Origin of the sequence: Cupriavidus sp. SK-4, from assembly GCF_000611125.1 — a bacterium.
Taxonomy (GTDB): Bacteria; Pseudomonadota; Gammaproteobacteria; order Burkholderiales; family Burkholderiaceae; genus Cupriavidus; species Cupriavidus necator.
The window spans coordinates 1-57,168 of sequence record NZ_JFJW01000089.1 but is presented as its reverse complement, the minus strand read 5'-3'; the positions used below and the strand labels follow the sequence as shown (position 1 = coordinate 57,168).

The 57,168-nt window shown below is 66.7% G+C and carries 51 protein-coding genes and 2 pseudogenes (1 of these 53 only partly in view); 43 read left to right on the top strand and 10 right to left on the bottom strand.

What is annotated here, in order from left to right; translation table 11 throughout:
* From CF68_RS18900 to CF68_RS18880, 5 genes are all read right to left on the bottom strand, one after another.
* Window positions 1-621, bottom strand: partial view of a C40 family peptidase gene (locus tag CF68_RS18900; RefSeq protein WP_035821625.1) — the 5' portion only. It extends 57 nt beyond the left edge of the window; the window shows 621 of its 678 coding nt (coding positions 1-621); the start codon lies at window positions 619-621; the stop codon falls past the left edge of the window.
* Window positions 622-668: 47 nt separating this feature from the next.
* A complete protein-coding gene (locus tag CF68_RS18895) occupies window positions 669-1,130 on the bottom strand; it encodes a hypothetical protein (RefSeq protein ID WP_035821623.1) in 462 nt (153 codons plus the stop codon).
* A gap of 135 nt (window positions 1,131-1,265) precedes the next feature.
* Window positions 1,266-2,969: a PhoH family protein gene (locus CF68_RS18890; protein WP_035821621.1), complete on the bottom strand. Its 1,704-nt coding sequence runs from the start codon at window positions 2,967-2,969 to the stop codon at window positions 1,266-1,268.
* Window positions 2,970-3,396: 427 nt separating this feature from the next.
* Window positions 3,397-3,861, bottom strand: a complete 465-nt coding sequence (locus tag CF68_RS18885; RefSeq protein ID WP_018309169.1) for a peroxiredoxin — start codon at window positions 3,859-3,861, stop codon at window positions 3,397-3,399.
* Between the two features lie 126 nt (window positions 3,862-3,987).
* Window positions 3,988-4,371 carry an Mth938-like domain-containing protein gene (locus CF68_RS18880; protein ID WP_035821618.1) on the bottom strand — a complete coding sequence of 128 codons (384 nt, stop codon included), beginning with the start codon at window positions 4,369-4,371 and terminating at the stop codon, window positions 3,988-3,990.
* A gap of 343 nt (window positions 4,372-4,714) precedes the next feature.
* Here CF68_RS18880 and CF68_RS18875 point away from each other — a divergent pair, with 343 nt between their 5' ends.
* The 7 genes from CF68_RS18875 (at window position 4,715) to crcB (ending at window position 11,377) form a co-directional block, all read left to right on the top strand.
* Window positions 4,715-5,950, top strand: coding sequence for a pyridoxal phosphate-dependent aminotransferase (locus CF68_RS18875; RefSeq protein WP_035821822.1), 1,236 nt, complete (start codon window positions 4,715-4,717; stop codon window positions 5,948-5,950).
* 49 nt (window positions 5,951-5,999) lie between these two features.
* A complete protein-coding gene (locus CF68_RS18870) occupies window positions 6,000-7,310 on the top strand; it encodes a homoserine dehydrogenase (protein ID WP_035821616.1) in 1,311 nt (436 codons plus the stop codon).
* Between the two features lie 21 nt (window positions 7,311-7,331).
* Window positions 7,332-8,777: a threonine synthase gene (gene thrC, locus CF68_RS18865; protein WP_035821614.1), complete on the top strand. Its 1,446-nt coding sequence runs from the start codon at window positions 7,332-7,334 to the stop codon at window positions 8,775-8,777.
* Between the two features lie 171 nt (window positions 8,778-8,948).
* Window positions 8,949-10,187, top strand: coding sequence for a gephyrin-like molybdotransferase Glp (gene glp, locus CF68_RS18860; protein ID WP_035821612.1), 1,239 nt, complete (start codon window positions 8,949-8,951; stop codon window positions 10,185-10,187).
* Window positions 10,188-10,219: 32 nt separating this feature from the next.
* Window positions 10,220-10,477, top strand: a complete 258-nt coding sequence (gene moaD, locus CF68_RS18855; RefSeq protein ID WP_035821610.1) for a molybdopterin converting factor subunit 1 — start codon at window positions 10,220-10,222, stop codon at window positions 10,475-10,477.
* A 1-nt stretch (window position 10,478) separates the two neighbouring features.
* Complete coding sequence (locus CF68_RS18850) at window positions 10,479-10,997, top strand: molybdenum cofactor biosynthesis protein MoaE (protein WP_011615581.1); 519 nt, start codon at window positions 10,479-10,481, stop codon at window positions 10,995-10,997.
* Window positions 10,997-11,377, top strand: a complete 381-nt coding sequence (crcB, locus tag CF68_RS18845) for a fluoride efflux transporter CrcB (protein WP_035821608.1) — start codon at window positions 10,997-10,999, stop codon at window positions 11,375-11,377. The genes CF68_RS18850 and crcB overlap by 1 nt, the downstream gene beginning before the upstream one ends.
* Here the strand turns inward: crcB and CF68_RS18840 are convergent.
* The gene (locus CF68_RS18840) at window positions 11,327-12,235 is read right to left on the bottom strand and encodes an alpha/beta fold hydrolase (protein ID WP_035821606.1); all 909 of its coding nucleotides are present in this window, start codon (window positions 12,233-12,235) and stop codon (window positions 11,327-11,329) included. The genes crcB and CF68_RS18840 overlap by 51 nt on opposite strands.
* A 241-nt stretch (window positions 12,236-12,476) precedes the next feature.
* Between CF68_RS18840 and CF68_RS18835 the strand changes: the two genes are divergently transcribed.
* The 33 genes and pseudogenes from CF68_RS18835 (at window position 12,477) to aceA (ending at window position 48,947) form a co-directional block, all read left to right on the top strand.
* Window positions 12,477-13,130, top strand: a complete 654-nt coding sequence (locus CF68_RS18835; protein WP_035821600.1) for a TetR/AcrR family transcriptional regulator — start codon at window positions 12,477-12,479, stop codon at window positions 13,128-13,130.
* Window positions 13,127-13,909, top strand: coding sequence for an enoyl-CoA hydratase/isomerase family protein (locus CF68_RS18830; protein ID WP_035821598.1), 783 nt, complete (start codon window positions 13,127-13,129; stop codon window positions 13,907-13,909). The genes CF68_RS18835 and CF68_RS18830 overlap by 4 nt, the downstream gene beginning before the upstream one ends.
* Before the next feature lie 77 nt (window positions 13,910-13,986).
* Entirely contained in the window at window positions 13,987-15,174 is a 1,188-nt protein-coding gene (locus tag CF68_RS18825) for a substrate-binding domain-containing protein (RefSeq protein ID WP_035821596.1), read from the top strand.
* A gap of 92 nt (window positions 15,175-15,266) precedes the next feature.
* The gene (locus CF68_RS18820) at window positions 15,267-16,028 is read left to right on the top strand and encodes an ABC transporter ATP-binding protein (protein ID WP_035821820.1); all 762 of its coding nucleotides are present in this window, start codon (window positions 15,267-15,269) and stop codon (window positions 16,026-16,028) included.
* Window positions 16,021-16,761 (top strand): ABC transporter ATP-binding protein, encoded by a 741-nt coding sequence (locus CF68_RS18815; RefSeq protein WP_035821593.1) that lies wholly within the window; start codon window positions 16,021-16,023, stop codon window positions 16,759-16,761. Before CF68_RS18820 ends, CF68_RS18815 begins: the two co-directional genes overlap by 8 nt.
* A gap of 15 nt (window positions 16,762-16,776) precedes the next feature.
* On the top strand, window positions 16,777-17,802 hold the full coding sequence (locus CF68_RS18810) for a branched-chain amino acid ABC transporter permease (RefSeq protein ID WP_035821590.1): 1,026 nt from the start codon (window positions 16,777-16,779) through the stop codon (window positions 17,800-17,802).
* A gap of 11 nt (window positions 17,803-17,813) precedes the next feature.
* Complete coding sequence (locus CF68_RS18805) at window positions 17,814-18,890, top strand: branched-chain amino acid ABC transporter permease (protein ID WP_035821588.1); 1,077 nt, start codon at window positions 17,814-17,816, stop codon at window positions 18,888-18,890.
* Window positions 18,891-18,904: 14 nt separating this feature from the next.
* Entirely contained in the window at window positions 18,905-20,449 is a 1,545-nt protein-coding gene (locus tag CF68_RS18800) for a long-chain fatty acid--CoA ligase (RefSeq protein WP_035821586.1), read from the top strand.
* Window positions 20,450-20,569: 120 nt separating this feature from the next.
* Window positions 20,570-22,737: pseudogene (gene phaZ2, locus CF68_RS18795) on the top strand (D-(-)-3-hydroxybutyrate oligomer hydrolase).
* Complete coding sequence (locus CF68_RS18790) at window positions 22,737-23,618, top strand: MaoC/PaaZ C-terminal domain-containing protein (RefSeq protein WP_035821583.1); 882 nt, start codon at window positions 22,737-22,739, stop codon at window positions 23,616-23,618. The pseudogene phaZ2 and the gene CF68_RS18790 overlap by 1 nt, the downstream one beginning before the upstream one ends.
* Window positions 23,619-23,841: 223 nt before the next feature.
* Window positions 23,842-26,430, top strand: coding sequence for an ATP-dependent chaperone ClpB (clpB, locus tag CF68_RS18785; RefSeq protein ID WP_035821581.1), 2,589 nt, complete (start codon window positions 23,842-23,844; stop codon window positions 26,428-26,430).
* 281 nt (window positions 26,431-26,711) lie between these two features.
* A complete protein-coding gene (locus CF68_RS18780) occupies window positions 26,712-27,251 on the top strand; it encodes a bacterioferritin (protein WP_035821579.1) in 540 nt (179 codons plus the stop codon).
* Between the two features lie 408 nt (window positions 27,252-27,659).
* A pseudogene (locus CF68_RS18775) lies at window positions 27,660-28,672 on the top strand (sulfate ABC transporter substrate-binding protein).
* Window positions 28,673-28,745: 73 nt separating this feature from the next.
* Entirely contained in the window at window positions 28,746-29,369 is a 624-nt protein-coding gene (ssuE, locus tag CF68_RS18770; RefSeq protein WP_035821578.1) for an NADPH-dependent FMN reductase, read from the top strand.
* 158 nt (window positions 29,370-29,527) lie between these two features.
* A complete protein-coding gene (locus tag CF68_RS18765) occupies window positions 29,528-30,556 on the top strand; it encodes a sulfonate ABC transporter substrate-binding protein (RefSeq protein ID WP_035821576.1) in 1,029 nt (342 codons plus the stop codon).
* 34 nt (window positions 30,557-30,590) lie between these two features.
* The gene (ssuD, locus tag CF68_RS18760; RefSeq protein ID WP_035821573.1) at window positions 30,591-31,754 is read left to right on the top strand and encodes an FMNH2-dependent alkanesulfonate monooxygenase; all 1,164 of its coding nucleotides are present in this window, start codon (window positions 30,591-30,593) and stop codon (window positions 31,752-31,754) included.
* 13 nt (window positions 31,755-31,767) lie between these two features.
* Window positions 31,768-32,571 carry an aliphatic sulfonate ABC transporter permease SsuC gene (gene ssuC, locus CF68_RS18755; RefSeq protein ID WP_035821569.1) on the top strand — a complete coding sequence of 268 codons (804 nt, stop codon included), beginning with the start codon at window positions 31,768-31,770 and terminating at the stop codon, window positions 32,569-32,571.
* Window positions 32,572-32,606: 35 nt separating this feature from the next.
* Window positions 32,607-33,518 (top strand): ATP-binding cassette domain-containing protein, encoded by a 912-nt coding sequence (locus tag CF68_RS18750; protein ID WP_035821565.1) that lies wholly within the window; start codon window positions 32,607-32,609, stop codon window positions 33,516-33,518.
* Between the two features lie 187 nt (window positions 33,519-33,705).
* On the top strand, window positions 33,706-34,557 hold the full coding sequence (locus CF68_RS18745) for an EAL domain-containing protein (protein ID WP_035821562.1): 852 nt from the start codon (window positions 33,706-33,708) through the stop codon (window positions 34,555-34,557).
* Entirely contained in the window at window positions 34,554-35,225 is a 672-nt protein-coding gene (locus CF68_RS18740; RefSeq protein ID WP_035821559.1) for an alpha/beta hydrolase, read from the top strand. Before CF68_RS18745 ends, CF68_RS18740 begins: the two co-directional genes overlap by 4 nt.
* A gap of 158 nt (window positions 35,226-35,383) precedes the next feature.
* A complete protein-coding gene (gene cysT, locus CF68_RS18735; protein ID WP_035821556.1) occupies window positions 35,384-36,346 on the top strand; it encodes a sulfate ABC transporter permease subunit CysT in 963 nt (320 codons plus the stop codon).
* A 1-nt stretch (window position 36,347) separates the two neighbouring features.
* Window positions 36,348-37,277 carry a sulfate ABC transporter permease subunit CysW gene (gene cysW, locus CF68_RS18730; protein WP_035821550.1) on the top strand — a complete coding sequence of 310 codons (930 nt, stop codon included), beginning with the start codon at window positions 36,348-36,350 and terminating at the stop codon, window positions 37,275-37,277.
* Entirely contained in the window at window positions 37,274-38,383 is a 1,110-nt protein-coding gene (locus CF68_RS18725) for a sulfate/molybdate ABC transporter ATP-binding protein (RefSeq protein WP_035821548.1), read from the top strand. The genes cysW and CF68_RS18725 overlap by 4 nt, the downstream gene beginning before the upstream one ends.
* Window positions 38,380-39,324 (top strand): CysB family HTH-type transcriptional regulator, encoded by a 945-nt coding sequence (locus CF68_RS18720; protein WP_010810505.1) that lies wholly within the window; start codon window positions 38,380-38,382, stop codon window positions 39,322-39,324. Before CF68_RS18725 ends, CF68_RS18720 begins: the two co-directional genes overlap by 4 nt.
* A gap of 267 nt (window positions 39,325-39,591) precedes the next feature.
* Window positions 39,592-39,960, top strand: a complete 369-nt coding sequence (locus tag CF68_RS18715) for a terminase (RefSeq protein ID WP_010810506.1) — start codon at window positions 39,592-39,594, stop codon at window positions 39,958-39,960.
* A 62-nt stretch (window positions 39,961-40,022) separates the two neighbouring features.
* Window positions 40,023-41,198 (top strand): sensor histidine kinase, encoded by a 1,176-nt coding sequence (locus CF68_RS18710; protein WP_035821546.1) that lies wholly within the window; start codon window positions 40,023-40,025, stop codon window positions 41,196-41,198.
* A gap of 89 nt (window positions 41,199-41,287) precedes the next feature.
* Complete coding sequence (locus CF68_RS18705) at window positions 41,288-42,112, top strand: LytTR family DNA-binding domain-containing protein (RefSeq protein WP_035821544.1); 825 nt, start codon at window positions 41,288-41,290, stop codon at window positions 42,110-42,112.
* A 134-nt stretch (window positions 42,113-42,246) separates the two neighbouring features.
* Complete coding sequence (locus CF68_RS18700; RefSeq protein WP_035821540.1) at window positions 42,247-43,512, top strand: MFS transporter; 1,266 nt, start codon at window positions 42,247-42,249, stop codon at window positions 43,510-43,512.
* Between the two features lie 57 nt (window positions 43,513-43,569).
* Complete coding sequence (locus tag CF68_RS18695; protein ID WP_369798891.1) at window positions 43,570-45,309, top strand: thiamine pyrophosphate-binding protein; 1,740 nt, start codon at window positions 43,570-43,572, stop codon at window positions 45,307-45,309.
* A 48-nt stretch (window positions 45,310-45,357) separates the two neighbouring features.
* Window positions 45,358-45,855: a ribonuclease E activity regulator RraA gene (rraA, locus tag CF68_RS18690; RefSeq protein ID WP_035821536.1), complete on the top strand. Its 498-nt coding sequence runs from the start codon at window positions 45,358-45,360 to the stop codon at window positions 45,853-45,855.
* A gap of 2 nt (window positions 45,856-45,857) precedes the next feature.
* On the top strand, window positions 45,858-46,274 hold the full coding sequence (locus CF68_RS18685; RefSeq protein ID WP_035821533.1) for a gamma-glutamylcyclotransferase: 417 nt from the start codon (window positions 45,858-45,860) through the stop codon (window positions 46,272-46,274).
* Window positions 46,275-46,360: 86 nt separating this feature from the next.
* A complete protein-coding gene (locus CF68_RS18680; protein WP_235205815.1) occupies window positions 46,361-47,314 on the top strand; it encodes an alpha/beta fold hydrolase in 954 nt (317 codons plus the stop codon).
* Window positions 47,315-47,651: 337 nt separating this feature from the next.
* Window positions 47,652-48,947, top strand: coding sequence for an isocitrate lyase (aceA, locus tag CF68_RS18675; RefSeq protein WP_035821528.1), 1,296 nt, complete (start codon window positions 47,652-47,654; stop codon window positions 48,945-48,947).
* Window positions 48,948-49,707: 760 nt separating this feature from the next.
* Here the strand turns inward: aceA and CF68_RS36330 are convergent.
* Window positions 49,708-49,977, bottom strand: a complete 270-nt coding sequence (locus CF68_RS36330) for a DUF2188 domain-containing protein (RefSeq protein ID WP_084187323.1) — start codon at window positions 49,975-49,977, stop codon at window positions 49,708-49,710.
* A 1,257-nt stretch (window positions 49,978-51,234) separates the two neighbouring features.
* Between CF68_RS36330 and CF68_RS18665 the strand changes: the two genes are divergently transcribed.
* Window positions 51,235-51,996: a M48 family metalloprotease gene (locus CF68_RS18665; RefSeq protein ID WP_084187319.1), complete on the top strand. Its 762-nt coding sequence runs from the start codon at window positions 51,235-51,237 to the stop codon at window positions 51,994-51,996.
* Between the two features lie 83 nt (window positions 51,997-52,079).
* On the opposite strand, the gene CF68_RS18660 is transcribed toward CF68_RS18665, so the two are convergent.
* Together CF68_RS18660 and CF68_RS18655 are read right to left on the bottom strand one after the other, a co-directional pair.
* Window positions 52,080-52,514 carry a universal stress protein gene (locus CF68_RS18660; protein WP_035821526.1) on the bottom strand — a complete coding sequence of 145 codons (435 nt, stop codon included), beginning with the start codon at window positions 52,512-52,514 and terminating at the stop codon, window positions 52,080-52,082.
* 175 nt (window positions 52,515-52,689) lie between these two features.
* Complete coding sequence (locus CF68_RS18655) at window positions 52,690-53,640, bottom strand: substrate binding domain-containing protein (protein WP_035821524.1); 951 nt, start codon at window positions 53,638-53,640, stop codon at window positions 52,690-52,692.
* Between the two features lie 283 nt (window positions 53,641-53,923).
* On the opposite strand from CF68_RS18655, the gene CF68_RS18650 reads away from it, so the two are divergent.
* Together CF68_RS18650 and aceB are read left to right on the top strand one after the other, a co-directional pair.
* Window positions 53,924-54,625: a haloacid dehalogenase type II gene (locus CF68_RS18650; protein WP_035821522.1), complete on the top strand. Its 702-nt coding sequence runs from the start codon at window positions 53,924-53,926 to the stop codon at window positions 54,623-54,625.
* Window positions 54,626-54,675: 50 nt separating this feature from the next.
* Window positions 54,676-56,262 carry a malate synthase A gene (gene aceB / locus CF68_RS18645; protein ID WP_035821520.1) on the top strand — a complete coding sequence of 529 codons (1,587 nt, stop codon included), beginning with the start codon at window positions 54,676-54,678 and terminating at the stop codon, window positions 56,260-56,262.
* Window positions 56,263-56,776: 514 nt separating this feature from the next.
* On the opposite strand, the gene CF68_RS37740 is transcribed toward aceB, so the two are convergent.
* Window positions 56,777-56,953, bottom strand: a complete 177-nt coding sequence (locus tag CF68_RS37740; protein WP_200872568.1) for a hypothetical protein — start codon at window positions 56,951-56,953, stop codon at window positions 56,777-56,779.
* Between the last annotated feature and the right edge of the window lie 215 nt (window positions 56,954-57,168).

The window sequence follows — 57,168 nt, the reverse complement described above, 5'->3', positions numbered from 1 at the left end:
CGGCGCGGGCTCAGGCAGCGGTGGCGCGGCAGGGGGTGCCACCGGCGCTGGCGGCTGGTTGGCCGCTGCAACCACGCGGCGCGCGCCGTTGTAGCGCGAGGCCCAGTAAGGCTTGCCCATGTCCTCCAGCCGGACCGTGCCGCCGGACGACGGCGCATGGACAAAGCGGTTCTGTCCGACGTAGATGCCCACGTGCGAATTGGCGCGGCCGGTGGTGTTGAAGAACACCAGGTCGCCGGATGCCACTTCGCTGCGGTCCAGCGAGCTGCCGCGGACGCCCATCGCCTCGGTCGTGCGCGGCAGGTTCACATTGGCCGCGCGCGACACCACGTAGCGCACCAGCCCGCTGCAGTCGAAGCCGGAGTCCGGCGTATTGCCGCCGTAGCGATAGGGTGTGCCGACCAGGGACATCGCCTGGATCGAAATCTCTTCCAGTCCGGCGCTGGGATCGATCATGGGCTTGCCCGGCGTGCGCGGCAGGCCGGCGTGGCGGGAGGGCGGGGAACTGGCGCAGGCCGCCAGCAACAGGGCGGTGGCGCAGAGCAGCGGCAGCCGGACCTGGACAAGCAGGCCCTGCGCACGCAATGGATGGGAAGAGATTCGGGTACGGCGCAATGGCATCCTGGGTTTCCGGTCGCCGGCCTGCCGGCGCACCGGAAGCCTTGCCGCTACCAGCGTAGCTGGGCGTTGCGCGTACCGGTGCTGACCTTGATGGACTTGGCCTGGCCCTTGTAACTGGCCTCGATATTGTAGCTGCCTTCGGGCGCACGTATCAGGCAGCGCGGGCCGGCGGCGAGGAAGCTGGCGACTTCCTGCTCGTCGCGCACCAGCCTGACCGCCACGTCCGACAGGAATTCACCGTTCGCACCCTGGGTGAACAGGATGCCCATGTTGAAGTCCTTTTCCTTCGCGGCCAGCGCCTGGCGCTCGTCCTCGGCGACACCGCCGCAGACGTAGCTGACCGGGCCCATGGTGCGGATCACCATTTCTTCGGCGGCGGCATGGGCCGGGCGCCAGCTGGCGGCCAGCGCGATGCCGGCGGCTGCCAGCATGGCCAGCGCAAGGCGCCGCCTGTGCTGGCTGCGGGCGACGGCAGGCGCATGCCTGCCGGGCAGATGCTGGGTATTCATCGACGCCTCCAGTGGGGATGCGGGGCAACGGCAAACATGGGCCATCATAGCCCCAAAGTGCTTGCCGTTGACGACGGCGCTCAGGTACTGCGGGCGCGCCCCCCCACCGGCAGGGCGCGCCCCAGGCTGCCAGTGTCAGAGCACGTCGCCGGCGTGATCGGCCAGGCGCGAGCGTTCGCCGCGCGCCAGCGTGATATGGCCGCTGTGGCTCCAGCCCTTGAAGCGGTCGACCACGTAGGTCAGGCCCGACGAACCCTCGGTCAGGTACGGCGTGTCGATCTGCGCGATATTGCCCAGGCAGATGATCTTGGTACCCGGGCCGGCGCGCGTCACCAGCGTCTTCATCTGCTTGGGCGTCAGGTTCTGCGCCTCGTCGATGATGACGAACTTGTTGACGAAGGTGCGCCCCCGCATGAAGTTCATGCTCTTGACCTTGATGCGCGACCGGATCAGCTCCTGCGTGGCGGCGCGGCCCCAGTCGCCGGCGCTGTCGTCGCTCTTCTGCAGCACCTCGAGGTTGTCGTCGAACGCGCCCATCCAGGGCTGCATCTTCTCTTCCTCGGTGCCGGGCAGGAAGCCGATGTCTTCGCCCACCGGCACCGTGGCGCGCGTGACGATGATCTCGTTGTACTGCTTCTGGTCCAGCACCTGTTCCAGGCCGGCCGCCAGCGCCAGCAGGGTCTTGCCGGTACCGGCCTGCCCAAGCAGCGTGACGAAGTCGATGTCCGGGTTCATCAGCAGGTTGAGCGCGAAGTTCTGCTCGCGGTTGCGGGCGGTCACGCTCCACACATTGTTCTTGTGGTGTGTGTAGTCCTTGAGCGTCTGCAGCAGCGCGGTCTTGCCGTTGATCTCCTTGACCTGCGCGTACAGCGGCAGGCTGCCGTCGACCGGTTCCAGGTAGACGAACTGGTTGACCAGGAACGACGGCACCAGCGGGCCGGTGAGCCGGTAGAACATGGCGCCGGACTTCGGGTCCTGCCAGCTTTCCACGCCCTTGCCGTGCCTGGTCCAGAAGTCGCCGGGCAGCTGCAGCACGCCGGCGTAGAGCAGGTCCTTGTCTTCCAGGACCTGGTCGTTGAAGTAGTCTTCGGCCGGCAGGCCCAGCGCGCGCGCCTTGATGCGCATGTTGATGTCTTTCGACACCAGCACGACCTGGCGCTCGGGGTACTGCTGCTGCAGCGCGCTGACCACGCCCAGGATCTGGTTGTCGGCCTTGCCCTGCGGCAGGCCTTCAGGCAGCTTGATGTCGTTCAGGCGCGTCTGGAAGAACAGCTTGCCCTGCGCGTCGCGGTTGCCCAGCTTGGCCAGCGGCAGGCCTTCGTCGAGCACGCCGTCGGTGCCGCCCACCAGCGAATCGAGCGTGCGGCTGACCATGCGCGCGTTGCGCGCGACTTCGCTCATGCCCTTCTTGTGGTTGTCCAGCTCTTCGAGCGTCATCATCGGCAGATAGATGTCGTGTTCCTCGAAGCGGAACAGCGAGGCCGGGTCGTGCATCAGCACGTTGGTGTCGAGCACGAACAGCTTGCTCGGGCCTTCGGACTTGCGGGCGCGGCGCGTGGGGCCGGTGGACGGCTTGACCAGGCTGACCGGTGCGGCATTGACGGCAGGCGTCGATACGGCCGGGGTCTCTGTGCTGCGGGCGCGGGTGCCACCGGTGGCGCGGGCCTGGACCTCAGGCACCTCGGTGTCGCCGGTTTCCAGCAATGCCACGCGCTCGAGCGCCGGCACAGGTTTCTTGCCCTGTGTGGCGGCTTTGGCCTTGGGCACCGCGGAGACCGGAGCAAACTCGCTCGGATCCAGCAATTGGGCAGGCTTGGCGGGCATGGTAGGCAGCGGCATGCTTGGCTTTCCTTTCAGGGGGACAAGAAGGGGGCGAGGGTGTCCGTGCCGCGACGCCGCGATACGTCGGAGACGGCGTGGCGGCCGATGGCCGGGGCATGCATGCGCGAGGCTCCCGGCGCGGACAGGCATGAGGACAGACGCGGTTGCAAACAAAAAAGCCGCCATGCCTGCATAACAGGANCTGCATAACAGGATTGGCGGCTCTTTTGCGGACTGCCGACACGGCAGGTCCGCTACCGGCCTGTGGCGCGAATCGCCTGGGCCGGGGAGTCGAAACAGCGTGGCATCCGGAATCTGAACTCATTACGGGCCAATGTATCCGAAGGTTTTGGGTTTGGCAATTGGGTTTGCCAACGGCTTGTTGCGACACAGCACGGCCGGGCTGGCGTCCGTGTCGTGGCAAGGCCGATACCGACGCGATACCTCAGAGCCCGCGCACGATTTCCAGGACTTCGTCAACATGGTTCGGCACCTTGATGCCGCGCAGTTCGTGGCGCAGGATGCCCTTGCCGTCGATGATGAAGGTGCTGCGCTCGATGCCCCGGTGCTCCTTGCCATAGAGCTTTTTCATCTTGATGACATCGAACAGCGTGCACACGGCTTCGTCGGCGTCGGAGATCAGCTCGAAGGGCAGCTCAAGCTTGGCCTTGAAGTTCTCGTGCGAGCGGATGCTGTCGCGCGAGATGCCGAACACCTGCACGCCGGCTTTCTGGAAATCCTCATACTGGTCGCGGAAGTTCATGGCCTCCGTGGTGCAACCCGGCGTGTTGTCCTTCGGGTAGAAGTACAGCACCACCGTCTTGCCGCGGTAGTCGGCAAGGCGGAAGGTGGCGTCGCCGGTCATCGGCGCGCTGAAGTCGGGTACGGCCTTGTTCAGACTGACGGTCATGCTTGTGGCTCCTGGGGGAGGGGCAGGGGATCGGAAGAATCGGGTGAGGGGGCTGCCACCATGGCGGGGCAGATTGGGGCGCCCTGCCGGACTTCAAGCGTGGCGCCGGCTCAACTTTTGCAAAGATCAGGTGGCTTCGGGTTCGAGCAGCAGCACCGCTGCCACCTTGCGGCCTTCCGCCATCAGGATGTTGTAGGTGCGGCAGGCGGCCTGCAGGTCCATGGCGTCCACCCCGACATGGCGGCGCGACAGCGACGCGGTCAGGCGCGGGTGCGGGAAGCGCAGCCGCGAGCCGGTGCCGAGCAGCACCACTTCGGGTCCGAGTTCCACCAACTGCTCGAAATGCGCGGGCTCCAGGTCTTCGAAGCGGCTGACCGGCCAGGGCCGGATCTCGCCCTCGGGCATGACCAGGAGCGAGTTGGTGTGACGGACGAGGTTGATCTCGATGTAGCCCGGCCCGTAGGCCGTGACGGTATTGAGCGACTGGGGCTGGTCGGCGTGGAGTTTCACTTGGAGGCCTCTGCGGCGGCCGCCACGGGCTGGCGGGCCGGCCCGTGGGGCGGATGGCCGGCACCCCGGGCGGGTACGGTGTGGACGACAGGATGGACGACAGTGCGCAGGCGCCTGGCGTGTGCGCGGCAAGCGCACGCTGCAATGCAAGAATCCCTGCCGAAGTCTGTCATAATCCGATAAATTATAGCTTTTGCCTCCCTGTCTGCCACGTTCGCGTTGCATTGCAGCGGACGTCGCCCCGGCGCGGGGCTTCCGCACGGGGCTCGGCATTAATTCAGATTCGCCCAGATTCCCTGTCCGGTGCCGCCGACGCGGCACGCTACGCTTGCCCGACATCGCCGTGAAACCCATCCAGAAATCCAACAAACTCAATAACGTTTGCTACGACATCCGCGGACCGGTGCTGGAAAAGGCCAAGCAGATGGAGGAAGAAGGGCACAAGATCATCAAGCTGAATATCGGCAACCTGGCCGTGTTCGGCTTTGACGCCCCGGAAGAGATTCAGCAGGACATGATGCGAAACCTGCCAAATTCGGCAGGTTATTCTGATTCCAAGGGTATTTTCGCCGCGCGCAAGGCGATCATGCACTATACCCAGCAAAAAAATATCGAAGGCGTTGGCCTGGACGATATTTATGTGGGCAACGGTGCCTCCGAACTGATCGTGATGGCCGTAAACGCGCTGCTCAATGCCGGCGACGAAGTGCTGGTGCCGGCGCCGGACTACCCGCTGTGGACCGCCGCGGTGAGCCTCTCGGGCGGCACGCCGGTGCACTATATCTGCGACGAGTCCAACGATTGGATGCCCGACCCGGCCGATATCCGCGCGCGCATCACGCCGCATACCAAGGCCATCGTCATCATCAACCCGAACAACCCCACCGGGGCGCTGTATTCGGATGAACTGCTGCTCGAGATCGTTTCCATCGCGCGCGAGCACGGCCTGATCATCTATGCGGACGAGATCTACGACAAGGTCCTGTACGACGGCCACACCCACACCTCGATCGCCTCGCTCTCGACCGATGTGCTGACGGTGACCTTCAACGGCCTGTCGAAGAACTACCGCTCGTGCGGCTACCGGGCCGGCTGGATGGTGGTGTCGGGCGACAAGCGCCCGGCCATCGACTACATCGAAGGCCTGAACATGCTGTCGTCGATGCGCCTGTGCGCCAACGTGCCGGGCCAGTGGGCGATCCAGACCGCGCTGGGCGGCTACCAGAGCATCAACGACCTGGTCAACGAAGGCGGGCGCCTGCGCCGCCAGCGCGACCTGGCCTACGAGCTGATCACCGCGATCCCGGGCGTCACCTGCGTCAAGCCCAAGGCGGCGCTGTACCTGTTCCCCAAGCTTGACCTGTCGATGTACCCGGTGCAGGACGACCAGGAGTTCATCTATGAACTGCTGCAGGAGTCCAAGGTTCTGCTGGTGCAGGGCTCGGGCTTCAACTGGGCCAAGCCCGACCATTTCCGCATCGTGTTCCTGCCGCACGAGGAAGACCTGCGCGAGGCCATCGGCCGCATCGCGCGCTTCCTCGAGGCGTACCGAAAACGCCACGGCAAGGCAGCGGCCTGATTTCGCGGGCCGCGCCGCAATTCATCCTTAGCAACTCAGAAGATTGTCCATGAACCCCATCAAAGTTGGCCTGCTCGGCATCGGTACCGTCGGTAGCGGCACGTTCAACGTGCTCAAGCGCAATCAGGAAGAAATTCGCCGCCGCGCCGGCCGCGGCATCGAGATTGCCATCGTGGCCGATCTCAACACCGAACGCGCGCGCGAGCTGACCAACGGGGAAGTGGAGATCGTCAGCGATGCCAACGAGGTGGTCAACTGCCCCGACATCGACATCGTCATCGAACTGATCGGCGGCTACGGCATCGCACGCGAGCTGGTGCTCAAGGCGATCGAGAACGGCAAGCACGTGGTCACCGCCAACAAGGCGCTGCTGGCCGTGCACGGCAACGAGATCTTCGAAGCCGCGCGCCGCAAGGGCGTGATCGTGGCGTTCGAGGCTGCTGTCGCCGGCGGCATCCCCATCATCAAGGCGCTGCGCGAAGGCCTGACCGCCAACCGCATCCAGTGGATCGCCGGCATCATCAACGGCACCACCAACTTCATCCTGTCCGAGATGCGCGACAAGGGCCTGGATTTCGACGTGGTGCTGAAGGAAGCGCAGCAGCTCGGCTACGCCGAAGCCGACCCGACCTTCGACATCGAAGGCGTCGATGCCGCGCACAAGGTCACGCTGATGAGCGCGATCGCCTTCGGCATGCCGGTGCAGTTCGACAAGGCCCACGTGGAAGGCATCACCAAGCTGTCGGCCATCGACATCAAGTACGCCGAGGAACTGGGCTACCGCATCAAGCTGCTGGGCATCACCCGCCGCCGCGACGACGGCGTCGAGCTGCGCGTGCATCCGACGCTGGTGCCGGCCTCGCGCCTGATCGCCAACGTCGAAGGCGCAATGAACGCGGTGCTGGTGCAGGGCGATGCCGTGGGCGCGACGCTGTACTACGGCAAGGGCGCCGGCGCCGAGCCGACCGCCTCGGCCGTGATTGCCGACCTGGTCGACGTGACCCGCCTGCATACTGCCGACCCCAACCATCGCGTGCCGCACCTGGCGTTCCAGCCGGATGAGCTGTCGAGCGTGCCGGTGCTGCCGATCGAAGAGATCAACAGCTCGTACTACCTGCGCATGCGCGTGGCCGACGAGACCGGCGTGCTGGCCGAGATCACCCGCATCCTGGCCGAGGGCGGCATCTCGATCGACGCCATGCTGCAGAAGGAATCGCGCGAAGGCGAACCGCAGACCGACATCATCATCCTCACGCACATCACGCGCGAGAAGCACGTCAATGCCGCCATCGCCAAGATCGAGGCGCTGCCCACCGTGCTGTCCGACGTGACGCGCCTGCGCATGGAAGAACTGAACTAAGGGCCGGACCTGCTGATTCACATGAAATACCAGTCGACCCGCGGCCATGAGCTGCCGCAAACCTTCTCCGAGATCCTGCTGGGCGGCCTGGCGCCGGACGGCGGGTTGTACCTGCCTGTCGAATACCCGCAGGTCAGCGCCGATGAGCTCGAAGCCTGGCGCAAGCTGTCGTATGCCGACCTGGCCTACGAGATTCTGCGCAAGTTCAGCGACGATATTCCCGCCGAGGACCTGCGCGCGCTGACGCGCAAGACCTATACCGCCGAGGTGTACTGCAACGCGCGTGAGGGTGACAACACCGCCGACATCACGCCGCTGCGCACGCTGGGTGAAGAGGGCGGTACCAAGCTGCAACTGCTGGGCCTGTCCAACGGCCCGACGCTGGCCTTCAAGGACATGGCGATGCAGCTGCTCGGCAACCTGTTCGAGTACGCGCTCGGCCGCGCCGGGCAGGAGCTGAACATACTGGGCGCGACCTCGGGCGATACCGGCAGCGCCGCCGAGTACGCGATGCGCGGCAAGCGCGGCATCCGCGTGTTCATGCTGAGCCCGCACCGCAAGATGAGCGCGTTCCAGACCGCGCAGATGTTCAGCCTGCAGGACGCCAACATCTTCAACCTCGCCGTCGAAGGCGTGTTCGACGACTGCCAGGACATCGTCAAGGCGGTCTCCAACGACCTCGACTACAAGGCGCGCCAGAAGATCGGAACGGTCAACTCGATCAACTGGGCGCGCGTGGTGGCCCAGGTGGTGTACTACTTCAAAGGCTGGCTGCTGGCTACCAGCGGCCCCGGCCAGAAGGTGTCGTTCTGCGTGCCTTCGGGCAATTTCGGCAACGTCTGCGCCGGCCATATCGCGCGCATGATGGGCCTGCCGATCGACAAGCTGGTGGTCGCCACCAACGAGAACGACGTGCTCGACGAATTCTTCCGCACCGGCGCCTACCGCGTGCGCAAGTCGGCCGAGACGTACCACACATCGAGCCCGAGCATGGATATCTCCAAGGCCTCGAACTTCGAGCGCTTCGTGTTTGACCTGCTGGGCCAGGACGCCGGCAAGCTGGTGGCGCTGTTCCATGACGTGGAAGAGAAGGGCGGCTTCGACCTGTCCGGCACGCCGGAATTCGACCGCATCCGCGAGTTCGGCTTTGTCTCGGGCCGCAGCACGCACGACGACCGCGTAGCGACCATCCGCGACCTGTCGTCGCGCTACGGCATCACCATCGATACCCACACCGCCGATGGCGTCAAGGTGGCGCGCGAGCATCTCAGCGCCGGCGTGCCGATGGTAGTGCTGGAAACCGCGCTGCCCGCCAAGTTCGCCGACACCATCCGCGAAGCGCTCGGCCACGAGCCGGAGCGCCCGGCCAGGTTCGAGGGCATCGAGAGCCTGCCGCAGCGCTTTGAGGTGATGCCCGCCGACGCCGCGCAGGTCAAGGCCTACATCGCCGGCCACACCGGCCTGTAAGCGCGGGTGCGTGCAGCCCGCTGCGGCGCTGCCGCATGCCGGGCCCGCGCCAACTCGCTACAATCAGGCTGCGGGCCCGATCTTCGGCCCCCGGATTGCCTGCCCCAGCCAAGTGGGTGCCGGCAATGCGCGGGCCGTTTTTCGTGGGCCAACACTTTCCCACATCGCACCATGACCCAAGCCGCAGCACCTTCCCGCCCCCCGATGCTGACCATGGCCCAGGCGCTCGACGCGCTGCTCGGCGCCGCCCGTCCGCTGGCGCAGCTTGAATCCATCGACACCCTCGACGCCAACGGCCGCGTGCTGGCCGCGCCCGTGACCAGCACGCTGCGCGTGCCGCCGGCCGACAACACCTCGATGGACGGCTACGCCATGCGCGCGGCCGATGTGCCCGCTGCCGGCACGCGGCTGCGCGTATCGCAACGGATCCCCGCCGGCCATGTCGGCACCGCGCTGGAGCCCGGCACCGCCGCGCGCATCTTCACCGGCGGGCTGATCCCGCCGGGCGCCGACGCCGTGGTGATGCAGGAGCAATGCACCGCCGAGGGCGAGGACGTGATCGTCAACCACGTACCGCAATCCGGCGAATGGGTACGGCGCGCGGGCGAGGATATCGAAGCCGGCAGCGTGATCTTGCCGGCCGGCACGCGGCTGACGCCGCAGGCGCTGGGGCTGGCCGCATCGGTCGGCCAGGCGAAGCTGGACGTGGTGCGGCGCGTGCGCGTCGCGGTGTTCTTCACCGGCGATGAACTGGCAATGCCGGGCGAGCCGCTCAAGCCGGGCGCCATTTACAACTCCAACCGCTTCACCCTGCGCGGCCTGCTGGAAAACCTGGGCTGCGAGGTCAGCGACTTCGGCATCGTGCCCGACACGCTGGCCGCCACGCGCGAGACGCTGCGCCGCGCGGCGCAGGGACACGACCTGATCATCACCTCGGGCGGCGTTTCGGTCGGCGAGGAAGACCATATCAAGCCGGCGGTCGAGGCCGAAGGGCGGCTCGACATGTGGCAGATCGCGGTCAAGCCGGGCAAGCCGCTGGCGTTCGGGCAGGTCAACAACGATGCTGAGCCGGCGTTCTTCCTGGGTTTGCCGGGCAACCCGGTGTCCAGCTTCGTGACCTTCCTGCTGTTCGTGCGCCCGTTCATCCTGCGCCTGCAGGGCGTGGCCGGCGTGACGCCGCGGCGCCTGCCGCTGCGCGCGGATTTCGAACTGAACAAGGGCGATCGCCGCAATGAGTTCCTGCGCGCTCGCATCAATGCCGAGGGCGGGCTGGACCTGTTCCCGAACCAGAGCTCGGGCGTGTTGACCTCCACCGTATGGGGCGACGGCCTGATCGACAATCCGCCCAACCAGGCGATCGCGCGCGGCGATACCGTGCAGTTCATTCCGTTTGACGGCCTGCTCGCGTAGCCGGCCCGTATTACCAGGACGCAGAAGCAGTGATGATCATCGAACTCAGATTCTTTGCCAGCGTGCGCGAGCAACTGGGCGTGGCCGAAGAGCGCGCCGAGGTGCCGGCCGAGGTGCGCACCGTGGGCGAACTGCGCCACTGGCTGATTCAGCGCGGCGGCCCCTGGGCCGAGACCCTGGCTGAAGGCCGCGCGCTGCGCATGGCCGTCGACCATGCGGTGGCGCGCCCCGATACGGCGATTGCCGACGGCTGCGAAGTCGCCTTTTTCCCACCAGTGACCGGAGGCTGATATGAGCGTCAGGGTGCAGCGTGAGGATTTCGATCTCGGCGCGGAAGTCGCGGCGCTGCGTGCCGGCAACCCGGCGGTCGGCGCGGTGGCCAGCTTTATCGGCACGGTGCGCGATGTCAGTGACGGCAGCGCGGTCAGCGCGATGGAGCTGGAGCACTATCCGGGCATGACCGAGAAGGCGCTGGCGCAGATCGAGGCGGCTGCGTGCGCGCGCTGGGCGCTGCTGGGCGTGACCATCATCCACCGCGTGGGCCCGATGCAGCCGCTGGACCAGATCGTGATGGTCGCGGTGGCGTCGGCGCATCGCGGCAATGCCTTCGCCGCGTGCGAGTTCATCATGGACTACCTCAAGTCGGAAGCGCCGTTCTGGAAGAAGGAAGACACCCCGGAAGGTGCGCGCTGGGTCGATGCCCGCGTGACCGACGAAGCCGCCCTCCAGCGCTGGGGGATCGCATCGTTCAATGCCAGCGGCGACGATGCTGGCGCACCACCGGAGAAGCAGGGCGGGAGCCAGCCCTGATGGGGCCGCTCGGCTTTGTCGCCGTGGGCGTAGGCGCCGCGGCGGGTGCGTGGCTGCGCTGGGGCTTCGCGGTGCTGTGGAACGCGATCAATCCCGCGCTACCCTATGGCACGCTGGCGGCCAACCTGCTGGGCGGCTACCTGGTCGGCCTGGCGGTCGGGTTCTTCGATACGCACGCGGGCCTGCCGCCGGAATGGCGCCTGCTGGCCATCACCGGCTTCCTTGGCGGGCTGACCACGTTCTCGACCTTTTCCAGCGAGGTGATGGCGAACCTGATTGCCGGCGACTACGGCTGGGCGGCGCTGCACCTGCTGCTGCACCTGGGCGGCTCACTGCTGCTGACCGCGTTCGGCCTCTGGACTTACCGCTTGCTGGCCTGACGCGGCCCGGGCGATCAGGCCCAGCAGCGCGGCATTGAACGCCTGCGGCTGCTCCATGTGCGGGCTGTGGCCGGCGCCGGCCACCACGCTGAATCCCGCCCCGGGCCGCAGTGCGAGCGTGGCGGCGCCCACCGCGGGCGCATAGAGCCGGCTGGCTTCCCCGTACAAATGGAACAGCGGCCGCGCGGTGCCGCGCAGTGTCTCCCGGAAATCCTGGAGCGCCATGTCTTCCCATAGCGCGGCAAGCGCCGCCGCATCGCACTGGCCAGCCATGTGCGCGATGCGCTGCATTGCGGCGCCTTCCGGGCGCCTTCCCGCCGACCACATTCCCAGCGCGACCGACGGCGCCAGCCGGGGCCAGTCGGCCCGGATGCGGGCCGCCATCTGCGCGGCGTGCGCTATCTCATAGTGGCCGTGCAGGCCATGCGGCCAGGCCGGATCGGTCACCAGCCTGGGTGTCATGTCGATGCTGCCGACCGCTGCCAGCGGAAGACCCGGATGGTCGCGCAGCAGCGCCCATGCCACCATCGCGCCCATCGACCAGCCAGCCACCACCACGTCTGTCAGCCCGAGGTGCGCAACCAGTCCGGCGATGTCGCGCGCCAGCGCCGTGATCGTGGTGCCGTCGCGCTCGCGCGACAGGCCGTGGCCGGCATGGTCGGGCGCGATCACGCGGAATCCCGCCAGTGCGAGCGCCCGCTGGCCGTCGAAGGCCTCGCCGGTGACCGACCAGCCGTGCAGCAACAGCAGCGGCCGTCCCTGGCCGGTTTCGCGCCAGCCTGGCAAGGCGCCGCGCGCCGGGTGGCTGGCGAAGGGCGGCGCAGCGGGGCCGGCGGGTGCCGAATCGGGAGCGTCCAACGACGGTTCTCTCCTGGCAGGAGGGTAAAGGGCAGCGGCCTGGATGCCACCGGGTGAGGGTGCCTCTCTATTGACATCCATGGGGGGCAATTTATACGATGAAACATGAATCAGCTATCAGGTTTTGCCTGAGTGGCGATTCCCGGAGCAGGCAGGCGCGGAGGAGGCGCCTGCCTGCTCCGGCATGACATGAAGCGGCTGGCATTCCAATGACAAGGCGCGCAGCGCCACCGGAGACAAGATGTCCCAGACCGACACGGGCGCACCGCCCGAAACCGGCGCAACCCGCGAACCCGGCCACGCCGGCGGCATCTGCCCGCCCAAGACCGCGCGCGGGCAGAAGACGCGCGAGGCGTTGCTGCGCGCGGCCGAGAAGGTGTTCGGTGAGAAAGGCTATTACGCCGCGTCGATCTCCGAGATCACGCAGGAAGCCAAGGTCGCGATGGGCACCTTCTACCTGTACTTCAAGGACAAGGAAGACATCTTTCGCGCACTGGTCGCGCACATGCTGGAACTCGTGCGCGCCCACCTGCGCAAGCACGTTGCCGCCGCGGCCACCCAGATGGAGGCCGAGCGCCTGGGCCTGAAGGCCTTCCTCTCTTTCGTTTCGCGCCACAAGAACCTGTACCGGATCGTGCTGGATTCGTACTCGGTGGACGAGACCATCTACAGCAGCTATTTCCAGGTGTTTGCCGACCTCTACAGCCGGCGCCTGACGCGCGCCGAAGAGCAGGGCGAGATCGTTCCCGGCGATGCCGAGGTGCGCGCCTGGTGCCTGATCGGCATCAGCAACTTCCTGGGCATGCGCTATGCGCGCTGGAAGCGCCCGCCTTCGATGGAGAAGGTGGTCGACACCGCCTTCGACCTGATTTCGCACGGCCTGCAGCCGCGATGAACGCCCACGCAGAACCCCTGGTGCAGTGGGAGCGCGCCGATGGCGTGGCGCTGCTGCGCCTGAACCGGCCGCAGCGGCACAACAGCCTGGTGCCCGAGTTGCTGGAAGCGCTGCTGGCCGCGCTGGACGAGATTGAAGCCGAACCCGCGATCCATGCCGTGGTGCTGACGCATGCCGGAAAAAATTTCTCCACCGGCGGCGACGTCGCGGCGTTCGCTGCGCAGGGCGATGCGATAGCCGGCTATGCCGACCGGCTGCTGGCGCTGCTGAACCGGTCGATCCTGCGCCTGGCAGCGCTGCGTTGCCCGGTGGTGGCAGCGGTGGAGGGCTGGTTGACGGGCGGCTCGCTTGGCCTGGTGCTGGCGTGCGACATGGCGGTGCTGGCGCGGGATGCGCGCATCGCGCCGTATTACACGGTGGTTGGCTTCAGCCCGGACGGCGGCTGGACCGCGATGCTGCCGCAGCTGGTCGGCACGCCGCGGGCGCGCGCCTGGCAGCTGAACAATACGATCGTCGCCGCGCCGGAGGCGGCGGCGCTCGGGCTGGCGGCTGCGCTGGCCGCGCCGGGTTCGGCCGAGGCCGATGCCGTGACGCTGGCGCACGGCATTATGCGCAAGGTGCCGGGCAGCGTGGCCAGCACGCGCGCGCTGTTGCGCTGGGACGCCGACACCCTGGCGGCCGGCCTTGAGCGAGAGCGCGCGGCCTTTGTCGCACAGATCGCCAGCGCCGAGACCGCCGACGGCATGCGGTGCTTCCTGGCAGGGCGCGCGCGCGAATAGTCCGTACAGCATTCCAAAGCAGTTGCAGCAGGTTTCATCCAGACAAACACAAACGAGACCGAACACAGGAGACAGCAATGCAACGCAACCCACTCGCCGTACGTGCCCTGGTCATGGCCGCCGGCCTGCTTGCCGCCGGCACTGCGCTGGCCAAGGACATCCGCATCGCGCACGTCTACGACAAGACCGGCGCGCTCGAGGCCTACGCCAAGCAGACCCAGACCGGACTGATGATGGGCCTGGAGTATGCCACCAACGGCACCATGACCGTCAACGGCAACAAGCTGGTGGTGATCGAGAAAGACACCCAGGGCAAGCCGGACGTGGCCAAGGCCCAGCTGGCCGCCGCCTACAGCGACGACCGTGCCGATATCGCGGTCGGCCCTACCTCCTCCGGCACCGCGCTGGCGATGCTGCCGGTGGCCGAGGAATACAAGAAGGTGCTGCTGGTCGAACCCGCGGTGGCTGACTCGATCACCGGCGACAAGTGGAACCGCTATATCTTCCGCACCGGCCGCAACTCGTCGCAGGACGCAATCTCCAACGCCGTGGCGCTGGACAAGCAGGGCGTGCAGATCGCCACGCTGGCGCAGGACTACGCCTTTGGCCGCGACGGCGTCAAGGCCTTCAAGGGCGCGCTGAAGAACGCGAAGATCGTGCATGAGGAATACCTGCCGACCAGCACCACGGACTTCACCGCCGGGGCGCAGCGGCTGTTTGATTCGCTCAAGGACAAGCCGGGCCGCAAGGTGATCTTCATTATCTGGGCCGGTGCCGGCAACCCGTTCAAGATCGCGGATCTGGATCCCAAGCGCTACGGCATCGAGATTGCCACCGGCGGCAACATCCTGCCGGCGATGGCCAGCTACAAGAACTTCCCGGGCATGGAAGGGGCCACGTACTACTACTTCGGCATCCCCAAGAACAAGGCCAATGAGTGGCTGGTGTCCAACCACTACAGCAAGTTCAAGTCGCCGCCCGACTTCTTCACGGCCGGCGGCATGACCGCGGGCATCGCGCTGGTCGAGGCGCTGAAGAAGACCAGCGGCGAGACCGGCACCGAGAAGCTGATCACGGCGATGGAAGGCATGTCGTTCGACACCCCCAAGGGCAAGATGACTTTCCGCAAGGAAGACCACCAGGCCATGCAGTCGATGTACCACTTCAAGATCAAGGTGGATCCGGCCTTCGCCTGGGGCGTGCCTGAGCTCGTGCGCGAGATCAAGCCCGAAGAAATGGCCGTGCCCGTGCGCAACCACCGCTGATGAACGCGCCAGCCTCCTTCGCCCGGTCCGCGCCGGCGCCGTCGCAGCCGGCCGCCGGGCACGCCGGCGCGACTGCCGCCAGGGCGCAGCCGCTGCTGGAAACGCGCGGCCTGACCATCCGCTTTGGCGGCCACGTGGCCGTCAATGCGGTGTCGTGCGCGTTCCGGCCCGGCGAGCTGACCTGCATCGTCGGCCCGAACGGCGCCGGCAAGACCACGTATTTCAACCTGGTCTCGGGCCAGTTGCCGCCCACGGCCGGGCAGATCCTGCTGGATGGCGAGGACGTGACGCGCCTGCCGGTGTCGCAGAAGACGCGCCGCGGCATCGGCCGCGCCTTCCAGCTGACCAGCCTGTTCCCGCAGCTGTCGGTGCTGGAGAACGTGCGCCTGGCGGTGCAGGCGCGCCAGCAGCGCGGCATCGATCTGTTCTCGATGTGGACCAGCCACCGCAACGTGCAGGCGCAGGCCATGGCGATCCTGGAGCGCGTGGCGCTGGCCGGCAAGCGCCAGCTGACGGTGGCCTCGCTGCCGCACGGCGACCAGCGCAAGCTGGAGGTCGGCATCCTGCTGGCGCTGCAGCCGCGCGTGTTCATGTTCGACGAGCCCACCGCGGGCATGAGCGTGGACGAGGTGCCGGTGATCCTTGACCTGATCCGCGAGATCCGCCAGGACCGCAGCAAGACCGTGCTGCTGGTCGAACACAAGATGGACGTGGTGCGCTCGCTGGCCGACCGCATCATCGTGCTGCACAACGGCACCCTGGTAGCCGACGGCGACCCGGCCGAGGTGATCGCCTCGCCGGTGGTGCAGCAGGCTTACCTGGGCATGCCGGAAGAGGAGGGCAGCCATGGCTGACGCACAAGCAACCGGGCCGATCCTGCGGCTGCAGGGCGTGCAGACCCATATCGGCCCGTACCACATCCTGCACGGCGTGAGCTTCGAGGTGCCGCGCGGCGGCGTGACCATGCTGCTGGGGCGCAACGGCGCCGGCAAGACCACCACGCTGCGCACCATCATGGGCCTGTGGCAGGCCAGCGCCGGCACGGTGACCTTTGACGGCACCGACATCACGCGCCACAGCACGCCCGCGATCGCGCAGGCCGGCATTGCCTACGTGCCGGAGAACATGAGCGTGTTCTCCGACCTGACCGTGGCCGAGAACATGCGCCTGGCAGCGCGCACCGGCGCCATCGACGAACGCCGGCTGGACTGGGTGTTCCGCATATTTCCGGCGCTTAAGACCTTCTGGCAGCAGCGCGCCGGCGTGCTGTCGGGCGGGCAGAAGCAGATGCTGTCGGTGGCGCGCGCCATCATCGAGCCGCGCCAGCTGCTGATCGTCGACGAGCCCACCAAGGGCCTGGCGCCGGCCATCATCCAGAACATGATCCATGTGTTCCGCGAGCTCAAGCAGACCGAGGTGTCGATCCTGCTGGTGGAGCAGAACTTCCATATGGCGAAGTCGGTGGGGGATACGGTGGCGGTGATGGACGACGGCCGCACGGTGCATACGGGCACGATGGCGGCGCTGGCTGAAGACGACTTGCTGCAGCAGAAGCTGCTGGGGCTGTCGCTAGCGGCGCATCAGTAACGCGGGACAACACACATGACCACTTCAACGACTTTGCCGGCTGCCGCACCGTCGGACCTGCCCAAGGTACGGCTCGACTGGACCCCGCTGGCGCTGGCGCCGCTGCTGATGCTGCTGGCCTATCCGCTGGTCGGCAGCCCGTCGACCTGGCTCACGCTGACCATTGCCGGGCTCGCAATGGGCATGATTATCTTCGTCGTCTCGTCCGGCCTGACGCTGGTGTTCGGCCTGATGGATGTGCTCAACTTCGGCCACGGCGCCTTCATCGCGCTGGGCGCTTATGTGGCCGCCTCGGTCCTGCTGCCACTGGCAGGCTGGGTCGAGGCCGACAGCCTGGCGTTGAACCTGTCGGTATTTGCACTGGCGATCGTAGCCGCGATGGTCGCAGCCGGCGCTGTCGGGCTGTTCTTCGAGCGCGTGGTGGTGCGCCCGGTCTACGGCCAGCACCTGAAGCAGATCCTGATCACGATGGGCGGCATGATCGTGGCCGAGCAGCTGATCAAGGCGATCTGGGGCCCCGAGACCATCGCGCTGCAGGTGCCCACCACCTTCCGCGGCGCGGTGCTGCTGGGCGATGCCGCCATCGAGAAATACCGGCTGATCGCGATGGCGCTGGGGCTGGTGATCTTTATCGCGATGCTGTTGCTGCTCAACCGCACCCGCATCGGCCTGCTGATCCGCGCCGGCGTGGAGAACCGCGAGATGGTCGAAGCGCTTGGCTACCGCGTGCGGCGCCTGTTTATCGGCGTGTTCGTCGCGGGCGCGGCGCTGGCGGGGCTGGGCGGGGTGCTGTGGGGGCTGTACCAGCAGAACATCACCGCGGCGATCGGTGCGCAGGTGAATGTGCTGATCTTTATCGTCATCATCATCGGCGGGCTGGGATCGACTGCCGGCTGCTTTGTCGGCGCGTTGCTGGTGGGACTGATGGCCAACTACACCGGCTTCCTGTTCCCAAAGGTGGCTCTGTTCTCCAACATCCTGCTGATGATGCTGGTGCTGCTGTGGCGCCCGCAGGGGCTGTTCCCGGTGGCGCGGCGCTGAGGGCAACGACCATGATCCGACTTCTCTCCGGCGACCTGCCGCGCAGCCGCGTGCTGACCGTGATCCTGCTGGTGATCCTGGTGGCCCTGGCGTGCGCACCCTTTGCCTTCCCCGGCGCGCGCGCGCTCAACATGGCGGCCAAGATCTGCATCTTCGTGGTGTTGGTGGCCAGCTATGACCTGCTGCTGGGCTATACCGGCATCGTTTCCTTTGCCCACACCATGTTCTTCGGCATCGGCGGCTATGGCGTGGCCATCGCCATGTCGCGCATGGAGCCGGGCTGGGGCGCGCTGCTGGCCGGCACCGTGGGCGCGCTCGCGGTGTCAGCGCTGCTGGCTTTCCTGATCGGGCTGTTCTCGCTGCGGGTGCGCGCGATCTTCTTTGCCATGATCACGCTGGCGGTGGCGACCGCCTTCGCCACGCTGGTATCGCAGCTGTCCGAATGGACCGGCGGCGAGGACGGGCTGACCTTCAAGGTGCCGGAGGTGCTGCGCCCCGGCTTTACGCTGGGCGAGGCAGAATGGCTGGGCGTGCCGCTGAGCGGCAAGCTGCTCAGCTACTACCTGGTGTTCGCCGGCGCGGTGGTGCTGTTCCTGGTGCTGCTGCGCATCGTCAACTCGCCCTTTGGCCGGGTGCTGCAGGCGATCCGCGAGAACGACTTCCGTGCCGAGGCGATCGGCTACCGCACCGTGGTGTACCGCACCGTGTCGACGGTGCTGTCGGCGATGTTCGCCACGCTGGCGGGCGTGCTGATGGCGATCTGGCTGCGCTACAACGGGCCCGATACCTCGCTGTCGTTCGAGATCATGGTCGACATCCTGCTGATCGTGGTGATTGGCGGCATGGGCACGCTCTATGGCGCGGTGATCGGCACGGTGCTGTTCCTGGTGGCGCAGACCTACCTGCAGGACGTGATGAAACTGGCCAGCGACGCCACCGCCGCGCTGCCGCTGCTGTCGTCGCTGCTGCATCCGGACCGCTGGCTGTTGTGGCTGGGTTTGCTGTTTATCCTGAGCGTCTATTATTTCCCGCAGGGGGTGGTGGGGCGGCTGCGCGGCACCGGGCCCGTGCAGGACGTGGCAAGCTGAGCGGAGGCAAGCGCATGTACGTCATCGACTGGCTGCACAAGAACGCGCAGCATTTCCCCGACAAGGTCGCGCTGGTGGACGTGGAGAGCGGCCGCCAGGTGACCTATCGCCACTTCGACGAACGCGCCAGCCGCTTCGCGGAATACCTGCGTGACCACCTGCAACTGGCGCCGGGCACGCGCGTGGCGGTGCTGGCGCACAACAGCTCGGACTATTTCGAGATGCTGTATGGCTGCGCCAAGGCCGGCATGGTGATGGTGTGCCTCAACTGGCGCCTGCCGGCGTCGGAGCTGCTGCCGATCCTGCAGGACTGCACGCCCGAGGTGCTGGTGGCCGGCGACGGCTTCCTGGCCGTGGCCGCGGAGCTGGCGCGCGTGATCCCGCTGCGCGCGGTGCTGCACCTGGCCGACGACGAGGCCGCCGACGTGCCCGGCGGCTGGACCGAGTACGAGGCGGTGCTCGACGCCGCCTCCGGCCGCATCATCGAGATGCCGTGCCGCGATGAGTCCGAGGCCTGGCACCTGCTCTATACCTCCGGCACCACCGGCAAGCCCAAGGGCGTGATCCAGACCTATGGCATGGTCTTCTTCAACGCCGTCAACGCGATGCTGGCAAACAAGATCACGCGCGACGACGTGTTCCTCAATGTGCTGCCCTTCTTTCACACCGGCGGCCTGAACCTATATGCCAACCCGGTGCTGCACGCGGGCGGCACGGTGCACATCATGCGGCAGTTCGAGCCGCAGGTGGTGCTGGGCAAGCTCGACCGCGCCGGCGGCGAGGGCATCACCATGTTCTTCGCGGTGCCGGCTGTGTACCTGTTCCTGAGCCAGCACCCGCGCTTCGCGCAGGCGGACTTCGCCGGCGTGCGCAATATGTCGGCGGGGGGCTCGCCGGTGCCCAGGCCGCTGCTGGAGGCCTACCTGGCCAAGGGCGTGACCATCTGCTTCGGCTTCGGCATGACCGAGACCGGCCCCACGGTCTTTGTCTGCGACGAAGGCACCGCGCGCCGCAAGATCGGCACCATCGGCAAGCCGGTGGGATCGATGCTGACGCGCATCGTCGATGCGCTGGGGGCGGACGTGGGCCCGGGCGAGCGTGGCGAACTGCTGATCAAGGGCCCCGGCGTGACGCCAGGCTACTGGAACCTGCCCGAGGCCACCGCGGCCGCGATCCGCGACGGCTGGCTGCATTCCGGCGATATCGCCTACCGCGACGAGGACGGCGACTACTACATCGTCGACCGGGCCAAGGACATGTTTATCTCGGGCGGCGAGAACGTCTATCCGGCCGAAGTCGAGAACGTGCTGTTCCAGCTGCCGGGCGTGGCCGAGGCCGCCGTGATCGGCGCGCCGGATGCGCGCTGGGGCGAGGTCGGCATGGCGCTGGTGGTGCTGCGCCCGGGCGCCACTCTTGAGGCCGATGCCGTGATCGCCCACTGCAAGACGCAGCTGGCCGGCTACAAGGTGCCGCGCCATGTGCGCTTTCTCGACGCGCTGCCGCGCACGCCGTCCGGCAAGGTGGAAAAGCACAAGCTGCGCGCACAGTTCTCTGGCTGAAGTATGGCCGCGCCAGCGGTTGCCGTGTTTCCGATTTCCGCAGTTCGCAGTCTCCGCAGTCCTCGATCTGAAGACAACTCGACAGCCCCGGCCATCCGGGTGCGACAGGAGGAGGTTGACATGCATTCCACGCAGATCCCGCCGCAGCAGAAACAGAAACGCCGCCTCAGGCTCACCGTGCTGGCTGCCGCCGCATCGATGCTGGCCGCCGCCTGCGGCTCGGGCGATGACAACAACAACGGCAACGGCAGCAACCCGAATACCAAGCCGGCGAATATCGGCACGGTCACCATCAACAGCTACAACGGCACCACCGACGACCTGCTCACTGCCGGCCTGGGCAAGGACGGCCTGGCCAGCGCCACCGCGCCACTGCCGGCCAACCCCACCGCGCCAACCGCGGCGGAGTTGCGGCGCTACGCGATCCATACCAACTATCGCGCCANTACCGCGCCATCGCCGACCCCACCGCCAGTGGCGGCTACGGCTCGCTCTACGGCCCCAATGTCGACGCGCAGGGCAATGTCACCGGCTCCGAAGGCAAGGTGGCCGGCGTGGAGTACCTGGCCTTTTCGGACGATGGCTCGGGCCAGCAGAATGTGACCATGCTGGTGCAGATCCCCGCATCGTTCAACACGTCGAAGCCGTGCGTGATCACCGCCACCTCGTCCGGTTCGCGCGGCGTCTATGGCGCCATCGCCACCGGCGAGTGGGGCCTGAAGCGCGGCTGCGCGGTGGCCTATACCGACAAGGGCACCGGCGCCGCGCCGCATGACCTGGATACCGACACCGTGCCGCTGATCGACGGCACCCGCGCCACGCGCGCGGCGGCCGGCAAGAACGCGCAGTTTGCCGCGCCGGCGGGGGCCACCTCGCTGGCGGACTTCACCGCTGCCAACCCGCACCGGCTGGCGTTCAAGCACGCGCATTCGCAGCGCAACCCGGAGAAGGACTGGGGCAAGTTCACGCTGCAGGCGGTGGAATTTGCGATCTGGGCGATCAATGACCGCTTCGGCGCCGTGTCAACCAACGGCACCCGCCAGCGCACCCTGGACAAGGACAGGATCGTGGTGATCGCCTCGAGCGTGTCCAACGGCGGCGGTGCCGCGGTGGCGGCGGCCGAGCAGGATGCCGGCGGGCTGATCGACGGCGTGGCGGTGGGCGAGCCCAACCTGAACATGCCGCCCAATACCGGCGTCGTGGTGCAACGCGGCGCGACGCCGGTGGCGGCTTCGGGCCGCACGCTGTACGACTACAGCACCACGGCCAACCTGCTGCAGCACTGCGCCGCGCGGGCCACCGCGCTGACCCAGGCGCCGTTCTACACCAACCCCGCCACGGCGACGTTCTTTGCCAACCGCTGCCAGACGCTGGCGGAAAAGGGCCTGGTGAGCGGCACGAACACGGACGAACAGAGCGCCAGCGCCCTGCAGGCGCTGCGTGCCGCCGGCTGGGAAGCGGAATCGGACGATCTGCACCCGTCGCTGGCCGTGCTTGACGTGGCCGCCGCGATCTCGGTCAACTATGCCAACGCCTATGCGCAGGCCAGCGTCACCGACCGGCTGTGCGGCTACAGCTTTGCCAGCACGCTGACCGACCTGAAGCCCGCGGCAATCGCGCCCGCGGCGCTGGCGTCGATGTTCGCCACCGGCAACGGTGTGCCGCCGCTGCCGCCGGTCCAGTTGATCAATGACCTCGATCCGCAGCATGGCCCGTACCTGAACCTGGCGTCGGTTTCGCCCTCGACGCTGCGTGAAGACCTGAACTACGACGGCGCCAACTGCCTGCGCAACCTGCTGGCCGGCTCCGACGCCGCGGCGCGTGCGTTGCAGGCCGGCCAGGCGCTGACGCTGCGCAACGGCAACCTGCGCGGCAAGCCGGCGGTGATCGTGCACGGGCGCAGCGACGGGCTGCTGCCGGTCAACCATACCTCGCGCCCGTATCTCGGCCTGAACCGGCAGCAGGAGGGGGTGACCAGCAAGCTGTCATACGTGGAGGTCGAGAACGCCCAGCACTTCGATGCCTTCATCGGTCTGGTGCCGGGCTACAGCAACCGCTATGTGCCGCTGCACGTCTACCTGAACCGGGCCCTGGATGCGGTCTACGACAACCTCACCGCGGGCAAGGCGCTGCCGCCGTCGCAGGTGCTGCGCACCACGCCGCGCGGCGGCACCCTCAACACGCCCGCGCCGGCGCTGCTGCCGTCCAACGTGCCGCCGTTCGCCGCGTCGCCTGGGGCCGGCAACGCGATTACCGTCAACGCTAATACCGTACAGGTGCCTGATTGATGAACGATGCCCTGCCGCGCGTGCTGTCGCAGCGCGACTTTGACCGCTTCGCGGCCTTGTCGCACGACGACAACCCGATCCACTGCGATCCGGCCTTTGCCCGTGGCACGCATTTCGGCGCCACTGTTGCGCACGGCATGTTCCTGTTTTCGCTGCTGTGCGCCCACACCTGGCGGCAGCTGCCCGGGCCGGCGTTGCCGGTCGGGCAGACGCTGATGTTCCCGACGCCGGCATTCGTTGGCGATACGGTGCAGATCGCGCTGGCGCCGCAGCACGCGCCGGCCGGACTGGCGGGCTACGGCACCAGCGTGGGCAGCGCGGGCGGGCCGGGCGAGGCGCCGCGCGTCACGGCCGTGGGCGAATCGCTCTGGCTGCCGGGTGCCGGGCCGGACGCACTGTCCCGGCTGTCCGGCGAGGCGGCGCAGGCGCCAGAGGCGGGCGACGCCATCCTGTACGGCCTGCGCCCCGGTCAGGAAGCCAGTGCGGCACGCGCCTTCGCGCAGGCTGACCTGGACGAGTACATCACCCTGACCGGCGACGCCAACCCCTATCACGCCGATCCGGTCTTTGCCCGCGCGCGCGGGTTTGGCGGGCCGGTGGTGCCGCTGCCGCTGCTGGCCGGCATGTTCTCGGACCTGCTTGGCACGCGGCTGCCCGGACGGGGTACAGGATGGATGAAGCAGTCGCTGCGCCTCGCTTCAGCCGCGCGGCTGGATGAGCCGCTGACGGCATGCGTGCGCATCGTGCGGCTGCGCGCCGGCAAGGACCTGGTCAACCTGGCCAGCGTGGTCACGGGCGCTGACGGGCGCGTGGTGGTGCAGGGCGAATCACTGGTGCTGGTGCGCAATCTGGCGGACAAGGGCGCCTGCCGCGCCGCCTAGCCGCGTATCGCTTGCGGCACTTGCGAGCGCGGGAGCCGGGGTTGTCGACATTGCGGCTGACCGGGGTCATTGCGTACCGGCGCGGCCTTGAAATGTCGCGACAAAGCCTTATCTTTCGGAAAGACATCCAGTGTCCGGCAGGGCATACGGGCGCTCCGGCAGCGAACACCGGCGCCGACGCCCCCGCATCAGGACACGACCTTATCCGAGAGAGGGAATCCTTATGCGTCTTGACAAGCTGACCACCCGGTTCCAGGAAGCGCTGGCTGATGCGCAAAGCCTGGCACTGGGCAACGACAACCAATACATCGAACCGCAGCACCTGCTGCGCGCGCTGCTGGCGCAGGACGACGGCGCCGCCAAGGCGCTGCTGGCGCGCGCCGGCGTCAACGTGCAGGGCCTGCAGGCCGCGCTGGACGCTGCCATCAAGCGCCTGCCGCAAGTGCAGGGCACCAGCGAGGTCCAGATTGGCCGCGACCTGGTGAACCTGCTCAACGCCACCGAGAAGGAAGCCATCAAGCGCGGCGACCAGTTCATCGCCAGCGAGCTGTTCCTGCTGGCCGTCGCCGACGACAAGGGCGACGCCGGCCGCATCGCGCGTGAAAACGGCCTGAACCGCAAGTCGCTCGAATCGGCCATCCAGGCCGTGCGCGGCGGCGATTCGGTCAACAGCGCCGAGGCCGAGGGCCAGCGTGAGGCCCTCAAGAAGTACACCATCGACCTGACCGAGCGCGCCCGCATCGGCAAGCTCGATCCCGTGATCGGCCGTGACGACGAGATCCGCCGCGCCATCCAGATCCTGCAGCGCCGCACCAAGAACAACCCGGTGCTGATCGGCGAGCCGGGCGTGGGCAAGACCGCCATCGTCGAAGGCCTGGCGCAGCGCATCGTCAACGGCGAAGTGCCCGAGAGCCTGAAGAACAAGCGCGTGCTGGTGCTGGACATGGCCGGCCTGCTGGCCGGCGCCAAGTACCGCGGCGAGTTCGAGGAACGCCTGAAGGCGGTGCTCAACGACGTCGCCAAGGACGAGGGCCAGACCATCGTCTTTATCGACGAGATCCACACCATGGTCGGCGCCGGCAAGGCCGAGGGCGCGATCGACGCGGGCAACATGCTCAAGCCGGCGCTCGCGCGCGGCGAGCTGCATTGCATCGGCGCGACCACGCTGGACGAGTACCGCAAGTACATCGAGAAGGACGCCGCGCTGGAGCGCCGCTTCCAGAAGGTGCTGGTGGATGAGCCAAGCGTTGAGGCCACCATTGCCATCCTGCGCGGGCTGCAGGAAAAGTATGAGCTGCACCACGGCGTGGAGATCACCGACCCGGCCATCGTCGCCGCGGCGGAGCTGTCGCATCGCTATATCACCGACCGCTTCCTGCCCGACAAGGCAATCGACCTGATCGACGAGGCGGGCGCGCGCATCAAGATGGAAATCGATTCCAAGCCGGAGTCGATGGACAAGCTCGAGCGCCGCACCATCCAGCTGAAGATCGAGCGCGAGGCGGTCAAGAAAGAGACCGATGAGGCGTCGATGAAGCGCCTGGAGCTGATCGAGCAGGAAATCGCGCGCCTGGAGAAGGAGTACGCCGACCTGGACGAGATCTGGAAGGCCGAGAAGGGCGCCGCGCAGGGCACGGCCGCGCTTAAGGAAGAGATCGAGAAGGTCAAGCTGGAGATCGCCAAGCTGCAGCGCGAAGGCAAGCTGGACAAGGTGGCCGAGCTGCAATACGGCAAGCTGCCGGGCCTGGAAGGCAAGCTCAAGGCCGCGACCGACGCCGAGGCCAGCGAGCAGAAGCAGCCCAACAAGCTGCTGCGCACGCAGGTGGGCGCCGAGGAAATCGCCGAAGTGGTGAGCCGCGCCACCGGCATCCCGGTATCGAAGATGATGCAGGGCGAGCGCGAGAAGCTGCTGAAGATGGAAGACCGGCTGCATGGGCGCGTGGTCGGCCAGGACGAAGCCGTGCGGCTGGTGTCCGATGCCATCCGCCGTTCGCGTGCCGGGCTCGCGGACGAGAACCGGCCCTATGGCTCGTTCCTGTTCCTGGGCCCGACCGGCGTCGGCAAGACCGAGCTGTGCAAGGCCCTGGCCGAGTTCATGTTCGATTCGGAAGAGCACCTGATCCGCATCGACATGAGCGAATTCATGGAGAAGCACAGCGTCAGCCGCCTGATCGGCGCGCCGCCGGGATACGTGGGCTACGAGGAAGGCGGCTACCTGACCGAGGCCGTGCGCCGCAAGCCGTACAGCGTGGTGCTGCTCGATGAAGTCGAAAAGGCCCACCCGGACGTCTTCAACGTGCTGCTGCAGGTGCTGGACGACGGCCGACTGACCGATGGCCAGGGCCGCACCGTGGACTTCAAGAACACGGTGATCGTGATGACGTCCAACCTGGGTTCGCAGATCATCCAGTCGATGACCGGCGAGCCGCAGGAAGCGATCAAGGGTGCGGTCTGGCAGGAAGTGCGCACGCATTTCCGACCGGAGTTCCTGAACCGGATCGATGAGGTGGTGGTGTTCCACGCGCTCGACCAGAAGCATATCGAGTCGATCGCACGCATCCAGCTGCAACGCCTGCAGGCCCGCCTGGCCCGCATGGACATGACGCTGGAGGTGAGCGAGACGGCGCTGGAGAAGATTGCCAGCGCAGGTTACGACCCGGTGTTTGGCGCGCGTCCGCTCAAGCGTGCGATCCAGCAGCAGATCGAGAACCCGGTGGCGCGCGCGATCCTGGAAGGCAAGTTCGCCGCCAAGGATGTGGTGCCGGTGGATTATGTCGACGGGGAGTTCACGTTCGGGCGGAAGCTGGACTAAGGCTGCCCATGGCTCGATAGACTGCCGGAGCACACAAGCGGTCGATCATAGTCAGGCCCCTGCAATACAGCGCAGGGGCTTTTTTTCGTCTTGCCATCGCGCGCATTGCGTGTAAGGCGGTCCCGCCGCGTGCAATTTTTTCACGCCACGATGCCACGGGTCGTCGCCAGCCGCGCCGTTCCGCGCCATCCGCCGAGTGGCACACTTCTCGCGTTGCACAAGGGTTGAGTTTCCCTACAAGGCGCTGCGCTGACGCAGCCCCATGCCCAAGGAGCCCTTCAATGACCGACAAGTCTTTCCTCTCAGACGTCAAGACATTGCGCGAGCGCGCCCGCAAGCACATCGACGATGGCGCCGTGACCGCGGGCTATGCCGCGGATCGCGATACCGTGCTGAAGCTGCTCAACGATGCGCTGGCCACCGAAATCGTCTGCGTGCTGCGCTATCGCCGACACTACTACATGGCCAAGGGGCCCAACTCGAAGAGTGTTGCCGATGAATTCCTGGCCCATTCCAACGAAGAACAAGGCCATGCCGACCAGATCGCCGAGCGCATTGTCCAGCTTGGCGGCGAGCCCGACTTCGCACCCGACGGCCTGGCCAGCCGCTCCCATGCTGAATATGTGGCGGGTACTACGCTGACGGAAATGATCAAGGAAGACCTGGTGGCCGAGCGCATCGCCATCGACAGCTATCGCGAGATCATCCAGTTCCTGGGAGAACGCGATCCGACCTCGCGCCGGATGATGGAGGGCATCCTGGCGGTGGAAGAGGAGCATGCCGACGAAATGGCTGACCTGCTCGCCCGCCAGGGCGGCTGAGGCGCAGGCGCAGCGGGCTGGCCCGCACTTGACCTTGATCAACCCGAGGTCGCAGGCAAGCCGATACCATTCGTCCTGTCATGGAGATGCGGGGGCGCTCTTCATGACTTGTCTACCCGTTTCCAGAATGGAAACTTCGCCCGCACCGGCTTGCCGGTGCGGGCGTTTTCTTTTTGGGGCGTGACCCATCGTCCTCCTTCCGCGTAGGGCTGCCGCATGCACCGTGCGCCGGCATGTCCATATTTCCGTCCGATCTTATGCAAAAAACAGCAAAGGATCGGCGAAACCATTCGTTCCGTTCAGATAGCCCCCTCGGTAGTCTTGCTCCTGACACAAGTCCGCCACCCAGGGCGGACAAGGCAAAAGGCGCCTGGCGCCCATTCACGACACTGACGGGAGCAACACAAGATGATCCGCAAACTGGCTATCAGCCTGGCCGTACTTGGCGCCCTGAGCGCGGCGCAGACCGCAGCGGCCGCCAACCTGCTGAACGTTTCCTACGATCCGACGCGCGAGCTGTATGTCGATGTCAATGCCGCCTTTGCCAAGGCCTGGAAGGCCCAGGGCGGCGACGCCGTGACCGTGCGCCAGTCGCACGGCGGCTCGGGCAAGCAGGCGCGCTCGGTGATCGACGGGCTGGACGCCGACGTGGTCACGCTGGCGCTGGGCTATGACATCGACGCCATCGCGGACAAGGGCCTGATCAAGCCGGACTGGCAGAAGCGCCTGCCGCACAACGCCTCGCCGTACACCTCGACCATCGTGTTCCTGGTGCGCAAGGGCAACCCCAAGGGCATCAAGGACTGGGGCGACCTGGTCAAGCCGGGCGTGCAGGTGATCACGCCCAATCCCAAGACCAGCGGCGGTGCGCGTTGGAACTACCTGGCGGCGTGGGGCTACGCGCTGCGCCAGCCGGGCGGCAATGACGTCAAGGCGCGCGAGTTTGTCGGCGAGTTGCTCAAGCATGTGCCGGTGCTGGATTCCGGCGCGCGCGGCGCCACCACCACCTTTGTCGAGCGCGGCCTGGGCGACGTGCTGATCGCGTGGGAGAACGAAGCCATCCTGGCCATCAAGGAGCTGGGCCCGGACAAGTTCGACATTGTCGCGCCGTCGGTGTCGATCCTGGCCNCCTGGCCGAGCCGCCGGTGGCGGTGGTCGACAAGGTGGTCGACAAGAAGGGCACGCGCAAGGCGGCCGAGGCCTACCTGCAGTTCCTGTACACCGACGAGGGCCAGGAGATCGCGGCCAAGAACTACTACCGCCCGATCTCGCAGAAGGTGGCGGCCAAGTATGCAGCCAACTTCCCCAAGGTAAAGCTGTTCACCATCGATGAAGCCTTCGGCGGCTGGCAGAAGGCCCAGAAGACCCACTTTGCCGATGGCGGCACGTTCGACCAGATCTACCAGCCCGGCAAGAAATAAACCACGAGACCGGCGCGCCGGGCCGCGTGGGGCGGCCGCGGCGCCGACCGGTCCATCAGAAGAAGGAAGCCCGATGTCCATCCTGACGCTCTCCGGCAGCCCGTCGGTCCAGTCCCGCTCCGGCCTGGTGTTGGCGCACCTGCGTGCCACGCTCGAGGCTGCCGGCGAACGCACCCGCCACCTCGACCTGCGCGAACTGCCCGCAGGCCCGCTGCTGGCGGCACGCGTGGACGACCCCGTCATCGCCGCAGCCACGCATGCCGTGTCCGAGGCGCAGGTGGTGGTACTGGCCACGCCGGTCTACAAGGCCGCCTACAGCGGCCTGCTCAAGGCCTTCCTGGACCTGCTGCCGCAGGCCGGCCTGCGCGACAAGATCGTGCTGCCGATCGCCACCGGCGGCAGCCTGGCCCATGCGCTGGCGATCGACTACGCGCTGCGCCCGGTGCTGTCCGCGCTGGGCTCGCGCCAGATCCTGCCCGGCATCTTTGCCGTGGACCAGCAGATCGAATCCGTTGAAGCCGCCGGCGTGCGCCAGGCGCGCTTCGATGCCGCGCTGTCGGCACGCCTGGACGAGGGCGTGCTGCGCGTGCGCGATGCGCTGGCGCATTCGCGCATCGAGGTGCCGCTCGATGTGGTGCCCGGCGCCCTGGTCCAGCGCGCTGCCGCGATCGTGGTGGCCGAGCGATGTTCCGCCTGAACTGACTGATTGACTGAAGTGGCGCCGGCCTGCCCGGCGCAACGGCTGCGACGCCATGCCACCCGCCACGCGGGGTCGGCAGGGATGCGTGCTGACGCTGCCATCCTGGACATCAATCTGGCCAGCAGGGCATTGCCCCGGGCCATGGAGGACATCGCATGACACTGACCAACCCGTTGCGCACGGCCAGCCAGCGCCGCCGCCTGATTACCGCCGCGCTGGTGCTTGCCACCGGCCTGGCCTATGGGCTACTGCCCGGCCGCGCCGAAGCGCAGTCGAAGAACATCGACCCCAAGGTGCTGCGCATCGGCTACCAGAAGTACGGCACGCTGACGCTGCTGAAGGCGCGTGGCACGCTAGAAAAACGCCTGGCGCCGCAAGGCATTACCGTCAAATGGACCGAGTTCCCCGCCGGTCCGCAGCTGCTTGAGGGGCTGAACGTCGGCGCCGTCGATTTCGGCACCGTCGGCGAGGCGCCGCCGATCTTTGCGCAGGCCGCGGGGGCGCAGCTGGTCTACGTCGGCAATGAGCCGCCGGCGCCGGTGGCCGAGGCCATCGTCGTGCCCAGGGGCTCGGCGATCCGTTCGGTGGCAGAGTTGCGCGGCAAGCGCGTGGCGCTGAACAAGGGCTCGAACGTGCATTACCTGCTGGTGCGCCAGCTGGAGAAGGCCGGCATCCCTTACAGCGAGATCCAGCCGGTCTACCTGCCGCCGGCCGATGCGCGTGCCGCCTTCGAGCGCGGCGCGGTCGATGCCTGGGTGATCTGGGACCCGTTCCTCGCCGCAGCCGAGAAGCAACTGGGCGCGCGCGTGCTCGCCGATGGTCGCGGCGCGGACGGCAAGAACGTGGTCAGCAACCACCAGTTCTACCTGGCCTCGCGCCCCTATGCACAAGCAAGGCCGGAGATCGTCAGCCTGATCCTGGACGAACTGGCCACGCTGGGCACCTGGGCGCAAAACAACCCCAAGGAGGCCACCACGGTGCTGACCGGCGAAACCGGGTTGCCGGCCGATGTGCTTGAGCTTGCCGTCTCGCGCTTCTCCTACGGCGCACGCCCGGTCAGCGCCGAGGTGCTGGCCGAGCAGCAACGCATCGCCGACGCCTTCCACTCGCTCAAGCTGATCCCCAAGCCGGTCAAGGTGGCCGATGCGCGCTGGGACGTGCCGCAGCAGCAGGCGAAGCGATAGCCATCTCCATCGCCAAGAACAAAAGGACAACGACATGCAAGTATTCTGGTTCATCCCCACCCACGGCGACAGCCGCTACCTCGGCACTTCGGAAGGCGCGCGCGAGGTCAGCTTCGATTACCTGAAGCAGGTTGCCGTGGCCGCCGATACGCTGGGCTACGAAGGCGTGCTGATCCCGACCGGGCGCTCGTGCGAAGACCCATGGGTGGCGGCATCGGCGCTGGCGGCCGTCACGCAGCGCCTGAAATTCCTGGTCGCGGTGCGCCCCGGCCTGATGGCGCCGACGCTGGCGGCACGGATGGCGGCAACCTTCGACCGCATTTCCAACGGCCGGCTGCTGATCAACCTGGTCACCGGCGGCGATACCGCCGAGCTGGAAGGCGACGGCCTGTTCCTGGACCACACCGCGCGCTACGAGGCCTCGGCCGAGTTCCTGCGCATCTGGCGCCAGGTGCTGGCCGCCAGCCATGACGGCGACAAGGTGGATTTCGAGGGCAAGCACCTGAGCGTGAAAGGTGCCACCGTCCTCTATCCGCCGCTGCAGCAGCCGCATCCGCCGGTGTACTTCGGCGGGTCGTCGGCGCCGGCGCATGCGCTGGCCGGCGAGCAGGTCGATACCTACCTGACCTGGGGCGAGCCGCCCGCTGACGTGGCGCAGAAGCTCGACGACGTGCGCCGGCAGGCCGCGCGCCATGGCCGCACGGTGAAGTTCGGTATCCGCCTGCATGTGATCGTGCGCGAGACCGAAGCCGCCGCCTGGGCTGCAGCGGACGACCTGATCAGCCGGCTCGATGACGAGACCGTGGCGCGTGCGCAAGCCGTGTTCGCCAAGATGGATTCCGAAGGGCAGCGCCGTATGGCCGCGTTGCACGCCGGCGGCGCGCGCCGCACGCGCGAAGCGCTGGAGATCAGCCCCAACCTGTGGGCCGGCGTTGGCCTGGTGCGCGGCGGTGCCGGCACCGCGCTGGTGGGCGATCCGCACACCGTGGCCGAACGCATGCGCGAATACGCCGAGCTGGGCATCGACACCTTCGTGCTGTCCGGCTACCCGCACCTGGAAGAGGCCTACCGCTTTGCCGAACTGGTGTTCCCGCTGCTGCCGCGCTCGGTGCGAGACAAGCTGCCGGGCAAGGTGTTGTCGGGTCCGTTCGGTGAAGTCATGGCGACTGGCATCGTGCCGCGCGCCGCGCAGAGCTGAGGGGAGGGCAACCATGAACGCTCCTCTATTGCAGCCACCGCGCCAGGCACCTCAGGCACTGGTGCGCGCGCTGGCCCCGTGGATCGTGCCGGTGCTGCTGATCGTGGTCTGGCAACTGGCCTCGCAGAACGGCTGGCTCTCCAGTCGCGTGCTGCCGGCCCCGCTGGCCGTGGTGCAGGCCGCCTGGGAACTGGCGCGCTCGGGCGAGTTGTGGAAGCACGTAGGGGTCAGCACCTGGCGCGCGCTGGTGGGGTTTGCCATCGGCGGCGGGCTGGGCCTGCTGCTGGGTCTGCTGACCGGCACCTTCCGCACCGCGGCCACGCTGCTCGACAGCACGCTGCAGATGGTGCGCAATATCCCGGCGCTGGCGCTGATTCCGCTGGTGATCCTGTGGTTCGGCATCGACGAGAGCGCCAAGCTGTTCCTGGTGTCGCTGGGCGTTTTCTTCCCGGTCTACCTGAACACGTATCACGGCATCCGCTCGGTCGATACGGGGCTGGTGGAGATGGCGCGCAGCTACGGTTTGTCCGGCTGGCAGCTGTACCGCGAGGTCATCCTGCCCGGCGCGCTGCCGGGCATCCTGGTGGGCGTGCGTTTCGCGCTGGGGTTGATGTGGGTGGTGCTGATCGTGGCGGAGACCATCTCCGCGCAATCGGGCATCGGCTACATGACCATGAACGCGCGTGAGTTCCTGCAAACCGACGTGGTGCTGGTGGGCATCCTGCTCTATGCGCTGCTGGGCAAGCTGGCCGACTGGCTGTCGCGCGGGCTGGAGCGCTACTGGCTGCGCTGGCATCCGGGCTACGCGGCGGCCTGACCGGCCCGTCGCCCCAATCAAGCAAGGAGATCGAGATGCAGATGTATCCGGTGGAACAAGCGGCATTGGCCGAGCTGGAAGCAGGCCTGGCGCGCCGCGAGGCGGCCAGTCCGGTGGCCGAGGCGCCGCGCAAGGCGGGTGGCGTGGCGTTGCACGTGAGCCAGGTGGTCAAGCGCTATGACGGCCGCGAGGTGCTGCACAACGTGGCGCTGGACGTGGCGCCGGGCGAGTTCCTGGCGATCGTCGGGCGCAGCGGCTGCGGCAAGAGCACGCTGCTGCGGCTGGTGGCGGGACTGGAAGCGGCCGATGGCGGCAGCATCACCGTCGACGGTGAATCCGCGGCGAAGGGCCGCGCGCGGCACGCCGACGTGCGCGTGATGTTCCAGGACGCAAGGCTGCTGCCGTGGAAGCGCGTGCTGGACAACGTCGCGCTGGGCCTGCCGCGCGCACGCCGCGGTGAAGCCGCCAACGTGTTGGCGCAGGTGGGCCTGGCCGACCGCGCCAGGGAGTGGCCCGCACGCCTGTCCGGCGGCCAGCGCCAGCGCGTGGCGCTGGCGCGCGCGTTGGTCCACCATCCACAGTTGTTGCTGCTGGACGAGCCGCTGGGCGCGCTGGATGCGCTCACGCGCATCGAGATGCAGGGGCTGATCGAATCGCTGTGGCGCCGCCTTGGCTTCACGGCACTGCTGGTCACGCACGATGTGTCCGAGGCTGTGGCGCTGGCCGACCGCATCGTGCTGATCGAGGACGGCCGCATTGCCATGGATGAGCGCGTGGCGCTGGCGCGCCCGCGCGAACGCGGCGCGGCGGGATTCGCGCAACTGGAAGCGAAGGTGCTGCAGCGGGTGATGCGGCAAGCGCCGCAGGCGCAGGTACCGTCGCATGCAGGTGTGCATGCCGACCCCGCCGCCACGACCGCGCCACTGAATGTGAGTTGGGCGGCGTGACCGTGCCACCTGCGGCAATGTGCGCCGCGCATATCGACAGGCCGTAATCTCCATTCGCTCGCGCGCGTTGACCTCCTATCATGAGCAGGCAGGCCGATGCGGTGCGACAGTACAGAGGGCGCATGGAGCGCCCGTCATCACCAATCCGACCATGAGGCCGAGGGGCCCGGTCAACCCAAGGAATGCCATGCCAGGCGTGCATGAACCCGCGGGCGCAGTGCCTGCGCTCCAACGTTATCTGGAATCGCTGCCGCGCCAGCCGCTGGCTGACCGGCAATTGTGGCGCGACGCGCGCGGGCAGGTGCAGGGCCAGTTCTTCAACTGCTCGCTGACCAGCGCGTTCGAGCCGCTGGTGACGCTGGCCGACCGGCAGGTGGTGGCGCATGAGGGTTCGATCCACACCTACGCAGAGGACGGCATGGGCCTGGCGGCATGGAAGCTGTTTGCGATGGCGGCCGACGACAACACCCTGGTGTCGCTGGACCGGCTTTCGCGCCTGCTGCATGCCATCAACTACTTTGCCGCCGAGGGCGAGCACAAGCTGGTGCTGAACGTGCATAACCGGCTGCTGGCCGCTGTCACCGACGACCACGGTGCCGCCTTCCGGCGCGCATTGCAGTCGCTGGGCCTGCCGCTGGAGCGCTTTGTGATCCAGGTGCCGGCCAGCGCCAATGACGACCTGGCATTGCTGTTGCATGTGGTTGGCAACTATCGGCGCAACGGTTTCGCGGTAAGCCTGCAGGCGTCGGATCCGGCGGAGGCCGGTGCGCTGATGGCGCACGCGTTGCCGGACTGGCTCAAGCTGGACATGCGCCGCACCTGGACCGACCGCCAGCTGTCGGGCCTGCGTGCCAGCGCGGCCAATGCCGGCGTAACGCTGATCGGGCGGCGCCTGCAGAACGCCGAAAGCATCGAGCGCCTGCAGGCTGCGGGCATCGGCCTGGGGCAGGGCGCCTTCGCCGGCGCGCCGGTCAGTGCGGCAGGGCTGCGCACAGGCCTGGCGAGCGCCGCGCATGCATTGGACAAGGAGGTGGTATGACGCAAGCGAACCGGCTATCCGGCGGCCACGGCACGCGCCTGGACATCCCGCGGCACCTGCAGGTGCTGACCGTGCCGGGGCTGCATGGCAGCGGCCCGGGACATTGGCAGAGCCGCTGGGAGCAGCGCTTCCACGACTGGCAGCGGGTGGAGCAGCACGACTGGTCGCGCCCCAGCCTGCCGCTGTGGGCCGAGCGCGTCTCCGAAGGCGTGATGCGCGCCCAGCGCGTGGCCGCGCGCGGCGCGGTGCTGGTGGCGCACAGCTTCGGCTGCCTGGCGTCGTTGCGCCAGGCGGCGCTGGATCCGGTCGGCATTGCCGGCGCATTGCTGGTGGCGCCGGCCGATCCGGACAAGTTTGGCGTGGCGGCGTTGCTGCCGGCCTACCGCCTGCCGTTTCCGACCATCCTGGTAGCCAGCCGCAACGACCCATGGATGCCGCAGCGCACCGCTTTCAGCTGGGGCACGCTGTGGGGCAGCGAGCTGGTCGATGCGGGCAGCCTGGGCCACATCAATGCCGATTCCGGGCTGGACGATTGGCCTGAGGGTCTCGCGCTGCTCGATACCCTGGTGCAGCGCATCGGTCAGGCCGGTGACGACGGCTCAAGAAGTGATTCATCAGTATCATTGGAGGCGGGTGTCGAAGTGACGTCTACCATTCCATATATCTAAATCATCTAAGAAAATTCATAAAGATTCGTTCTGTTAATAAGGGCGACTCTGCAGAATCTGTCTCGTAGGCCGGTGCAATATGCGCTGGCGTCATAAAGAACGGCCCACCGGGGCCAGCCAGCAGCGCCCGGCGACGCACCGCTCACAGACGAGACGACATGCCACCATCCATTTCCCTGGCGGATACGCCGCCGCCAGCCGCTCCCCGCGTGCCTGACTCCGGCGCCACGCGCGCGCCGCGCAGCCCGTCCAGGCAGCGCTTTACCGTGCTGCCCGGCTTCGGCCTGTCGCTCGGCTTCACGCTGTTCTATCTGACGCTGATCGTCCTGATCCCGCTGTCAGCCACGTTCCTGAAGACGTTCACGATGACGTGGGACGCGTTCTGGACCTCGGTCACGGCGCCGCGCGTGGTGGCGTCGCTGCAGCTGAGCTTCGGCGCGTCGCTGGTGGCGGCCATCGTCAATACGGTGTTCGGGCTGGTGGTGGCCTGGGTGCTGGTGCGCTACCGCTTCCCGGGCAAGCGCCTGATCGATGCGCTGGTGGACCTGCCGTTCGCGCTGCCCACCGCGGTGGCCGGTATCGCACTGACGGCGCTGTTTGCCGGCAATGGCTGGATCGGCCGCTATCTTGAGCCGCTTGGCATCAAGGTCGCGTTCACGCCGCTGGGCGTGGTGGTGGCGCTGACCTTTATCGGCCTGCCGTTCGTGGTGCGCACGGTGCAGCCGGTGCTGGAGGATGTTGAGCAGGAGCTGGAAGAAGCGGCCGCGAGCCTGGGCGCCAACCGCCTGCAGACCTTCCAGCGCGTGATCCTGCCCGCCATCCTGCCGGCGCTGCTGACCGGGTTTGCGCTGTCGTTCGCGCGCGCCACCGGCGAGTACGGCTCGGTGGTCTTTATCTCCGGCAACATGCCGATGGTGTCGGAGATCGCGCCGCTGATGATCTATTCCAAGCTGGAGCAGTACGACTACGCCGGCGCCACCGCGGTGGCGGTGGTGATGCTGGTGATCTCCTTCGGGCTGCTGCTGCTGATCAACCTGCTGCAGGCCTGGACGCGCCGCCATCAATCCGGTGTGCGCGCCGCGCTGGCACCTGAAGCGCCCGCCACGGGCAAGGAGTTCTGACATGGCCGGCGCAGTTGCGGGACGCCTGGGCGGGCAAGCCAACGCCCCGGCCCATCACAGGTTTGACGCCACCGGCGAAGCGCCGTGGGTGCGCTACACGCTGATCACGGTGGCGGTGCTGTTCCTCACGCTGTTCCTGTTCGTACCGCTGGCCTCGGTGTTCTATGAAGCCTTGCGCAAGGGCGTGCAGACCTACTGGGAAGCGTTGATCGAGCCCGACGCACTCGCCGCGATCCAGCTCACGCTGACGGTGGCGGCGATCGCAGTGCCGCTCAATGTGGTGTTCGGCGTGGCGGCGGCGTGGGCCATCGCCAAGTTCGACTTCCGCGGCAAGAACCTGCTGATCACGCTGATCGACCTGCCGTTCTCGGTGTCGCCGGTGATCTCCGGCCTGGTCTACGTGCTGCTGTTCGGCGCGCAAGGCTGGCTGGGGCCGTGGCTGGAAGCGCACGACATCAAGATCATGTTCGCGGTGCCGGGCATCGTGCTGGCCACCATCTTCGTCACCTTCCCCTTTGTTGCGCGCGAGCTGATCCCGCTGATGCAGGCGCAGGGCAGCGAAGAGGAAGAGGCCGCGATCGTGCTGGGCGCCTCGGGCTGGCAGACCTTCCGCCATATCACGCTGCCCAATATCCGCTGGGGCCTGCTGTACGGCGTGATCCTGTGCAATGCGCGGGCGATGGGCGAGTTCGGCGCGGTCTCGGTGGTGTCGGGCCATATCCGCGGGTTGACCAACACCATGCCGCTGCATGTTGAGATCCTCTACAACGAGTACAACTTCGCGGCGGCCTTTGCGGTGGCTTCGCTGCTGACGCTGCTGGCGCTGGTCACGCTCGGCATCAAGACGCTGGTGGAATTGCGCGCCCGCAAGGAAACCGAAGAGGCTGCACCAGAGCGGCCGCTGGCAAGTTTGCAAGGACAAGCATCATGAGCATCCAGGTCAAGAACGTAGAGAAGCGCTTTGGCGACTTTGTCGCGCTGGACAACGTCTCGCTCGATTTCGACGAAGGCGAGCTGACCGCGCTGCTGGGGCCGTCCGGCTGCGGCAAGACCACGCTGCTGCGCATCATCGCCGGCCTGGAGCGCGCCGATGCGGGCCAGATCGTGCTGGCCGGGCGCGATGCCTCGGACCAGCATGTGCGCCAGCGCCAGGTGGGCTTTGTGTTCCAGCACTACGCGCTGTTCAAGCATATGAGCGTGTTCGAGAACGTGGCTTTCGGACTGCGCGTCAAGCCGCGCGCCGAGCGCCCGAGCGAAGCGCAGATCCGCGACAAGGTGCGTTCGCTGCTGGAGCTGGTGCAGCTCGACTGGCTGGCCGACCGCTACCCGTCGCAGCTCTCGGGTGGCCAGCGCCAGCGTATCGCGCTGGCCCGTGCGCTGGCGGTGGAGCCGCGCGTGCTGCTGCTGGACGAGCCGTTCGGCGCGCTCGACGCCAAGGTGCGCAAGGAGCTGCGCCGCTGGCTGCGCCGCCTGCACGACGAACTGCACGTGACCAGCGTGTTCGTCACCCATGACCAGGAGGAGGCGCTGGAAGTGGCCGACCAGGTGGTGCTGATGAACCGCGGCCACGTGGAGCAGTATGGCTCGCCCGAGGCGGTCTACAACCATCCGGCCACGCCCTTCGTGTTCGGCTTCCTCGGCAACGTGAACCTGTTCCACGGCCGCCTGGAAGTGGGCGAGAGCGGCGGCCTGCTGCATACCGGCGAGGCGGTGCTGCCGGTGGTCGGCAGCGGCCATGAGACCGCCGGCGACGCGGTGGCCTATGTGCGCCCCCATGACCTCGACCTGGAACGCTATTCGCCCGGCGCCGACGGCATCGCCGTGACGCTGCGCCGCGCGCTGACGCTGGGCCCGGTGGCGCAGCTTGAACTCGAACGTGAAGACAACCAGGACGTGATTGAAGTCGCGCTGCCGCTGGAGCGCTTCCGCCACGCGGGCTTCCGCGAAGGCGAGCTGCTCGCGGTGCGCCCGCGCCAGCTGCGTGTGTTCACGCAACCGCGTACCACGTCCACCCAACAAGAAAAGGCTACGCCATGAACTTCCAGCAACTCCGTTCCATCCGCGAGGCGGTGCGCCGCCAATTCAACCTGACCGAGGTCGCCAACGCGCTCTACACCTCGCAGCCCGGCGTGTCGCGCCAGATCCGCGAGCTGGAGGAAGAACTGGGGGTGGAGATCTTCGAGCGCTACGGCAAGCGCCTGACCGGGCTGACCGAGCCCGGGCGCGAGATCGTGCGCATCGTCGAACGCCTGCTGCTGGAGGCCGAGAACCTGCGCCAGGCCGGCGACGAATACGCCGGCCGCCATACCGGCCGCCTGACCGTTGCCACCACCCACACCCAGGCGCGCTATGCACTGCCGCGTGTGGTGCAGGCATTCCGCCGCGAATACCCGCATGTGACGCTGGCACTGCAGGAGGCGTCGCCTACGCATATCGTTGAGTTGCTGCTGACGGGGCAGGCCGATATCGGCATCGCCACCGAGGCCCTGGCTACCGAGGCCGGGCTGACCTCGTTCGAGGCCTACAGCTGGCAGCACGTGCTGGTGGTCTCGCCCGGCCATCCGCTCACGCGCCTGCCCGAGCCGACGCTCGAAGACGTGGCCGGCTTCCAGCTCATTACCTACGACGCCGGCTTCACCGGCCGCCGCAAGATCGACAGCGCCTTTGCCGAGGCCGGCCTGCAGCCGGAGATCGTGCTGACCGCGCTGGACGCCGACGTGATCAAGACCTACGCCGAACTGGACCTGGGCGTGGGCATCATTGCCTCGATGGCCTATGACGAGCGCAAGGATTCCGGCCTGGTGCGGATCTCGGCCGACCACCTGTTCGCGCCCAACACCACCAGCGTCGCGGTGCGGCGGGGCGCCTACCTGCGCGGCTATGCGCACGCCTTTATCAACATGTTCGCGCCGCACCTGTCGCCCGACACCGTCAGCAGCGCGCTGTCCGAACAGGAGCGCCAGGCCCTGGCGGCCTGATTCCGGCCTGATTCCGGGCGGCTGCCAGGCGGCGCAGGGGCCACCCGAGCGCCACCGGCCTGCGCCATCCGCCCCGGCACGGTGCCGTTCGCGCCCCGTGCCCGCCGTTCGTCGCAAGAGACTTTCTTCGTGCCCGGGTGAGGGGTACAGTCCTTGCACGTGCCCGCGCCTTGCCGTACGGCGAGCGCCGTACGTGTACCGCAGTGCAACAAAGCTTGCGCGCGGCCGCCGGTCTGCAAGGGCCGGGCAAGGGAGACAGAGACGATCATGCGAGACGACGAACCGCTGCTGCGCTGGCAGTGGCGCGGCTATGCCCGCAACCACCAGCATCCCCGCAACCTGCTGCTGCATATCGTGGCCGTGCCGATGTTCATGGCAGGCACCGTGCTGGGCCTCTACGGCCTGTTGCGCCTGAGCCTGCCGGCGGTGGCGCTGGGGCTGGTGTGCATGGGCATGTCGATGGCCCTGCAGGGCCGGGGGCACCGGCTGGAAGCCCACGCGCCGGAACCGTTTGCCGGGCCGGCGGACATCGCCGGCCGCATCCTGGCCGAGCAGTGGATCACCTTCCCGCGCTATGTGCTGTCCGGCCAATGGTGGCGCGCGCTGGCCGGCCGGCGTGCCGGGCAGGGCGGCTGAGGTGGCCCGCGCTGCCCGTTTCATCACATTCCCGCATTGCGCCAGGCTCAGTCCGCGCTAACATGAACGCCATGGACCGCTGCTTCTCCAACGTCGCCACCGCCATCCCCTCCCGGCTCAATATCCTCGGGCGCGACCTGCTGTTCGTGCTGTGCATGAACTCGGTGATCGCCATCAGCCTGAACTACGGCTTCCAGACCGGCGGCAGCCTGTGGCACAACTTTGTCTACAGCCAGCTGATCGGCCTGTCGATCTGGGTGCTGATCGACATCCCGCGCGTGGTGATCTGGTGGAACGACCGGCCGCGCCGCTGGCCCTTCCTGCTGCTGGCCGCCGCCGCGGTGCCCGCGGGCGTGGTGTTCGGCAGCTGGGCCACGCGCGTGGCGCTGGACCTGCCGCCCAAATCGGCGGACGAAGCCGGCGGCATGCTGCGTATGTGCCTGGTGGTGGGCATGCTGGCCGCGGCCTCGATGATCTATTTCTACTGGTCGCGCGAGAAGCTGGCCTCGCTGGAGCGCCAGGCCGCGCTGGACGCCCTGCAGCGCGAAGAAGCTGAAAAGCAGCTGGTGCGCGCACAGCTGATGGCGCTGCAGGCGCAGATCGAGCCGCATTTCCTGTTCAACTCGCTGGCCAACCTCGACGGGCTGATCGCCACCGACCCGCCCGCCGCGCGCCAGCTGCTGCAGCGCCTGATCGGCTTCCTGCGCATGTCGCTGGCGCATACCCGCGCCGAGCAATGCACGCTGCGGCAGGAGTTCGAGCTGCTGCGCAGCTACCTGGACATCCAGGGCATGCGCTTCGGCCAGCGGCTCTCGTTCGACATCGACCTGCCGCGCGAACTGGCGAAGGTTGAGATCCCGCCCATGCTGATCCAGCCGCTGGTGGAAAACGCGGTCACGCACGGCATCGAGCCCTGCATGATCGGCGGCCATATCCGGCTGTCGGCGCGCGCGGCCGGCGACAATGCGGTGCAGGTCATCATCGCCGATACCGGCGTGGGCTTTGGCCATGCCTCAGGCAAGGGCTCGGGCCTGGGCATCACCCATGTGCGCGAGCGGCTGGCGCGCATCTTTGGCGCGGCGGCCTCCATGCAGATGGAAGAGAACACCCCGCGCGGCGTGGTGGTGCGGCTGACGCTGCCGCTGGAGCGCCCGGCCGAAGCGCCCACCCTGACCCAGACAGTCACCAATGTGCCGGAGGGCATGCCAGCATCGGCCCCGGCCATGCAACGGCTCTGACGCGCACCGCCTGCCAGCACGCCTGACAAGAAGAACGGCTGGCGGTGCCGCTGACAACGCCTGGACCCATCCACCACCCCAACGCCCCCATGACCCCGACCCTTCTGATCGCCGATGACGAAGCGCTGCTGGCGCGCGTGCTGGAATCCGAACTGATGTCGCTGTGGCCCGAGGCCCGTATCGTTTCCGTGGTCCACGACGGCGTGGCCGCGCTGGCGGCGGCGCGCGAGCACCAGCCGCGCGTGGCCTTCCTGGATATCCGCATGCCGGGCATGAGCGGCATGGACGTGGCGCGCGAACTGATCGAATTCGACACCCCGCCGCTGGTGGTCTTCGTGACCGCTTACGACCAGTTTGCGCTGGAGGCGTTCGAGCGCGCCGCGGTGGACTATGTGCTCAAGCCGGTGCAGCGCGAACGGCTGGAGGCCACGGTGCAGCGCCTGAAGGACCGGCTGGCCGGCCCCGCCGACGATGAAGACACCGAGTCCGAAGCCTCGATCGCGGAGACGGACCGGCTCGGCCAGTTGCTGGCGCGCCTGGAATCGCTGGAGCACGCCACCCCAGGCACGGGCGGTGCGCCGCAGCGGCAGTACCTGCGCTTTATCAAGGCACTGGTGGGGCAGGAGGTGCGCATCATCCCCGTGGACGAAGTCATCTATCTGGAGGCCACCGACAAGTACGTCAACGTGGTCTCCGGCGCCGGCGAAGCGCTGATCCGCACCAGCCTGCGCGAGCTGACGCAGCAGCTGGACCCGGAGCGCTTCTGGCAGGTCCATCGTGGCACCGTGGTCAACATCACCTGCGTGGCCAGCGCGGTCAACCAGTCGCTGGGACGGCTGTCGCTGCGGCTGCGCGACCGTCCTGAACTGCTTCCGGTGGCGCGCCAGTACGCGCACCTGTTCAAGCAGATGTAAGCGCGGTCGGCGGGCGGCGTGGCCGCCACCTGGCTGCAGAGGGCATGGGTTTTCCTCTATGATGCGGGCTTCGGCCCGTATTTTTTTGGGGCTGCCGCCTCCCGTCCTGCCGCACAGCCCCTGCCACCAGCGCCATGTCCACCGCCGCACTCGATCCCACGCGCAATTCCCTTCGTCATGATGCCCAGGTGATTGGGCTGGTTGGCCTGGCCCACGGGGTCTCACACTTCTACCACCTGTTGCTGGCCCCGCTGTTCCCCTGGGTCAAGGCGGAATTCGGCCTGAGCTATGCCGAGCTGGGCCTGCTGATGACGGTGTTCTTCGCGGTCTCGGCGGTGGTGCAGACCGCGTCCGGCTTTGTGGTCGACCGCTTCGGCGCGCGGCCGGTGCTGTTTGCCGGGCTGGCCTTCCTGGGCGCCGCGGCCTTGCTGCTGTCGACCAGTTCCGGCTACGCCGCGCTGCTGTTCGGCGCGGCCGTGGCGGGGCTGGGCAACGGCGTATTCCACCCGGCCGACTTCACGCTGCTGAACAAGCATGTGTCGCAGCCCCGGCTGGGCCATGCGTTCTCGGTGCACGGCATTTCCGGCAACCTGGGCTGGGCGGCGGCGCCGCTGTTCCTGGTGGCGATCGCCAACCTGGCCAGCTGGCGCGTGGCGCTGGCGGCGGCCTCGGCGGTGGCCTTTATCGTGCTGGCCGTGCTGGTGGTGCTGCGCCATGTGCTGGACCCGCGCGAAGTGCAGGGCGCCGTGGGCCGGCCTGCGGCCAAGGCTGCGGGGGCGGGCGGCAGCGTGCTTGGCTTCCTGCGCCTGCCGCAGGTGTGGGTGTGCTGGGCCTTCTTCCTGCTGACCACATTCTCCGCCGCCGGCATCCAGAGCTTTGCGCCGACTGCGCTGACCTACCTGTACGGTATGCCGTTCACGCTGGCGACCGCGTCCTACACCATCTACATGCTGTGCAGCGCCGGCGGCATGATCGTCGGCGGCTTTGCCGCCAGCCGCACCAGCAACCATGACCGGCTGATCGCGGTGAGCTTCACGGTGTCGGGGCTGATGGCAGTGCTGGTCGGGCTGAACCTGGTGCCGGCGCTGCTGGTGCCGGTGCTGATGGGCGGGATCGGCTTTGGCGCAGGTACCGCGGGGCCGTCGCGCGACCTGCTGGTGCGCGCGGCCGCCCCCGCCGGTGCCACCGGGCGCGTCTATGGCGTGGTCTACTCGGGCCTGGATATCGGCCTGGCGTGTGGCCCGTTGTTCTTCGGTGCGCTGATGGATGCAAAGCTGCCGGCCTGGGTGTTCTTCATGATCGGCGGCTTCCAGCTGCTGTCGATCTTCACCGCGGTGACGGTGGGCAACGGCAACCGCTCGCGCCGCGGCGCGACGGCGGGCCAGGCGGAGGCCGCCTAGCCCGGGCCGGGCCACCCAAGCACCGCCTTCCGAATTCGATCGCCTGAGGATGCTCTCATGTCAATGACGCCGGCCAATGCCACCCAGCCTGACGATTCCGAACACGGCACCCCGCTGCCGGGCGGCCATATCCTGGTCGATGCGCTGCTGGCGCACGGCGCCGAGCTGGCCTTCGGCGTGCCGGGCGAAAGCTATCTCGCCGTGCTCGACGGCTTCCACCGCCGCCGCGATCAGTTGCGCTTCATCATCTGCCGCCAGGAGGGTGGGGCCGCCGTCATGGCCGAGGCCTACGGCAAGCTGACCGGCCGCCCCGGGCTGGCCTTCTGCACGCGCGGGCCGGGCGCCACCAATGCCAGCATCGGCGTGCACACTGCCTTCCAGGACTCGACGCCGATGATCCTGTTCATCGGCCAGGTCGGCACCGACTTCATGGACCGCGAGGCTTTCCAGGAAATCGACTACCGCCGCATGTTCGGCCAGATGGCCAAGTGGGTGGCGCAGATCGACCGGGTCGAACGCATCCCCGAATACATTGCGCGCGCCTACCAGACCGCCACCTCGGGCCGTCCGGGTCCGGTGGTGCTGGCGCTGCCCGAAGACATGCTGGCGCAGACTGCGGTAGTGCCGCAGTTGCAGGCCTACCAGCGCGTCATGAGCTGGCCCGGCGAGGCCGACCTGGCGCGGCTGGCCGAGATGCTCAACGCCGCCGAGCGTCCCTTCGTGCTGGCCGGCGGCAGCGGCTGGACGCCGCAGGCCTGCGCCGACCTGCAGGCCTTTGCCGAGCGCTTCGCGCTGCCGGTGGGCTGCGCCTTCCGCGGCCAGGACCTGTTCGACAACCGCCATCCCAACTACGCCGGCGATGTCGGCATCGGCATCAACCCGGCGCTGGCCGAGCGCGTCCGCAACGCCGACCTGGTGCTGGCCATCGGCCCGCGGCTGGGTGAGATGACCACCAGCGGCTACGCGCTGATCGCCGCGCCGCGACCCGCGCAAAAGCTGATCCACGTGCACGCCGGCGCCGAGGAACTGGGCAGCGTGTACCAGGCCGACCTGATGATCCAGGCATCGATGCCGGCCATCGCCGCGCGCCTGGCCGGCCTGCAGCCCGCCGCCGCGCCGCGCTGGCAGGGGTGGACCGAAGCCGCGCATGCCGACTATGAACGCTACCTGCAGCCGCCCGCGTTCAGGGGGCAGGGCGTCGACATGGCCGAAGTCATCCGCACGCTGGACCAGTTGCTGCCGGCCGACGCGGTCGTGACCAATGGCGCCGGCAACTACGCCAGCTGGCTGCACCGCTATTTCCACTATCGCCCGTTCACCAGCGGCGGCCGCGGCCAGCTGGCTCCGACCAGCGGCGCGATGGGCTATGGCGTGCCGGCGGCGGTCGGCGCCAAGATCGCCTTCCCGCAGCGCACCGTGGTGGCGCTGGCCGGCGATGGCTGCTTCCTGATGAATGGCCAGGAACTGGCTACGTCGATGCAATACCAGGCGCCGGTGATCTTCATCGTCGTCAATAACGGCATGTACGGCACCATCCGGATGCACCAGGAACGCGAATACCCGACCCATGTCTCGGGCACGGAGCTGCACAACCCCGACTTTGCCGCGCTGGCGCGCGCCTATGGTGCGCGCGGCGCGACCGTAACCACGACCGAAGCCTTTGCCCCGGCATTGCGCGAGGCATTGGCCGCTCCGGTATCCACGCTGATCGAGATCCAGGTGGACCCGGACGTGATCACGCCGCGCACGACGCTGAGCGCGATCCGCGCGCAAGCGCTGGCCAGTCAGAAGCCATGAGCCCGTGCGGCCCGACCGGATTCTTTCTTACCTATCAGGAGACCATCGATGAAGCCCGTCACCACCGACCTGTGCGACGCGCATGAAGACCGCCTTGCCGACGGCACCCTGCGCGTGATGGCGCCGGTGTTCCGAGTCTTCGGCAAGCAGGGCGCCTTTGCCGGCCCCGCCGCCACGCTCAAGGTGTTCGAAGACAACTCGCTGGTGCGCACCGCGCTGGAAGCGCCGGGGCAGGGCCGGGTGCTGGTGATCGACGGCGGCGGCTCGCTGCGCTGCGCGCTGGTGGGCGGCAACCTTGGCCTGCTGGCCGAGAAGAACGGCTGGGTCGGCATCGTCGTCAACGGCTGCATCCGCGATACCGCGGAGCTGGACGTGTGCGACATCGGCATCCGCGCGCTGGCCGTGCATCCGCAGAAGAGCCAGAAGCGCAACGTCGGCGAAAGCGACGTCGCGGTGCAGATGCCCGGCGCGGTGGTGCGCCCGGGCAACTGGATCTACGTCGACGCCGACGGTGTGCTGGTGTCGGACGAAAAGCTGGGGAACTGAGCATGCCGCGCGTCTTTGTCTACGGCACGCTGCGTGCCGGCGAGGTCAACGACCTGAATGCCGCCGCCCAGCGCCACGGCATTGCCGCGCCCACGCTGCTGGGCACGGGGACGATCGCGGGCAGGCTCTTTGACTTCGGCGCCTATCCCGGCCTAGTGCTGGACGCTGGTGGCGGGCCGGTGGTGGGCGATATCTATGAGATTGCCGAGGCGTTGTTGCCGGTCCTCGACGAGATCGAAGAGGTTTATCCCGGACAGGCCACGCTGTTCGTGCGCGAGGAACGGGCCGTGTTGCACAACGGCCAGCCTATCGCCTGCCTGCTGTATCCGGTGGCCGAGTCAGCGGTGGCCACGCTGCCGCGCATCGACAGCGGCGACTGGGTGGCCTATCGCCGCGCACGCGATACGGCCGCGGCCTGAACCCCGGCTCGTTTCACCCATTCGCGGCGCCGTTTGCTTTTGCGTAGCATGACCGGCGATGACATCGACCAATGGAATCGACGGCCATGAACGCTCCGCAATCCCTGCAGCCGCAGGTCTTTCCCCGGCAGTTCTTTATCCACGCCGGCGACGTGCGGCTGTCCGCCACCAGTTGGGGTGAGCCCGGGCCAGGGCGGCCCACCATCGTCCTGGTGCACGGCTATCCCGACAGCAGCGAGGTCTGGCACGGCGTGGCGGCGCAACTGGCGGGGCGCTTCCATGTGGTGACCTATGACGTGCGCGGGGCGGGGCGCTCAACCGCGCCGCGTGCGACTGACGCTTACCGGCTGCCGAAGCTTGCCGATGACTTCATCGCAGTCATCGACGCGGTCTCGCCGCAGCGCGCGGTGCACCTGGTGGGGCACGACTGGGGTTCGATCCAGAGCTGGGAGTTCGTCACCGATGTACGGCTGCAAGGGCGGATCGCCTCATTTACCTCTTGCTCCGGCCCATGCCTGGACCACGCGGCAATCGGCCTGCGCGAACTGCGCGGGCAGCAGTCGCTGGCTGCGTTGGGCAAGACGCTGCGGCAGCTGGCGGCATCGTGGTATATCGGCGCCTTCCACCTGCCGTGGCTGCCTGAACTGACCTGGCGGTTGTGGCTGGGCCGCGCCTGGCCGCGCTACCTGCGCCTGACCGAGAACCTGCGCACGGGTCCCAGCTCCACACAAACCGCCGACGGCTGCCACGGTGTGCGCTTGTACCGCGCCAACTTCCTGCCGGTGCTACGCGCCCCGCGCCAGCGTCATGCCCATGCGCCGGTGCAGGTGATCGTGCCGCTGCATGACCGCTATGTGAAGCCGGCGCTGACCGAAGACCTGCACCGCTGGACCACGCAGCTCTGGCGCCGCACCGTGCCCGCGCACCATTGGCTGCCGCTGGCCGACGCCCAGGGGTTTGCCGCCATGGTGCGGGAATTTATCGAGCATTTGGAAGGGGAGCCGGCCTCACCGGCGCTGCGTGCCTCGCGCCTCCGCTAGCGGCCGCAGCGCATCCTGCACATTTTTCACGATGTGGAAAGATGTTTTGGACCGCAAAAATACATGGTTTGCGTAGCACAAGACCATTTCTCATGATGGAAGATCATGTCCCGCATCGTGAAATAAAATCGCTAAGTCATTGAATTGCTGAATGAAAAAAACTAAGCAGTAACTGCAGATCGAGGTTGTTGCAACGCGGGAGGGTTCTCTACACTCTTATATAAGACACATGACCTGAGACGCGAAAAACAGCGGCCCACGCAGCAGCACCGCGACGCAGTCCAGGCCAGGTGATCAAGAGATTCTCAGCCATCCCCGCATCATCAGGAGAGTGACCATGACCCGCCAAGAACAGATCCAGGCCCTGCAGAAAGACTGGGAGACCAATCCCCGCTGGAAGGGTATCAAGCGCAACTTCACCGCCGAAGACGTGGTGCGCCTGCGTGGTTCGGTCCAGGTCGAGCACACTCTGGCCCGCCGCGGCTCCGAAAAGCTGTGGAACCTGCTGCACACCGAGCCGTTCGTCAACTCGCTGGGCGCGCTGACCGGCAACCAGGCCATGCAGCAGGTGAAGGCCGGCCTGAAGGCCATCTACCTGTCGGGCTGGCAAGTTGCCGGCGACGCCAACCTGGCCGGTGAAATGTACCCCGACCAGTCGCTGTACCCGGCCAACTCGGTGCCGCAAGTCGTCAAGCGCATCAACAACACCTTCCAGCGCGCCGACCAGATCCAGTGGAGCGAAGGCAAGGGCGACACCGACTTCTTCGCCCCGATCGTGGCTGACGCTGAAGCCGGCTTCGGCGGCGTGCTGAACGCATTTGAACTGATGAAGTCCATGATCGAAGCGGGCGCCGCCGGCGTTCACTTCGAAGACCAGCTCGCTTCGGTGAAGAAGTGCGGCCACATGGGCGGCAAGGTGCTGGTGCCGACCCGCGAAGCCGTCGCCAAGCTGACCGCTGCCCGCCTGGCCGCCGACGTCTCGGGCGTGCCGACCCTGGTGATCGCCCGTACCGACGCCGAGGCCGCGGACCTGCTGACCTCGGACGTGGACGAAAACGACAAGCCGTTCTGCACCGGCGAGCGCACCGTGGAGGGCTTCTACCGCGTCAGGAACGGCCTGGCGCAGTCGATCTCGCGTGCACTGGCCTACGCTGAAGTCGCTGACCTGGTGTGGTGCGAAACCGGCAAGCCGGACCTCGAGTTCGCGAAGAAGTTTGCCGAAGCCGTGCACGCCAAGTTCCCGGGCAAGATGCTGGCCTACAACTGCTCGCCGTCGTTCAACTGGAAGAAGAACCTGGACGACGCCACCATCGCCAAGTTCCAGAAGGAACTGGGCGCGATGGGCTACAAGTTCCAGTTCATCACGCTGGCCGGCTTCCACTCGCTGAACTACTCGATGTTCAACCTGGCCTACGGCTACGCCCGCAACCAGATGAGCGCGTTCGTGGAACTGCAGGAAGCCGAGTTCAAGGCAGCCGAGAAGGGTTTCACCGCGGTCAAGCACCAGCGCGAAGTCGGCACCGGCTACTTCGACGCCGTGACCCAGACCATCGAAGGCGGCCAGTCGTCGACGACCGCACTGAAGGGTTCGACCGAAGACGAGCAGTTCTTCGAAGACAAGAAAGTGGCCTGACTCTCCTGGTCACCCCCGCCGGGACGTGGGTCCGGCGGTTAAAGAAAGCGTGTGACCATCACGCTTTCTGATTTAGGCGCCGCGCCGTTCTCTCTCAGGGACGGCGCGGTTTTTTATTTGCCAATGCTGGCGCGGGTTGGCGGGTAGCTGTTCAAAATCTACGCAGGCAGTCGAGACGGTGCTGAGGCGTACGGGGTCGCCCCGTTTTGTGTTACCAATGGCGTCGAGAGTAGTACGACGTGAAAGGGCATGCGAGCCGCCAGTAGAGCCGGTCTGAAAATGGCGTTCTTGCTCTCAGAGGCCTATGCTTGACTCAGTCTACTGCACGCTAACCGCGATGAAGCGCCACGTTTCTCACCTTCCCGGTTACCCGAAACACCCGCCGCATGGCGCGCGCTATTACCTCGCGCTCGTCGCTGGATTGCTCATTCTGGGCTGCCTGTACCTTGCCGTCGCAGCGTAACGAGCTCCGGTGCATTGCAGTGAAAGCGCTGGAAGCAAGCGATCTACGCCTGTCGTAGACGTTCTAGTTGCCTTCGCAACCCCGGGGGAAGTTCAGCTGGAGCGAAAAATGCGAGCGATATTTGCCAGAGGCTTGTCGCACGCGACAACGGCAAGCCTGTAATAAGGACGTCGGCGCGAAAATGCATAGCGTGCTGACGCGCCAGGCAAAGCGCGGCCTGGTGGGAGGCAACTGGCAACTGGCAACTGGCCACCAGGGGCCGCGCGGGAAGGTCTTACCCTCGGCATCGGCCGCAACTCAGCTCAGCGCCGGTGCAAGCGGCAGCCGGCCGGCTACGACACGCCTCTTGCTCCCGCGCGGGGCATCGCCAAAGCACTTTCGCCTGCGAATCAGTCCGTCACGGCCATGGACGATTAAATCGGCCTTCTCCTGCTGGGCCATTGCTGTGCCTGCATCAATGGCCGCCTCCCGGGAAGGGAAGAATTGACGGTCGGTGGATCCATCCTCAATTTCAACTACCCATTGAAGACCCTCGATTCGTACGACGTGTATGTTTCTTCCTGGCATGGCCGTCTCCTGAAGTCGTCGGATCCAGTTTCTGCATGCTGCTCGCCGTCCGGTATCAGGCGCCGTCTGACAAAAAGAGCCCGCACTGAGGCGGGTCACGCCCTGAGATTGGCGCTAGGGGGCGCGCTGCCCCGGCTGCGCCGGTTGGTTCTGTTGCATTTCGAACAGTTCTACCCCCTAAAGGGATGTTTCTTAATTGAAACTTGAGCCAACGCTACTGCGACTACGAGGATACGGTCATGCGCCCTTATGCCTCAGGATTGGCCACTTATATCTTGCTGTCCCTGATGCTGACCCCTGACCTATGGATCCCATGGCTGCTGCGGGCGGAATTATTTAGGGGGTTGATCGCCTTTGGGGTACTGGCCATGTGCATGCCGGCAGTCTTCGCATGTTTCGCACTGGCCACCCAAGTAGGGCAATGACGAATGCATTCCACAATGCGCGCCCAATGCAGTTGGTGCATTCCGCATTGACAGCTAAAACTCGGCTGCAACACGCTGGGCCGGCCTTCAGGCGGGTTTGGCAATCGACCAAGGTTAGACCGTGAGTACAACCGAAGCCGTACCTTGCTTACTATGCTCCGCATTGGCGCGACGCTGGCTCGACCGACAAGATCGCCTGCATGGCAGCCGCATTTACCGTTGCGCTGCCTGTGGTGGGCGATTCGCAGTCGCTGGCGATGCGCTGGGCGCCATCGAACAGGGGCGTTGGGATGTTGCTGAGCTGAAAGCCGCGGTTAGGCAGAACATTGCTTCGGGCATCCTGCCACGCATCGAGGACACTAAAGGAAGCCCGAGCGTGATAGCGGTCGGCCGTCAGGCATCCTGAGCTCGGTCGGATGAACGAGTAAGCCTGATCGGCCGAGACCAACTACCTCTTTGGCATGATGCACATAGTGCCGCTACCGGGCCGGCGATCCGCGCGCACGAAGTCGCGCGGGTTCGAGGCGATTGGGGACGCAGCGGCGTCAGCGCTGCCTCGGGCGCTACCCCCGCCAGATGTCAAGGTTGGCGGCAACGAATCGGGAGATGGCAGTCGCAGACAGTGATTGCCCGCGAACAGGTTGGGGGGGGCGGCCCCGCATGAGCCGACATCGAAGCACTGGGCCTGCGGCCGGCGCGAATTTGCTGAAACGCAATAAATTGTCACTTTTGCCAACTTGCAGCATTTGGGTGATTCCCGCCGTAAGAGAGATGGCTTAAAGTGCCGGGGCCTTTATCGGCACTTTCCGAGCCACTCACCAAGAACAACATCATGAAAGCATCTCTCTCGCTCGTTTCCTGCGCCGTCGCGGCGGCACTGCTGGCCGGCTGTTCCGGCGGCATGCCCACCAATCTCGAGGGCGTGATGAGCGCCGGCACTTCGCTGGCCAAGGCTGCCACGCTGTCCGACGCCGACGTAAAGAGCCTGTCCGACCAGGCCTGCGCTGAATCGGACAAGACCAACAAGATCGCCGCTGCCAACACCACCTACAGCAAGCGCCTGGTCAAGATCATGGGCGGGCTGAAGAACAGCGACGTGCCCAACGTCAATGCCAAGGTCTACATGACCAAGGACGTCAACGCCTGGGCCATGGCCAACGGCTGCGTGCGCGTCTACAGCGGCCTGATGGACATGATGACCGACGATGAAGTGCGCGGCGTGCTGGGCCATGAGCTGGGCCACGTGGCGCTGGGCCACACCAAGAAGGCGATGCAGGTTGCCTACACTGCCACGGCGGCACGCGGCGCGGCGGCAGCGGCCGGCAACGGCGCGGTGGCGGCACTGTCGCAGTCGCAACTGGGCGAGCTGGGCGAGAAGCTGATCAACGCGCAGTTCTCGCAGTCGCAGGAAAGCGCGGCGGATGACTACTCCTTCGACCTGCTGACCAAGAACAAGGCCAACACGCGTGGCCTGGTGACGGCGTTCCAGAAGCTGGCCAAGCTGGACGGCGGCAAGTCCGGCATGTTCTCGTCGCACCCGGGCTCGGAAGACCGCGCCAAGCATATCGAGCAGCGCATCAGCAAGGCTTCGTAAGCGGCCTGCGCAAGCAAAAAACCGCCCGCACCGGTCATGCCGGTGCGGGCGGTTTTGCTTTGTTGGCGCGATGCGCCCGGGGGTCAGCGGTAGACGATCACCGGGATGTCGGTATGCGTCAGCACCTTCTGCGTCTCGCTGCCCAGCAGCAGGCCGGACAACCCGCGCCGGCCATGAGACGCCATGAAGATCACGTCGCAGCCATGGCGCTCGGCCGCGTCGATGATGCCCAGGTAGGGCACCGCAAAGGTCGACATATCGGCGTCAAAGGTCACGCCGGCCGACGTGGCCAGGTTCTCGATTTCCTTCAGGTACAGCTTGGCCTGGTTCTCGATGCGGTCCTTGAAGGCCTGCGGGGCCTCGACCACGATTTCGCTGAACGGCGTGTAGGGGTACTCCTCCAGGCAGACATAGGCTGTGACGCGCGCGCCGATGGCCTTGGCGAGCTCCAGCCCGCCGTTGATGGCTTTCTTGGAGAGTTCCGAGCCGTCGGTGGGTAGCAGGATATGTTGGAACATGCGGGGCTCCTTTTCTGACTAGGGGATCGGGGCAGGGCAGCCAGCTGGCATCGGCGGATGCCGGGGCGCCGGGACGCGCCTGTCACGAATCCATTGTAGTCAGTGTGCCGAGAAGGGCATTGCGCGGAATCAATTGCAATGAAAGTGTCTCAGCACACGGCAGGTGCCCCAGCCTTCAGCCCGCCAGGACCTCCGCAACCGGCATGGCCGCGGCCTGTTCGGCCCGGCGCCAGTAGGACGGGTTGCCGTAGGTGTTCTTCAGGTGATCGATAAACAGCCGCACCCGCAGCGGCAGGTGCTTGCGCTGCGGAAACACCGCATGGATGCCGATCGGCGGCGCCTGGAACTCATCCAGCACCGTCACCAGCCGCCCGCTGGCGATCTCGCTGCCCACCTCCCACCAGGAGCGCCACGCCAGCCCGTTGCCTTGCAGGCACCACTCATGCAGCACCGCGCCGTCGCTGCATTCCATGGTGCCGCCCACCTTGACCGTGACCGCGCGGCCTTCCTCCTGGAATACCCAGCCACGCTGCACATTGGCGCTGGCGCCAAAGGCAAGGCAGTTGTGGCGCTGCAGCTCTTCCGGCGCCCCGGGGCACCCGGCGCGCGCCAGGTACTCGGGCGAGGCCACCACCACGCGGCGCGTCTCGGCCAGACGGATCGATACCAGGCTGGAATCGGGCAGGTCGCCCAGGCGGATGGCGCAGTCGAAGCCTTCATTGACCAGGTCGACCACGCGGTCAGACAGGTCCAGCGTGATTGAAACGTCGGGGTGCGACTCAATAAACAGCGGCACCAGCGGCGCCACGTGCTTGCGGCCATAGCCCGCCGGGGCGGTCACGCGCAGGTGCCCGCTGGCCTTGACCCCGCCGGCAGAGACGCTGGCCTCGGCGTTGTGCAGGTCGTTCAGGATGCGCTGGCAGTCTTCCAGGAAGGCAGAGCCTTCAAAGGTCAGGCTGATCTTGCGCGTGGTCCGTACCAGCAGCTTGACCCCCAGGCGCTCCTCCAGCGCGTCGATGCGCCGCCCGATGATGGCCGGCGCCACGCCTTCAGCCGCCGCCGCTGCGGAAAGGCTGCCGCGCGACGCGACGGATACAAAGGTCTCCAGTTGTTTGAAATGGTCCACAAATGTTTGCCTGATGTACGTGCGGTGTGCCGGCATGGTCACGCAGTCGGTGGCGTTGCGTCCATATGGCCGGCAGTGAGGAGGATTTGGTGCGGAGTTTTGTTTTAGTCAGCCAAGATTAGTGGCGTAAAAGTAAAAGATCAAGTGACCCGCGACCACTTTGCCGCAGTGCAGCGTCTCCCTACAATTCGATGCATTCAATGGTGTACAGAGCCACGCAGCTGTGGTCTGCTCGTCCCATCCACCCCAGTCGCCCGTACCGTTGCAGGTTGCCCAGGCCCTCATGAACAAGATCCGCGCAGTCGTCTTCGATGCCTATGGCACGCTGTTCGACGTGTATTCCGTCACCGCGCGCGCGGAACAGCTGTTCCCGGGCCGCGGCGAGGCGCTGGCGCTGCTGTGGCGGGACCGGCAGATCGACTACACGCGCATCCGCACCATGGCCGCCCCCGATGGCTCGCGCTACAAGCCGTTCTGGGCGATCACCGTGGACGCGCTGCGCTACGCCGCCGAGCGCCTGAACCTGACGCTGGATGAAGCCGCCGAAGCGCAGCTGCTCAAGGAATACGCGTGTTTGTCCGCGTTCCCGGAGAACCTGGGAGCGCTCAAGCGCCTGCGCCGCGCCGGGCTGCCGCTGGGCATCCTGTCCAACGGCAACGCCGAGATGCTGGACATCTCGGTCAAGAGCTCCGGCATGCATGGCCTGTTCGACCACGTGTTGTCGGTGGACGCCGTGCGCCAGTACAAGACCGCGCCGGCCGCCTACGCGCTGGGGCCGCAAGCCTTCAGCCTGCCCGCGGAAGAGATGCTCTTTGTCTCGTCCAACGGCTGGGATGCCTGCGGCGCCACCTGGTTCGGCTACACCACGTTCTGGATCAACCGTGCCGGCCATCCGGCGGAGCGGCTCGACGTAGCCCCCTCCGGCACCGGGCACGACATGAACGACCTGCTGGAATTCGTCCGCGCGCGTGGCGTGGCGGTGTAGCAGGGTCCCTTCAACCAAGCCTTACCGCTATCGATCACAGGAGAAGACTGATGGCTATCACGCTGCCCGCGGGCATGAAGATTACCGGCGAGATCCTGCCGGCCTACGAAGATATCCTCACGCCGGAAGCCCTGGCCCTGGTAGACAAGCTGCACCGCGCCTTTGAACCGCGCCGTCAGGAACTGCTGGCCGCGCGCGTGGAACGCGCCAAGCGCCTGGACGCCGGTGAGCTCCCCGACTTCCTGCCGGAAACCAAGAGCATCCGTGAAGGCGACTGGAAAGTTGCTCCGATCCCCCAGGCCCTGGAATGCCGTCGCGTGGAAATCACCGGCCCGGTCGAGGCCAAGATGGTCATCAACGCCTTCAACTCGGGCGCTGACAGCTACATGACCGACTTCGAGGATTCCAACACCCCCAACTGGCACAACCAGCTGCAGGGCCAGGTCAACCTAAAGGCCGCCGTGCGCCGCACGCTGACCCTGGAATCCAAGGGCAAGCAATACAAGCTGAACGACAAGATCGCCACCCTGCAAGTGCGTCCGCGCGGCTGGCACCTGGACGAGAAGCACGTCACCATCGACGGCAAGCGCATTTCGGGCGGCATCTTCGACTTCGCGCTGTTCCTGCTCCACAACGCCCGCGAGCAGATCGCCCGCGGCGCTGGCCCGTTCTTCTACCTGCCCAAGATGGAAAGCCATCTGGAAGCGCGCCTGTGGAACGACATCTTCGTGATGGCGCAAAACGAAATCGGCCTGCCGCAAGGCACCATCAAGGCCACCGTCCTGATCGAAACGATCCTGGCGGCGTTCGAGATGGACGAAATCCTGTATGAACTGCGCGAGCACAGCGCTGGCCTGAACGCCGGCCGCTGGGACTACATCTTCTCGTGCATCAAGAAGTTCAAGAACGACAAGGACTTCTGCCTGGCCGACCGCGCCAAGGTCACGATGACCGCACCGTTCATGCGCGCCTACGCGCTGCTGCTGCTCAAGACTTGCCACCACCGTGGCGCTCCCGCCATGGGCGGCATGAGCGCGCTGATCCCGATCAAGAACGATCCGGAGAAGAACGCCATCGCCATGGAAGGCATCATCAGTGACAAGCGCCGCGACGCCACCGACGGCTATGACGGCGGCTGGGTGGCTCACCCGGGCCTGGTCGAGCCGGCCATGAAGGAATTCGTGGCAGTGCTGGGCGACAAGCCCAACCAGTTCGGCAAGCAACGCCCGGACGTGCAAGTGAAGGGCGCCGACCTGCTCGACTTCAAGCCGGAAACGCCGATCACCGAGCACGGCCTGCGCATGAACATCAACGTCGGCATCCACTACCTGGGCGCCTGGCTGGACGGTAACGGCTGCGTGCCGATCCACAACCTGATGGAAGATGCGGCTACGGCCGAGATCTCGCGCTCGCAGGTGTGGCAGTGGATCCGCTCGCCGAAGGGCAAGCTGGAAGACGGCACCAAGGTGACGGCTGAGCTGGTGCGCAAGCTGATTCCGGAAGAGCTGGCCAAGGTGAAGGCACTGGTTGGTGGCGATACCAAGACGTATGACCGGGCTGCTGAGATTTTTGAGCAGATGTCTACGTCGGAGGATTTTGCCGAGTTCCTGACGCTGCCGCTGTATGAGGAAGTTTGAGCGGGTAGGGTTCTAGCAGGATGAAAAAACCGCGGCTTTGGCTGCGGTTTTTTCTTTTTGGGAGTTCGCCAGGACGTCAGTGTGATAGTGGGTAGGGCGACGCCTTTGGTTTCCACAATGGGGACGGGGTCGCCGGCGTCTGAACTGAGTTGATGGGAGCGGTGGGACAGGTCAGATATTCTCCACGGTCTGACCTTGGCGCATATCCATGCAATCGGATATACATTGGATTGTCGCGGTGGGAACGACGGCATCCGGTTGAATCAGCAGCCAGAAGCGGCCGTTCGACATCGAGGGGGACATGGTCGACGATTCAAAGCACTAGCAGCACGGCTGCCCGTCAATGCCGATCGAGTGTCCTGGCTTGCGCGGAGGCAGCGAATACGCTTCGGCGGACATCAAGTCGGCAGGGTAGAGTTGGAGGAACGATCGCGTTTTTTTGCCCTCGCGCCGGACAGCCAATTCACGTCAAGCCATCTTCTAAAGCCCGACGCCATACAAGGGCTGCAGGTGCCTACTTGCCGCCGACGCCGACCTTGCCGCGCCCGACCTTTCGATGCGGCACACAGGGGCGCAGCCTCTTCCTGGAGCCAGCCGTCAACGTGACGTGCTCCGCAGGGTAGCGGGTCGTCCTGTGCGGCGCGGCCTGATAGGCGGAATGGCCCGGATCGATGCGCTTGATAGCTGACATGACTGACACCTCCTCAGAGGATTCTAGTCCGAAACGGCACGGCGCTTATGCCGCCCGTCGCTAGCAGCCCCATGGGCGCTGATCTCGGGGCGCTCACCAGTGAGGGGCCATGACCGCAACATGCCAGACAGGCGCGGCAAACGTCTCCATCATGGTAATCGAGGACGCGATCAACGAAGATCCATGGGAGGTGTCAGGAATTCTGTGTGCTGAGG

Bases quoted from the DNA above. Each gene is read 5' to 3' on its own strand.
- CF68_RS18895 (WP_035821623.1), bottom strand. From the start codon at position 1,130: ATGAATACCCAGCATCTGCCCGGCAGGCATGCGCCTGCCGTCGCCCGC.
- CF68_RS18740 (WP_035821559.1), top strand. From the start codon at position 34,554: ATGACGCAAGCGAACCGGCTATCCGGCGGCCACGGCACGCGCCTGGAC.
- CF68_RS18825 (WP_035821596.1), top strand. From the start codon at position 13,987: ATGCAACGCAACCCACTCGCCGTACGTGCCCTGGTCATGGCCGCCGGC.
- CF68_RS18750 (WP_035821565.1), top strand. From the start codon at position 32,607: ATGCAGATGTATCCGGTGGAACAAGCGGCATTGGCCGAGCTGGAAGCA.
- thrC (WP_035821614.1), top strand. From the start codon at position 7,332: ATGAAATACCAGTCGACCCGCGGCCATGAGCTGCCGCAAACCTTCTCC.
- crcB (WP_035821608.1), top strand. From the start codon at position 10,997: ATGGGGCCGCTCGGCTTTGTCGCCGTGGGCGTAGGCGCCGCGGCGGGT.
- CF68_RS18650 (WP_035821522.1), top strand. From the start codon at position 53,924: ATGAACAAGATCCGCGCAGTCGTCTTCGATGCCTATGGCACGCTGTTC.
- CF68_RS18810 (WP_035821590.1), top strand. From the start codon at position 16,777: ATGACCACTTCAACGACTTTGCCGGCTGCCGCACCGTCGGACCTGCCC.
- CF68_RS18715 (WP_010810506.1), top strand. From the start codon at position 39,592: ATGCGAGACGACGAACCGCTGCTGCGCTGGCAGTGGCGCGGCTATGCC.
- CF68_RS18665 (WP_084187319.1), top strand. From the start codon at position 51,235: ATGAAAGCATCTCTCTCGCTCGTTTCCTGCGCCGTCGCGGCGGCACTG.
- CF68_RS18710 (WP_035821546.1), top strand. From the start codon at position 40,023: ATGAACGCCATGGACCGCTGCTTCTCCAACGTCGCCACCGCCATCCCC.
- CF68_RS18800 (WP_035821586.1), top strand. From the start codon at position 18,905: ATGTACGTCATCGACTGGCTGCACAAGAACGCGCAGCATTTCCCCGAC.
- CF68_RS18695 (WP_369798891.1), top strand. From the start codon at position 43,570: ATGTCAATGACGCCGGCCAATGCCACCCAGCCTGACGATTCCGAACAC.
- CF68_RS18725 (WP_035821548.1), top strand. From the start codon at position 37,274: ATGAGCATCCAGGTCAAGAACGTAGAGAAGCGCTTTGGCGACTTTGTC.
- ssuE (WP_035821578.1), top strand. From the start codon at position 28,746: ATGTCCATCCTGACGCTCTCCGGCAGCCCGTCGGTCCAGTCCCGCTCC.
- CF68_RS18680 (WP_235205815.1), top strand. From the start codon at position 46,361: ATGAACGCTCCGCAATCCCTGCAGCCGCAGGTCTTTCCCCGGCAGTTC.
- CF68_RS18720 (WP_010810505.1), top strand. From the start codon at position 38,380: ATGAACTTCCAGCAACTCCGTTCCATCCGCGAGGCGGTGCGCCGCCAA.
- CF68_RS18765 (WP_035821576.1), top strand. From the start codon at position 29,528: ATGACACTGACCAACCCGTTGCGCACGGCCAGCCAGCGCCGCCGCCTG.
- CF68_RS18660 (WP_035821526.1), bottom strand. From the start codon at position 52,514: ATGTTCCAACATATCCTGCTACCCACCGACGGCTCGGAACTCTCCAAG.
- CF68_RS18780 (WP_035821579.1), top strand. From the start codon at position 26,712: ATGACCGACAAGTCTTTCCTCTCAGACGTCAAGACATTGCGCGAGCGC.
- CF68_RS18870 (WP_035821616.1), top strand. From the start codon at position 6,000: ATGAACCCCATCAAAGTTGGCCTGCTCGGCATCGGTACCGTCGGTAGC.
- aceA (WP_035821528.1), top strand. From the start codon at position 47,652: ATGACCCGCCAAGAACAGATCCAGGCCCTGCAGAAAGACTGGGAGACC.
- CF68_RS18835 (WP_035821600.1), top strand. From the start codon at position 12,477: ATGTCCCAGACCGACACGGGCGCACCGCCCGAAACCGGCGCAACCCGC.
- CF68_RS18850 (WP_011615581.1), top strand. From the start codon at position 10,479: ATGAGCGTCAGGGTGCAGCGTGAGGATTTCGATCTCGGCGCGGAAGTC.
- CF68_RS18815 (WP_035821593.1), top strand. From the start codon at position 16,021: ATGGCTGACGCACAAGCAACCGGGCCGATCCTGCGGCTGCAGGGCGTG.
- CF68_RS18700 (WP_035821540.1), top strand. From the start codon at position 42,247: ATGTCCACCGCCGCACTCGATCCCACGCGCAATTCCCTTCGTCATGAT.
- CF68_RS18745 (WP_035821562.1), top strand. From the start codon at position 33,706: ATGCCAGGCGTGCATGAACCCGCGGGCGCAGTGCCTGCGCTCCAACGT.
- glp (WP_035821612.1), top strand. From the start codon at position 8,949: ATGACCCAAGCCGCAGCACCTTCCCGCCCCCCGATGCTGACCATGGCC.
- CF68_RS36330 (WP_084187323.1), bottom strand. From the start codon at position 49,977: ATGCCAGGAAGAAACATACACGTCGTACGAATCGAGGGTCTTCAATGG.
- cysW (WP_035821550.1), top strand. From the start codon at position 36,348: ATGGCCGGCGCAGTTGCGGGACGCCTGGGCGGGCAAGCCAACGCCCCG.
- clpB (WP_035821581.1), top strand. From the start codon at position 23,842: ATGCGTCTTGACAAGCTGACCACCCGGTTCCAGGAAGCGCTGGCTGAT.
- cysT (WP_035821556.1), top strand. From the start codon at position 35,384: ATGCCACCATCCATTTCCCTGGCGGATACGCCGCCGCCAGCCGCTCCC.
- CF68_RS37740 (WP_200872568.1), bottom strand. From the start codon at position 56,953: ATGTCAGCTATCAAGCGCATCGATCCGGGCCATTCCGCCTATCAGGCC.
- CF68_RS18885 (WP_018309169.1), bottom strand. From the start codon at position 3,861: ATGACCGTCAGTCTGAACAAGGCCGTACCCGACTTCAGCGCGCCGATG.
- aceB (WP_035821520.1), top strand. From the start codon at position 54,676: ATGGCTATCACGCTGCCCGCGGGCATGAAGATTACCGGCGAGATCCTG.
- CF68_RS18790 (WP_035821583.1), top strand. From the start codon at position 22,737: ATGAACGATGCCCTGCCGCGCGTGCTGTCGCAGCGCGACTTTGACCGC.
- CF68_RS18685 (WP_035821533.1), top strand. From the start codon at position 45,858: ATGCCGCGCGTCTTTGTCTACGGCACGCTGCGTGCCGGCGAGGTCAAC.
- CF68_RS18890 (WP_035821621.1), bottom strand. From the start codon at position 2,969: ATGCCGCTGCCTACCATGCCCGCCAAGCCTGCCCAATTGCTGGATCCG.
- rraA (WP_035821536.1), top strand. From the start codon at position 45,358: ATGAAGCCCGTCACCACCGACCTGTGCGACGCGCATGAAGACCGCCTT.
- ssuD (WP_035821573.1), top strand. From the start codon at position 30,591: ATGCAAGTATTCTGGTTCATCCCCACCCACGGCGACAGCCGCTACCTC.
- CF68_RS18830 (WP_035821598.1), top strand. From the start codon at position 13,127: ATGAACGCCCACGCAGAACCCCTGGTGCAGTGGGAGCGCGCCGATGGC.
- moaD (WP_035821610.1), top strand. From the start codon at position 10,220: ATGATCATCGAACTCAGATTCTTTGCCAGCGTGCGCGAGCAACTGGGC.
- CF68_RS18805 (WP_035821588.1), top strand. From the start codon at position 17,814: ATGATCCGACTTCTCTCCGGCGACCTGCCGCGCAGCCGCGTGCTGACC.
- CF68_RS18705 (WP_035821544.1), top strand. From the start codon at position 41,288: ATGACCCCGACCCTTCTGATCGCCGATGACGAAGCGCTGCTGGCGCGC.
- ssuC (WP_035821569.1), top strand. From the start codon at position 31,768: ATGAACGCTCCTCTATTGCAGCCACCGCGCCAGGCACCTCAGGCACTG.